Source organism: Phreatobacter oligotrophus (assembly GCF_003046185.1).
Lineage (GTDB): Bacteria > Pseudomonadota > Alphaproteobacteria > Rhizobiales > Phreatobacteraceae > Phreatobacter > Phreatobacter oligotrophus.
Window position 1 is genome coordinate 54481 of sequence record NZ_PZZL01000004.1, and the last position, 56260, is coordinate 110740.

The 56260-nt window shown below is 68.5% G+C and carries 51 protein-coding genes and 1 tRNA gene (2 of these 52 running past the window's edge); 25 read left to right on the top strand and 27 right to left on the bottom strand.

All coding sequences use genetic code 11. The features are described 5' to 3' along the window. A protein-coding gene (locus tag C8P69_RS10060) for a RidA family protein (protein WP_108176699.1) crosses the window boundary here: on the bottom strand, window positions 1-449 show its 5' portion. 10 nt of this gene lie to the left of the window's left edge; only the first 449 of its 459 coding nucleotides appear in the window; its start codon is at window positions 447-449; its stop codon lies off the left edge, out of view. 182 nt (window positions 450-631) lie between these two features. Here C8P69_RS10060 and C8P69_RS10065 point away from each other — a divergent pair, with 182 nt between their 5' ends. Further along, on the top strand, window positions 632-1465 hold the full coding sequence (locus C8P69_RS10065; protein WP_108176701.1) for a cell envelope integrity EipB family protein: 834 nt from the start codon (window positions 632-634) through the stop codon (window positions 1463-1465). Window positions 1466-1474: 9 nt separating this feature from the next. Here C8P69_RS10065 and C8P69_RS10070 read toward each other — a convergent pair whose 3' ends face one another. Next, on the bottom strand, window positions 1475-2737 hold the full coding sequence (locus tag C8P69_RS10070; protein ID WP_108176703.1) for a DNA polymerase IV: 1263 nt from the start codon (window positions 2735-2737) through the stop codon (window positions 1475-1477). Window positions 2738-2786: 49 nt separating this feature from the next. Beyond that, window positions 2787-3089 carry a DUF3572 domain-containing protein gene (locus C8P69_RS10075; protein ID WP_108176705.1) on the bottom strand — a complete coding sequence of 101 codons (303 nt, stop codon included), beginning with the start codon at window positions 3087-3089 and terminating at the stop codon, window positions 2787-2789. Window positions 3090-3184: 95 nt separating this feature from the next. Here C8P69_RS10075 and C8P69_RS10080 point away from each other — a divergent pair, with 95 nt between their 5' ends. Together C8P69_RS10080 and C8P69_RS10085 are read left to right on the top strand one after the other, a co-directional pair. Further along, window positions 3185-3556, top strand: coding sequence for a response regulator (locus C8P69_RS10080; RefSeq protein ID WP_108176706.1), 372 nt, complete (start codon window positions 3185-3187; stop codon window positions 3554-3556). A gap of 10 nt (window positions 3557-3566) precedes the next feature. After that, window positions 3567-4940 carry a PleD family two-component system response regulator gene (locus tag C8P69_RS10085; RefSeq protein WP_108176708.1) on the top strand — a complete coding sequence of 458 codons (1374 nt, stop codon included), beginning with the start codon at window positions 3567-3569 and terminating at the stop codon, window positions 4938-4940. A 313-nt stretch (window positions 4941-5253) separates the two neighbouring features. Here the strand turns inward: C8P69_RS10085 and C8P69_RS10090 are convergent, their stop codons facing one another. The 12 genes from C8P69_RS10090 to queF all read right to left on the bottom strand — a co-directional run bounded on the left by C8P69_RS10090 (window position 5254) and on the right by queF (window position 21525). Then, window positions 5254-7029, bottom strand: coding sequence for an LTA synthase family protein (locus C8P69_RS10090; RefSeq protein WP_108176710.1), 1776 nt, complete (start codon window positions 7027-7029; stop codon window positions 5254-5256). Between the two features lie 128 nt (window positions 7030-7157). After that, the gene (gene rpmG, locus C8P69_RS10095) at window positions 7158-7325 is read right to left on the bottom strand and encodes a 50S ribosomal protein L33 (RefSeq protein WP_108176712.1); all 168 of its coding nucleotides are present in this window, start codon (window positions 7323-7325) and stop codon (window positions 7158-7160) included. A 142-nt stretch (window positions 7326-7467) separates the two neighbouring features. After that, the gene (gene cysG / locus C8P69_RS10100; RefSeq protein ID WP_108176714.1) at window positions 7468-8940 is read right to left on the bottom strand and encodes a siroheme synthase CysG; all 1473 of its coding nucleotides are present in this window, start codon (window positions 8938-8940) and stop codon (window positions 7468-7470) included. A gap of 10 nt (window positions 8941-8950) precedes the next feature. Next, a complete protein-coding gene (locus tag C8P69_RS10105; protein WP_108176716.1) occupies window positions 8951-10555 on the bottom strand; it encodes a sulfite reductase subunit alpha in 1605 nt (534 codons plus the stop codon). Continuing rightward, window positions 10552-12321: a NirA family protein gene (locus C8P69_RS10110; protein ID WP_108176718.1), complete on the bottom strand. Its 1770-nt coding sequence runs from the start codon at window positions 12319-12321 to the stop codon at window positions 10552-10554. Before C8P69_RS10110 ends, C8P69_RS10105 begins: the two co-directional genes overlap by 4 nt. Window positions 12322-12521: 200 nt before the next feature. Continuing rightward, window positions 12522-14699, bottom strand: coding sequence for a glucans biosynthesis glucosyltransferase MdoH (gene mdoH, locus C8P69_RS10115; RefSeq protein ID WP_245901973.1), 2178 nt, complete (start codon window positions 14697-14699; stop codon window positions 12522-12524). After that, a complete protein-coding gene (locus tag C8P69_RS10120) occupies window positions 14675-16228 on the bottom strand; it encodes an OpgD/OpgG family glucan biosynthesis protein (RefSeq protein ID WP_108176721.1) in 1554 nt (517 codons plus the stop codon). Before C8P69_RS10120 ends, mdoH begins: the two co-directional genes overlap by 25 nt. 82 nt (window positions 16229-16310) lie before the next feature. Next, window positions 16311-17288: a DMT family transporter gene (locus C8P69_RS10125; protein WP_108176723.1), complete on the bottom strand. Its 978-nt coding sequence runs from the start codon at window positions 17286-17288 to the stop codon at window positions 16311-16313. A 112-nt stretch (window positions 17289-17400) separates the two neighbouring features. Next, window positions 17401-18240 (bottom strand): hypothetical protein, encoded by an 840-nt coding sequence (locus C8P69_RS10130; protein WP_108176725.1) that lies wholly within the window; start codon window positions 18238-18240, stop codon window positions 17401-17403. A 74-nt stretch (window positions 18241-18314) separates the two neighbouring features. After that, window positions 18315-19973 (bottom strand): dicarboxylate--CoA ligase PimA, encoded by a 1659-nt coding sequence (pimA, locus tag C8P69_RS10135; RefSeq protein WP_108177480.1) that lies wholly within the window; start codon window positions 19971-19973, stop codon window positions 18315-18317. Between the two features lie 88 nt (window positions 19974-20061). Then, window positions 20062-20976 carry a hypothetical protein gene (locus tag C8P69_RS10140; RefSeq protein ID WP_108176727.1) on the bottom strand — a complete coding sequence of 305 codons (915 nt, stop codon included), beginning with the start codon at window positions 20974-20976 and terminating at the stop codon, window positions 20062-20064. Between the two features lie 102 nt (window positions 20977-21078). Then, on the bottom strand, window positions 21079-21525 hold the full coding sequence (queF, locus tag C8P69_RS10145) for a preQ(1) synthase (protein WP_108176729.1): 447 nt from the start codon (window positions 21523-21525) through the stop codon (window positions 21079-21081). A 194-nt stretch (window positions 21526-21719) separates the two neighbouring features. On the opposite strand from queF, the gene eno reads away from it, so the two are divergent. Beyond that, window positions 21720-23003 carry a phosphopyruvate hydratase gene (gene eno / locus C8P69_RS10150; protein WP_108176731.1) on the top strand — a complete coding sequence of 428 codons (1284 nt, stop codon included), beginning with the start codon at window positions 21720-21722 and terminating at the stop codon, window positions 23001-23003. A gap of 77 nt (window positions 23004-23080) precedes the next feature. Here eno and C8P69_RS10155 read toward each other — a convergent pair whose 3' ends face one another. Next, entirely contained in the window at window positions 23081-23746 is a 666-nt protein-coding gene (locus C8P69_RS10155; RefSeq protein ID WP_170118200.1) for a YbjN domain-containing protein, read from the bottom strand. A 230-nt stretch (window positions 23747-23976) separates the two neighbouring features. On the opposite strand from C8P69_RS10155, the gene C8P69_RS10160 reads away from it, so the two are divergent. The 9 genes from C8P69_RS10160 to lpdA all read left to right on the top strand — a co-directional run bounded on the left by C8P69_RS10160 (window position 23977) and on the right by lpdA (window position 31983). Then, window positions 23977-24930 (top strand): DMT family transporter, encoded by a 954-nt coding sequence (locus C8P69_RS10160; protein ID WP_170118201.1) that lies wholly within the window; start codon window positions 23977-23979, stop codon window positions 24928-24930. Between the two features lie 7 nt (window positions 24931-24937). Next, window positions 24938-25255: an FtsB family cell division protein gene (locus C8P69_RS10165; RefSeq protein WP_108176737.1), complete on the top strand. Its 318-nt coding sequence runs from the start codon at window positions 24938-24940 to the stop codon at window positions 25253-25255. A 177-nt stretch (window positions 25256-25432) separates the two neighbouring features. Further along, window positions 25433-26506 (top strand): pyruvate dehydrogenase (acetyl-transferring) E1 component subunit alpha, encoded by a 1074-nt coding sequence (gene pdhA, locus C8P69_RS10170; RefSeq protein ID WP_108176739.1) that lies wholly within the window; start codon window positions 25433-25435, stop codon window positions 26504-26506. Window positions 26507-26593: 87 nt separating this feature from the next. Beyond that, window positions 26594-27967 carry a pyruvate dehydrogenase complex E1 component subunit beta gene (locus tag C8P69_RS10175; RefSeq protein WP_108176741.1) on the top strand — a complete coding sequence of 458 codons (1374 nt, stop codon included), beginning with the start codon at window positions 26594-26596 and terminating at the stop codon, window positions 27965-27967. Between the two features lie 7 nt (window positions 27968-27974). Next, entirely contained in the window at window positions 27975-28217 is a 243-nt protein-coding gene (locus tag C8P69_RS10180; RefSeq protein WP_108176743.1) for a hypothetical protein, read from the top strand. Continuing rightward, window positions 28214-28507, top strand: a complete 294-nt coding sequence (locus tag C8P69_RS10185; protein ID WP_108176745.1) for a DUF5076 domain-containing protein — start codon at window positions 28214-28216, stop codon at window positions 28505-28507. Before C8P69_RS10180 ends, C8P69_RS10185 begins: the two co-directional genes overlap by 4 nt. 179 nt (window positions 28508-28686) lie before the next feature. Next, window positions 28687-30030: a pyruvate dehydrogenase complex dihydrolipoamide acetyltransferase gene (locus C8P69_RS10190; RefSeq protein WP_108176747.1), complete on the top strand. Its 1344-nt coding sequence runs from the start codon at window positions 28687-28689 to the stop codon at window positions 30028-30030. A gap of 8 nt (window positions 30031-30038) precedes the next feature. Next, a complete protein-coding gene (locus C8P69_RS10195; RefSeq protein WP_108176749.1) occupies window positions 30039-30518 on the top strand; it encodes a hypothetical protein in 480 nt (159 codons plus the stop codon). A gap of 25 nt (window positions 30519-30543) precedes the next feature. Continuing rightward, entirely contained in the window at window positions 30544-31983 is a 1440-nt protein-coding gene (gene lpdA / locus C8P69_RS10200) for a dihydrolipoyl dehydrogenase (RefSeq protein ID WP_108176751.1), read from the top strand. A 134-nt stretch (window positions 31984-32117) separates the two neighbouring features. On the opposite strand, the gene C8P69_RS10205 is transcribed toward lpdA, so the two are convergent. After that, on the bottom strand, window positions 32118-32789 hold the full coding sequence (locus tag C8P69_RS10205) for a L,D-transpeptidase (protein ID WP_108177482.1): 672 nt from the start codon (window positions 32787-32789) through the stop codon (window positions 32118-32120). Between the two features lie 266 nt (window positions 32790-33055). After that, window positions 33056-34396, bottom strand: coding sequence for a 30S ribosomal protein S12 methylthiotransferase RimO (rimO, locus tag C8P69_RS10210; protein WP_108176753.1), 1341 nt, complete (start codon window positions 34394-34396; stop codon window positions 33056-33058). A 231-nt stretch (window positions 34397-34627) separates the two neighbouring features. Between rimO and C8P69_RS10215 the strand changes: the two genes are divergently transcribed. The 10 genes from C8P69_RS10215 (at window position 34628) to mazG (ending at window position 43768) form a co-directional block, all read left to right on the top strand. Beyond that, a complete protein-coding gene (locus C8P69_RS10215; protein ID WP_146167316.1) occupies window positions 34628-34927 on the top strand; it encodes a hypothetical protein in 300 nt (99 codons plus the stop codon). 147 nt (window positions 34928-35074) lie between these two features. Further along, window positions 35075-35164, top strand: a tRNA-Ser gene (locus tag C8P69_RS10220). Between the two features lie 179 nt (window positions 35165-35343). Next, on the top strand, window positions 35344-36624 hold the full coding sequence (locus C8P69_RS24440) for a septal ring lytic transglycosylase RlpA family protein (RefSeq protein WP_281260039.1): 1281 nt from the start codon (window positions 35344-35346) through the stop codon (window positions 36622-36624). Window positions 36625-36677: 53 nt separating this feature from the next. Continuing rightward, the gene (locus C8P69_RS10230) at window positions 36678-37856 is read left to right on the top strand and encodes a D-alanyl-D-alanine carboxypeptidase family protein (RefSeq protein WP_108177484.1); all 1179 of its coding nucleotides are present in this window, start codon (window positions 36678-36680) and stop codon (window positions 37854-37856) included. After that, the gene (gene tmk / locus C8P69_RS10235) at window positions 37853-38527 is read left to right on the top strand and encodes a dTMP kinase (protein ID WP_170118202.1); all 675 of its coding nucleotides are present in this window, start codon (window positions 37853-37855) and stop codon (window positions 38525-38527) included. The genes C8P69_RS10230 and tmk overlap by 4 nt, the downstream gene beginning before the upstream one ends. Further along, a complete protein-coding gene (locus C8P69_RS10240) occupies window positions 38524-39573 on the top strand; it encodes a DNA polymerase III subunit delta' (protein WP_108176759.1) in 1050 nt (349 codons plus the stop codon). Before tmk ends, C8P69_RS10240 begins: the two co-directional genes overlap by 4 nt. 21 nt (window positions 39574-39594) lie before the next feature. Beyond that, complete coding sequence (metG, locus tag C8P69_RS10245; protein WP_108176761.1) at window positions 39595-41139, top strand: methionine--tRNA ligase; 1545 nt, start codon at window positions 39595-39597, stop codon at window positions 41137-41139. Next, window positions 41139-41933, top strand: coding sequence for a TatD family hydrolase (locus tag C8P69_RS10250; RefSeq protein ID WP_108176763.1), 795 nt, complete (start codon window positions 41139-41141; stop codon window positions 41931-41933). Before metG ends, C8P69_RS10250 begins: the two co-directional genes overlap by 1 nt. Window positions 41934-41941: 8 nt before the next feature. Continuing rightward, window positions 41942-42742 (top strand): MBL fold metallo-hydrolase, encoded by an 801-nt coding sequence (locus C8P69_RS10255; RefSeq protein WP_108176765.1) that lies wholly within the window; start codon window positions 41942-41944, stop codon window positions 42740-42742. A 159-nt stretch (window positions 42743-42901) separates the two neighbouring features. Next, on the top strand, window positions 42902-43768 hold the full coding sequence (gene mazG, locus C8P69_RS10260) for a nucleoside triphosphate pyrophosphohydrolase (protein ID WP_108176767.1): 867 nt from the start codon (window positions 42902-42904) through the stop codon (window positions 43766-43768). A gap of 21 nt (window positions 43769-43789) precedes the next feature. On the opposite strand, the gene hflX is transcribed toward mazG, so the two are convergent. The 8 genes from hflX to dusB all read right to left on the bottom strand — a co-directional run bounded on the left by hflX (window position 43790) and on the right by dusB (window position 53914). Next, window positions 43790-45154, bottom strand: a complete 1365-nt coding sequence (gene hflX / locus C8P69_RS10265) for a GTPase HflX (RefSeq protein ID WP_245901975.1) — start codon at window positions 45152-45154, stop codon at window positions 43790-43792. Window positions 45155-45174: 20 nt separating this feature from the next. Then, window positions 45175-45423: an RNA chaperone Hfq gene (hfq, locus tag C8P69_RS10270; RefSeq protein ID WP_108176771.1), complete on the bottom strand. Its 249-nt coding sequence runs from the start codon at window positions 45421-45423 to the stop codon at window positions 45175-45177. Between the two features lie 155 nt (window positions 45424-45578). Further along, on the bottom strand, window positions 45579-46436 hold the full coding sequence (locus tag C8P69_RS10275) for a D-amino-acid transaminase (protein ID WP_108176773.1): 858 nt from the start codon (window positions 46434-46436) through the stop codon (window positions 45579-45581). Between the two features lie 139 nt (window positions 46437-46575). Next, window positions 46576-47943 (bottom strand): nitrogen assimilation response regulator NtrX, encoded by a 1368-nt coding sequence (gene ntrX, locus C8P69_RS10280; RefSeq protein WP_108176775.1) that lies wholly within the window; start codon window positions 47941-47943, stop codon window positions 46576-46578. Window positions 47944-47960: 17 nt separating this feature from the next. After that, window positions 47961-50195 carry a sensor histidine kinase gene (locus C8P69_RS10285; RefSeq protein WP_108176777.1) on the bottom strand — a complete coding sequence of 745 codons (2235 nt, stop codon included), beginning with the start codon at window positions 50193-50195 and terminating at the stop codon, window positions 47961-47963. 146 nt (window positions 50196-50341) lie between these two features. Further along, window positions 50342-51781, bottom strand: coding sequence for a nitrogen regulation protein NR(I) (ntrC, locus tag C8P69_RS10290; RefSeq protein WP_108176779.1), 1440 nt, complete (start codon window positions 51779-51781; stop codon window positions 50342-50344). A 10-nt stretch (window positions 51782-51791) separates the two neighbouring features. Continuing rightward, window positions 51792-52916, bottom strand: coding sequence for a two-component system sensor histidine kinase NtrB (locus tag C8P69_RS10295; RefSeq protein ID WP_108177486.1), 1125 nt, complete (start codon window positions 52914-52916; stop codon window positions 51792-51794). Beyond that, window positions 52913-53914 carry a tRNA dihydrouridine synthase DusB gene (dusB, locus tag C8P69_RS10300; protein ID WP_245901976.1) on the bottom strand — a complete coding sequence of 334 codons (1002 nt, stop codon included), beginning with the start codon at window positions 53912-53914 and terminating at the stop codon, window positions 52913-52915. Before dusB ends, C8P69_RS10295 begins: the two co-directional genes overlap by 4 nt. Window positions 53915-54106: 192 nt before the next feature. Here dusB and C8P69_RS10305 point away from each other — a divergent pair, with 192 nt between their 5' ends. Both C8P69_RS10305 and C8P69_RS10310 read left to right on the top strand, forming a co-directional pair. Next, window positions 54107-55306 (top strand): bifunctional 2-C-methyl-D-erythritol 4-phosphate cytidylyltransferase/2-C-methyl-D-erythritol 2,4-cyclodiphosphate synthase, encoded by a 1200-nt coding sequence (locus C8P69_RS10305; protein ID WP_108176783.1) that lies wholly within the window; start codon window positions 54107-54109, stop codon window positions 55304-55306. Further along, the gene (locus tag C8P69_RS10310) at window positions 55303-55824 is read left to right on the top strand and encodes a CinA family protein (RefSeq protein ID WP_108176785.1); all 522 of its coding nucleotides are present in this window, start codon (window positions 55303-55305) and stop codon (window positions 55822-55824) included. The genes C8P69_RS10305 and C8P69_RS10310 overlap by 4 nt, the downstream gene beginning before the upstream one ends. Here C8P69_RS10310 and C8P69_RS10315 read toward each other — a convergent pair. Further along, on the bottom strand, window positions 55791-56260 hold the 3' portion of the coding sequence (locus tag C8P69_RS10315) for a type II toxin-antitoxin system RatA family toxin (protein WP_108176787.1). 4 nt of this gene lie beyond the right edge of the window; the window shows 470 of its 474 coding nt (coding positions 5-474); its start codon lies off the right edge, out of view; its stop codon occupies window positions 55791-55793. The two genes, C8P69_RS10310 and C8P69_RS10315, sit on opposite strands and share 34 nt — an antisense overlap.

The window sequence follows — 56260 nt, forward strand, 5'->3', positions numbered from 1 at the left end:
TCGACCAGCGCCTCGACCTCGACGGCGGCATTGGCCGGCAGCGCGGCGACGCCGATCGTCGAGCGGGCATGGCGGCCCTTCTCGCCGAAGACCTCGACCATCAGGTCCGAGGCGCCGTTCATCACCTTCGGGCCGTCGAGGAAGTCCGGCGTGCAATTGATGAAGCCGCCGAGGCGGACGATGCGGATGACGCCGTCGAGATTGCCGATGGCCGCCTTGATCTGCGCGATGACGTTGAGGCCGCACTGGCGCGCCGCCTTCTGCCCCTCCTCGATGGAAACGCCGCCGCCGAGCTTGCCGGCCATCAGCCCGTTGGGGCCAAGCGAGATCTGGCCGGACACGGTCAGCAGCGAACCGCTGCGCACGTAGGGCACGTAATTGGCAACAGGCGCGACAGGCTCGGGAAGCACGATGCCGAGTTCGGCGAGACGGGCAGCGATAGCGGACATGGCAGGACCTCGACCACGGGCGATGGAAAAGCGGCGGGACCCTGCCTCAAGGGGAGGCTCGCGACAAGACGGAACGCCGTGACACATCCATGCCGCGTTGTCGCCGCCGGCCTGCCCCTGTAGCCTGCGACGCACCGGCCCGACCCTGACGACGCGCGAATGCCCGCGCCCGGAGCCCCCTTATGCCTTCTGCCGTGCCCTTGCGCCCCATCCTCCTGTCCGCTGCCGTCCTCGCCTCCCTTACATCGGTGGCGCAGGCCCAGGCACCGGTCCTTGCGCCGCACCGTGCGGTCTACGAGCTGAAGCTCGACGATCGCCGCGCCTCGGGCGGCCTCGAACAGGCGCGCGGCCGCATCCTCTTCGAGACCACCGGCAATCGCTGCGAAGGCTACACCACCAATTTCCGCCAGGTGGTCGAGCTGACGATGAACGGCAACCGCGTCGTCATGGATGCCCGCACGGCCCATTTCGAGGAGGGGGATGGCTCCGGCTTCCGCTTCACCTCCCGCGCCACCCAGAACGGCGCGCCCTACATGGAGACCGACGGCAGCGCCAATCGCGCGACCGACGCCGTGGCGGTTCGCCTGCGCAAACCGCGGGAAGGCACGCAGAGTCTCGACCGCGCAGTCATCTTCCCCACCGAGCACCTGCTGCGCATGATGGAGGCGGCGCGCGACGGCCGCACCATCCTCGAGGCCAAGGTCTATGACGGCGCCGAGACGGGTGACCGCGTCTATGACGCCACCGCCATCATCGGCCGTCGCATGGAGGGCGAGCCGCAGGAGGCCGAGCCCGCCGCGCGCGATCCGCGTCTTGCCGGGCTGCCTCGCTGGCCGATGACCATCAGCTATTTCGAGCAGGGCAAGGACGGCGGCACGCCGGCCTATTCCCTCGCCTTCGAGCTCTACGAGAACGGCGTGTCGCGCCGCATGGTCATCAACTATCCGGAGTTCTCGCTGCGCGGCGAGCTCATCCAGCTCGACTGGCAGGCCGCGACGCCCTGCGAGAAGCCGTGAGGCCGGTCCTCAGTCGTCGAAGGTGATGCCCTTCACCACCGCCCCGCGGCCGAACTTGGCCCGCAGGGCGTCCACCGCGCCCTCGACCTTCACATTGCGCGCGATGGACGTGTCGACGAGGTCGGCCGGGTCGGCCTTGTCGAGGGTGGTGAGGTCCGACAGGCCGATGCCGATCAGCCGGTAGGCGGTGCCGTCGGCTTCCCTCGCGAGCATCTCGCGTCCCGTCTCGAAGAGGCGCGCGGCCAGCACGGTCGGTGTCGGCAGGCCGCGGGAGCGGGTGCGGATCTTGAAATCGGCGCTCTTCAGCTTGAGCGTCACGGTGTTGCCGGCGAGCCCCTGGGCCTTGGCCCTGGCGGAGACCTTCTCGCACAGGCGGAACAGGATCTTCTCAAGCGCCCGTCCATCGCGAATGTCGGTGTCGAAAGTGGTCTCCGCCGACACCGATTTGGTTTCGCCATCGGGCGAGACGCGGCGATCGTCGATGCCCCGGCACAGCCGGGCGAGCCTGAGACCCATGGCGCCGTAGCGCCGCATCAGCTCGCTCTCCTCGATGCGGCGCAGGTCGGCGATCAGTTTCAGGCCATCGCGCTCCAGCGCCTGCTGCATGGCCTTGCCGACACCCCAGATGAGCGAGACCGGCTTGGCGCCCAAAAAATCCAGCGCCTCGCCACGGCCGATCACCGCAAAGCCCCTGGGCTTGTCGAGGTCCGAGGCGATCTTGGCGAGGAACTTGTTGTAGGACAGGCCCACCGAGATGGTGATGCCGATCTCCTTCTCCACCTGCCGGGCGAAGCGCGCCAGGGTGAGGGCGGGCGGCGCGCCGTGCAGGCGCTCCGTGCCGGTGAGGTCGAGAAAGGCCTCGTCGATGGAGAGCGGCTCCACCAGCGGGGTGAGCGCCAGCATGGCCTGCCGCACCTGCCGGCCGACGGCCGCATATTTCTCCATGTTCGGCTTGATCACCACCGCGTCCGGGCAGAGCGCCAGCGCCTTGAACATCGGCATGGCCGAGCGCACCCCGTGGATGCGGGCGACATAGCAGCAGGTCGAGACGACCCCGCGGCGCCCGCCGCCGACGATCAGCGGCTTGTCGACGAGGCTCGGATCATCGCGCTTCTCGATGGCGGCATAGAAGGCGTCGCAATCGACATGGGCGATGGAGAGCTCGCCGAGCTCCCCATGGCGCGCCAGCCGCGGCGAACCGCAGGCCCGGCAGCGCGGGGCCTCGCCGGTCGCTTCAGCGAAACAGTCGCGGCAGAAGGCGAGCAGGGCCATGGCCGCAGGGTGATGGCGGCCGGGATTCCCCGCAAGGGGGCTTTTGGCATCAGGCGTGATCGCGCTCCCACGGGCCGGCGCCCAGCTGGTGCGCGGCGCGCACCACGGCCTCGGGCTTCAGGCCCGCATGGGCGGCGAAGGCGAGGAGCAGGCTCTCATCCGCCATGAAATGTTCCATCACCGCCGCGAGGAAGCCGGGCTGCGTCGCCGCCTCCCGAATGGCGCCAAGATCGATGCCCGCGAGCGAGGCGAAACGCTGCAATTGGTCGTCGTCGCCGGCGAGAAAACCGAGCGCCTGGACGGCCACCGCTTCGGCACTCTCGGTTGAGGAAGTCGGGCGACGTAGGGTCATGGTTTGTCCTTTTGAAAGGATTTGCCGTTAGCTTGGACACGATCCGTCAGGCTCCGGCAACCATCGGGGGCGGACCTTCGGAGTGCGAGTGGCCGATGTCGAAGACCGTGATGATCGTGGAGGACAACGAGCTCAACATGAAGCTCTTCCACGACCTTCTGGAGGCGAACGGTTACGCCACGATCCAGACTCGCAACGGCAATGAGGCCCTGTCGCTCGCCCGCGAGCACAAGCCCGACCTCATCCTCATGGACATCCAGCTTCCCGAGATTTCCGGCCTCGATGTCACCCGCTGGATCAAGGAAGACGAGACGATCCGGCACATTCCGATCATCGCCGTCACCGCCTTCGCCATGAAGGGCGATGAGGAGCGCATCAGGGCAGGGGGCTGCGAGGCCTATCTGTCGAAGCCGATTTCCGTCGCCAAGTTCCTCGAAACCGTTCGGCATTTCCTCGGCGCCGCCTGAAGGTTCCACCATGACCGCCCGCGTTCTCGTCGTCGATGACATCCTCGCCAACGTCAAGCTGCTGGAAGCGCGGCTCTCGGCGGAATATTTCGATGTCGTCACGGCCTCGTCCGGGGCGGAGGCGCTGTCGATCTGCGACCGCGCCCAGTGCGACATCGTCCTGCTCGACGTGATGATGCCGGAGATGGACGGCTTCGAGACCTGCCGTCGCCTCAAGGCCAATCCGGCGACCCACCACATCCCGGTCATCATGGTCACCGCCCTCGACCAGCCGGCCGACCGGGTGAAGGGCCTGGAGGCCGGCGCCGACGACTTCCTGACCAAGCCGGTCAACGACCTCGCCCTCGTGACCCGCGTCCGCTCGCTCGTGCGCCTGAAGATGATGCAGGACGAGCTGCGCATGCGCGCCGTCACCTCGCGCGAGATCGGCATGCGCGACCCGCTCTCCGAAGCCGTCGCCGAGGGCGGCCTGAACGGGCGCATCCTTGTCGTGGACGATCGCACCTCGTCCCACGAGCGCATCGTCCAGGCCCTGCGCAGCCAGCATCAGGTCGAGGTGGAGACGCGCCCGCAGGAAGCGCTCTTCCGCGCCGCAGAGACCGACTACGACCTCGTCATGGTTTCGCTCGCCCTCGCCGATTTCGATCCGCTGCGCCTCTGCTCGCAGCTCCGCTCGCTCGACCGGACCCGCGGCCTGCCGATCCTCGTCATCGCCGAGCCGGAGGACGAGGCGCGTCTGCTGCGCAGCCTCGACATCGGCGCCAACGACTATCTGCTCCGTCCCATCGATCGCAACGAGATGGCGGCCCGCGTCCGCACGCAGGTGCGCAAGAAGCGCTACACCGCGCGCCTGCGCGACAATGTCCAGCAGTCCATGGAAATGGCCATCACCGATGGCCTGACCGGTCTGCACAATCGCCGCTACATGGAGAGCCACCTCGGCACGCTCGTCGACCAGGCGTCGATGCGCGGCAAGCCGCTCTCGGTCCTCGTCCTCGACATCGACTACTTCAAGTCGGTCAATGACACCTGGGGCCACGATGCCGGCGATGAGGTTCTGCGCGAATTCGCCCAGCGCCTGCGCAAGTCCGTTCGCGGCATCGACCTCGTCTGCCGCTTGGGCGGCGAGGAATTCGTCGTCGTCATGCCCGACACCGATGCGGGCGTGGCTTCCATCGTCGCCGAGCGCATCCGCAACCGCGTCGCCTGCGAACCCTTCCCGATCCACAAGGGCGCCCGGGCGATCGACGTGACCGTGTCGATCGGCATGGCCCAGCGCCAGGGCGGCGATACCTCGGGCGAGGCGATCATCAAGCGCGCCGACCAGGCGCTCTACCGGGCAAAGCGCGACGGCCGCAACCGCGTGGTCCTCGACGCCGCCTGACGCAGACCTCGTGCGTTCACCTTATGCATAAACCGTAACCGTTGAGGTTAAGGGAAGGTTGATGCGCGGGGCCGCATCTTGCCGATTGTGGCTGTTACAATTGGTGACTAGGGTCCGGCCCAAGATCAGGTTGTGACCGCTTCTTGTGTTTGGTCTGCGTCGACCTGATCTCACCCTGCGAGCGCTCAGGTCCGCCGCATCTCCTGGGAATCGTAGGGTCGGCCGGTCGGGTTCGGCACGGATGGCCTCTCCGTATCGCCGTTGGCCCGACCGGCCACCTTGCTTCCCGACACTGACCGTTACCGCATCGCCGTCACGGCTGGCGTGCGTGGTCCCGATGGATCTTGCCGAGCACCGCCCTGAGATGCGGGTGAGCCAACGCGGCAGCAAACAGCGCGTCGCCGGGCTCGGCGCGGCGCAGACGCGTGAGCGTCCGGCCATCGTCTCTGGACAGATGGCAGAGGTCCTCGGTACGGCAGGTCATGCGCTCCTCGCCACGGGCGACGGCCAGGGCGGCGCGCCGCCAGGAGCGCCACTCCGCCACAGAGGTCGACACGGCGATGCGATCGGCAGGAACCGGCCGAAAAAGACTGTGGCCCTCATAGGAGAGGCCATTACTCAGTCGCAGGCCGAGCAAATCGGCGAGGCTCGGGGCGATATCGATCCCGCTCACCAGTCGATGCGCATTGGCCGCAAGCGCCTCGGTCGCATCCGGCGGCGAATGCGTCGGTATCCGCATCAGAAGAAGCGGACTGAGCACACCGGATTCGAACGTCTCGAGGCGGGTCAACGGTTGCGGCGCGCCACGGCGAAACGCGAACTCCCCATGGTCTCCGATGACAAGGATGAGAGCATCGTCGAGCCGACCGCTGCGCCTCAACGCCTCGAACAGGGACGCAAAGCCGGTCTCCTGGATATGGGCGGCGCGCGAACGGCGGTCGGAAATCCCACCGGGAATGGGCGCGACGCTGGTTTGCTGAAACGGCCAGTGCAGCGAGTTTGTGTAGAGCATCAGGAAGAGCTTGCCGCTCTCGCCCGCGACGAGGTCAGCGACGGCGCGGAACGCAACGGCGTCGTCGACCGTCTGGTCGTTGATGAAGGGCAGCCGGAAGGTTTCCGCTGACTTGACCACGTCGAAGTCCGCGCCAGCGAAGAAGCTGTCGAAATTGGCCCAGCGCAGAGTTGATGACGTGATGAAGGCCGTCCGATAGCCGCGAAGGCGCGCGAGGTCACTCACGAAGGGCATGGACTGCAGCTTGGCCGCACTCTCATGCGAACCGGTCCCCGTGACAATGGCGGGGATGCTGACGTCGGTGGCGTTGCTGGGGGTCACGGCATTGTCGAAGCGAACCCACCCCGGCATGCCGCTGAGCGCGACGATACGCTCGTGCAGGGGCGTTCGGCCATCGCTCGATGGAATGTCCCGTCCGGCCGATTCCACGATCGCCAGGATGATGGTCTTCGGCTCGAAGCGCGGCGCCCCGTCCAGGACGACGGTGCTGGTGCGCCGGGTTGTCTGGAGCGTGGCCCTCGGTGGATCGGGAGCCATGAGAGCGGCGTCGAGGGGGCCTCTGGCAGCCCCGGGCGCCACTGATGCGGCGCCGCCCAGAGCCAGGATCGTGAAGGCCCCGACCGTTGCGATTGGCCACACAATGACCGCTGCCTTGGCCGTCCTGGCGATTGCAGCGGTGATCGCAACTGAGGCAAGGGCCGTGACGGCCAGACCCGCCGTTATGTAGGCGCTCAGGTAGGACATCAGGGCCGAAAGCGTCAGGTCGGTGAACCTGACCGGGAGATCGTCATAGAGCGTCCACAGGGGCGCCTTGAAGAACCGCAGGAAGCCAAGATCGACAAGGACGACGATGCTCGCTGCGACGATCCCCGCCATCTGCAGGAAACGGACCGCCAGGTAGCGGGAGGGACTTCTCCAGACGAGACAGATCGCGACAGCGAGCAGCGCGAGATAGCTGGCGTGGCCGATGATGACGTCGAAAGAGCTGGTCGACAGTCCCAGGGCGACGAGCCAGGACAGGGCGAGAACAGCCACGGCGCAGAGGAGCCCGCCCAGCGCCGACCACCAACCCGTCATTGGCGACGTCCTCTCGCACGGCCGGCTCGCGTGCCAGCTCTGTTATGGGTGCCACTCAAACAAAAATGGCCCCGCAAGCGGGGCCATGTCGTTGCTTCGGGGAAGCGGCGGGGCGAACCCCGCGCCGATTACTTGATCTTGGCTTCCTTGAACTCGACGTGCTTGCGCGCCACCGGGTCGTACTTCTTCTTGGTGAGCTTGTCGGTCATCGTCCGCGAGTTCTTCTTCGCGGTGTAGAAGTAGCCGGTGTCGGCGGTGGAGACGAGCTTGATCTTGATGGTGGCGGCCTTGGCCATGGCACATCCTCGCGGAAAGGTCTGAAGTCGGCGCCGTGCCTCGAAAATAGCGAGCGAATGCCCGCCGCGTCGCCGCCGGCTGGTTGGGCGGCATGTGACAGGTCAGCGAAGCGATGTCAAGGAAAAGCCGCCACCGGCGCGCTCAAACCGGTTGCGGAAGGCTGGCCAGCGCCCCGGTCCCGGCCTCGTGCCCGGCAGCCGCAAAGGCGTCCCCGTAGAGGATGAGCAAGGGGCCGGTCCAGGCCTGCGCCGCGAGCCGGCCGGCAAGGTCGGCCACGGTGCCCGCGATGCGCACCTCGTCCGGCCGCGTGGCATTCACGACGGCGATGGCGGGTGTTGCGGCGGACAGGCCCCTGGCGATGAGGCCCGCCGCCAGTTCGTGCCAGGTGGCGCCGGGCATGTAGACGATTGTGGATGCGGCGGGGTCGGTCAGGGCGGGCCAGGACAGGTCCCGCGGCAGGCGTCCGTCACGGCCATGGGCGGTGACATATTGCAGGCGGCGGGCATGGTCGCGATGGGTGAGGGACAGTTTCAGCGCAGCCGCAGCCCCTTGCGCGGCGGAAATTCCCGGCACGACCTCCACGGGGATGCCGCGCGCCTCGGCGGCGGCGATCTCCTCGCCGGCGCGGCCGAAGATCATGGGATCGCCGGCCTTGAGGCGGACCACGTGCTTGCCCTCCACCGCAAGGCGGATGACGAGGGCATTGATGTCCTCCTGCCGGCACGAGGGACCCCGCCCGCGCTTGCCGGCGGAGATCCGCTCCGCCTCGCGGCGCGCGACATCGAGCACGGCACTCGGCACGAGGTCGTCATGGACGATGACGTCGGCAGACTGCAGCGCGCGGACCGCGCGCATGGTCAGAAGCTCCGGGTCGCCAGGGCCAGCCCCGACCAGAACGATGCGGCCGGTCCGGGCCTCGGCGGTGGCGCGGGCCGCGCGTTCCAGCTCGATCGTCAGGCAGGCCGGCGGCACGGCCTCCGGCGTCGCCATAGCGCGTTCGGAGAAGAGCTCCCAGAAGCGGCGGCGTGCCTGGAACGGCAGGTGGAGGGATTGGACACGGCGACGCCAGCGCCGGGCGGCATCGGCCCAGCGGGCGAAGCCCTGCGGCAACAGCGCCTCGATCCGGGCGCGAACGGCCTGGCCGAAGACCGGCGCCGCGCCATCGGTGGAGATGCCGATGACCAGCGGCGAGCGATTGACGATGCCGCCGAACTGGACGTCGCAGAAGGCCGGCTTGTCGATGACATTGACGGGCACGCCGGCGCCGCGGGCCGCCGCGGCGAAAGCCGCCGCGTCCGCATCCTCCTCGAAGGCGCCGATAGCGAAGGCGGCACCGCCGAGATCGGCCAGGCTCCAGGCGCGGTGGTGCAGGGTGATGGACCCGGCCGGCGGCGCCTCCGCCAGATCCAGCATGGCGGGGCAGGGGTCTGCGGCATAGACGGCCACCTCGGCGCCCGCGGCAGCGAGCAACTCGGCCTTCCAGACGGCCGCCTCGCTGCCGCCCGCGACGACGACACGGCGTCCCTTGAGCTTCAGGAAGACCGGCAGCACGGCCAGCGGCGCCATGCGGGCGGCGCGCTCGGCGCGGGGTCGACGGGAGACGTCTTCGCTCATCGCATCCGCCTCAATAGACATCGGCCTGGTAGCGCCCGGCCTTCTTCATGGCCTGGACATAGGCGACGGCCGCTTCGGCGGTCATGCCGCCATGGGCGGCGATGACGTCGACCAGCGCCGCCTCCACGTCCTTGGCCATGCGCTTGGCGTCGCCGCAGATGTAGAAATGCGCGCCGTCGGCGAGCCAGGACCACAGATCGGCGCCGGTCTCGCGCATGCGGTCCTGGACATAGATCTTCTGCGAGCCGTCGCGCGACCAGGCCAGCGACAGCCGCGTGAGCACGCCGTCCTTCTTCAGGGCCTCGAGCTCGTCGGCATAGAAGAAGTCGGTCGCCTGCCGCTGGTGTCCATAGAAGAGCCAGTTGCGCCCGGGGGCCTTGTCGGCGGCGCGGTCCTGCAGGAAGGCGCGGAAGGGCGCAACGCCCGTTCCCGGTCCCACCATGATGACCGGCGTCGCCGGATCGGCCGGCAGGGCGAAGGCGTGGGCGCGCTGGACATAGACCCGCACGGCATCGCCCGGTTTCACCCGCTCGCCGAGGAAGGTCGAGGCGACGCCGAGGCGGCGGCGCTTGCCGATGACGTAGCGGACCGAATCGACGGTCAGCGACACGCGGCCCGGCTGGGCCTTGATCGACGAGGAGATGGAATAGAGGCGCGGCTGCAGCGGCTCCAGCGCCTCGACGAAGGCCTCCGGATGGGGCCGGACGCCGGCGAATTTCGTCAGCACCGCGAGGACGTCGAGGTTGGCGGCGTCGCCGTCGGGATCCTCGCCCGTGGCCAGCGCCCGCGCCTTGGCGCGCTGGGCGCCGCCGGTGAGGAAGGAGATCAGCTCGAACAGGCTGTCCGGCGCCGGTGACAGCGACACCTCCTCCGCCAGCACTGTGCGCAGCGGCCGCCCGCGGACCTCCGTCAGGTGGGAGGCGCCGAGCATGGCGATGATCTGGTCGACAAGGCCGAGGTCGTTGGTGGGAAAGATCCCGAAGGCATCGCCCACCACATAGTCGAGGCCAGCCTCGGTCAGGTCGAACTCGACGTGGTGGGTCTCCTTCTCCGAACCCTCGCCATTCAGGCGCCGGCGCGACAGGAACCGCGCGGCGACCGGGGCTTCGCGGGACCGGCCGGGGACTGCGGGCGCCGCCGCGGGGACGGCTTCCGTCTTCAACGTCGGAGCCGAGCCGGGCGCCGCGCCGATTTCGGGCGCCAGCGCCTTGAGCATGCGCAGCGTGTCCTTGCCGCCCGGCACGCAGAGGTTCAGCCGGTCCTCGGACTTGGCGGCCAACGCATTGGCATAGTCGGCGCAATTGTAGCCGCACTGTCCGCAATCCTGCTGGGCCATGGCCGCCATGAGCCGCGGCGCGATCGGCCGGCCCTCGGCGAGCGCCATGCGATCGGCGAGCGCCATGGACGGATCATGCCAGGGCGCGTCGTCATTGCTCGCCTCGTCATTCGCCTTTGGCGCGCCGGCGGTCTCCGGCAGGGCCAAGACGCCGCCGGGCGGCACCAGGGGCGCAAGGGCGGCTGCGAAGAACCCGGACAGCCATTGCCGCTGTTCGGGCGTGAACGGGGCCGTCTCCGGGATCAGCGAGAAGGCTGCGGAGGGGGGCTGGACGCTCATTCCGCGGCCTCCTTCAGCGGGGCGAGATGGGGCGCGACCAGCGCGTCGAGATCAGCCGTCTCATGGCGCAGCGTGAAGGCCTGGAAGCTTTCCGATGGGCCTGTGCGATGGGCGAGATAGGCGCGCAGCAGCGCCTCGACATGGCGCGGCGCATCCTCGGCCTTCACCGCCTTCCACAGCGGCCGGCCGATGCGGGCCTGCTCGGCGAACCCGCCGCCGACGACCATGTCGTAGCCCTCGACCGTGTCGCCGTCCTCGTTCACCGGCACGCGCGCGCCGATCAGGCCGATATCACCGATATAGTGCTGGGCGCAGGAATGGTGGCATCCCGTCAGGTGGATGTTCACCGGCACGTCGATGGTCACGCGCGCCTCGACATGGTCGGCGATCTCCAGCGCGTGCTTCTTGGTGTTGGAGGCCGCAAACTTGCAGCCTGCATTGCCGGTGCAGGCGACGAGACCTGCCCGGATTGGCGTCGGCCGGGTGGAGAAGCCAAGCGCCGCGATGCGTGCTTCCGCCTCGGCGAGGCGCCCGTCGGGCACGCCGGACAGGATGAGGTTCTGCCAGACGGTGAGGCGCACGTCGCCATCGCCGCAATCGCGGGCCACGGCAGCGAGGCCGCGCGCCTGGTCCCCGGTTATGCGGCCGACCGCCATCACCACGCCGATCCAGTTGAGGCCCGCCTGCCGCTGGGGATGGACGCCGACATGGGCATAGCGGTCAGTGGCGGGACGCGGTGCCACCAGCGCCTCGTCGATGCGGGTGAGTGTCCGCCCAAGCTTGTCCTCGACCGCGCCAAGGAAGCGGTCGAAGCCCCAGGCGTCCAGCACATACTTCAGACGGGCGCGGTTGCGGTTCGTCCGGTCGCCATGGTCGATGAAGACCCGGATGATGGCATCCGCGATCGCCGTCGCCTCTTCGGGCCGGCAGAAGACGCCGGTCGGGCGCGCAAGGTCATGATGGCCGGAAATGCCGCCGAGGACGAGGCGGAGGCGAATGCCGGCCTCGGGGCCCTCGGTGACGCGCACCGCCTGGAAGCCGATATCGTTGGTCTCCTCCAGCGCCGGCGACAGGCCGCCGCCATCGAAGGAGACATTGAACTTGCGGGGAAGGCCGTAGAGCACCCGCTCGTTGAGGATATGGAAGTGCCAGTCGCGGGCGAGCGGCCGCGTGTCCAGGATCTCCGTCGGGTCGATGCCGGCGAGGGGCGATCCCGTGACGTTGCGGATGTTGTCGGCGCCGGAGCCCCGCGCCACGAGGCCGAGATCCATCAGCTCTTCCAGCAGCGGCTTGACGCTCTCCGGGCGAATCTCGCGCATCTGCAGGTTGGCGCGGGTCGTCACGTGCAGGTAGCCGCCGCCATGGCGCTCGCAGAGATCGGCGCAGCCGGCAAGCTGGTGGGCCTTGAGGATGCCGTTCGGGATACGCATCCGGAGCATGAAGCTCTCTTGCGCCGGGGCGACATTGAACAGGCCGTGGTAGCGCCAGCGGAAATTGTCGGCCGGACCGGGCAGCTTGCCGGTGGCGGCCTCCCGCGTGAGGCGGGCATAGGCGTCGAAGGGATGCTCGTCGCGCTTCCACTTTTCGGCGTCAACGAGCTTGCCGCCGGCCTTCACCTGGGCGTCCTGGGCGGCCAGATGCGGAGCGTCAGGCCCCGTGGGTACCGGGGCGGCAGCAGCCGGTGGTGCGACCACGCGCGTGGCGGCGGCACCTGCTGCAAAACCTTCGAGATAGCGCTTCTGCTCGGCGCTGAAGTCCTGTGACATCCGTTCCCCGTTCGACAGGCGAGGGGGCCGGCGTCATTGGCGGCCTTGAGCTTTGGACCGATTGTCGCAAGCGTCGTGCCACCTCCCGCCTCAGCAGAAGCAGGAGGAATGTCAGCGGGTTATCGGGATCGATCGGGCACCAAACCCGCCGCCTGTGCAGCCCGAATGGGCGGATCGCCGCATTTGTGTGCAGCGCAGCGTCAGGCTTCCGCGGGCTTCTCGTGCGGCAGGGCTGCGAGCAGCGCGATCAAGGCGCGGTCATGCAGGATGAGCATGGACTCGCGGTTCGACAGCCATTGCCGGGCCTCCTCGATGGAATGGGCATCGGTGAGCTTTGCCTCGGCAATGACCCGGTCGGCGTCGACCTTGCCGCGCACCCGGGGCGGCGGCACCTGGATGATCTGCTGGTGCACCTCGCGGAAGGCCGGATCGGCATGGACGAGGTCGAGCGCCTTGCCGTCCTCGAGCGACAGCGCCTCAAACTCCTTGCCGAGCTGGTAGGCCCGTTCGGCGATCGGCGGCGGGGCATATTCCTCGGGGATCAGCAGCAGCCGCATCCGCCGCAGGCCCCAGCCGATGCCAGCCGAGGCCGAGGCCCAGGAGGTCGGGATGGCGAGCCACAGGCCGATGATGGTCGGCGACATCCAGGCGAAGATGTAGGGCGAGATCGAGAAGGCCGCGATGGCGGCGATGATGCCGAGCACCGTATGGCGCCAGTGGCGCTCGACGATGGCGCGGAAGGGGATCGAGCCGTCGTCGCGGCGCTGCGTCTTCCAGCCGGTGTCGCGTCCCGAGATGATCGAGGAGACGGAGCTGGCCTGGATCAGCATCATGACCGGCGCGATGAGCGCGGAGAGGATGATCTCCAGGATGGTGGAGAGCGTCAGCATGATGGCGCCGCCGCAACCACGCCGCGCCGCGCCGTTCACCAGGGTGACGAACCAGCCGAAGATCTTCGGCGCCAGCAGGATCGCCATGGTGAAGAGGAAGAGGTTGAAGGCGCGCTCGGAGTCGAAGACCGGCCAGGCCGGGAAGAGCGTGAACTGGTTGGTGAAATATTCCGGGCGGATGAAGGCCGCCTGCAGGGCCAGCGCCAGGCCGATCAGGAGCTGGATCAGCCAGAGCGGGCTCGACACATAGCTCATGATGCCGGTGGCGAGGTGCTGGCGCGTCGCCCAGTGCAGGCCCTTCGCGCCGATGACGCGGCTGTGCTGCAAGTTGCCCTGGCACCAGCGCCGGTCGCGGATGGCAAGGTCCATCAGCGAGGGCGGGCTCTCCTCGAAGGACCCGTCGAGATGGGTGAGCATGTAGACGGCATAGCCGCGGCGGCGGATGAGGCCTGCCTCGACGAAGTCGTGGCTGAGGATGTGCCCGCCGAAGGGCGGCTTGCCCGGCAGGTCCGGCAGGCCGGCCGAGGAGGCGAAAGCCTCCATGCGGATGATGGCGTTGTGACCCCAGTAATTGCTGTCGCGGCCTGACCAGACGGCAAGGCCCGCGGCGCAGACCGGCCCGTAGACGCGGGCCGCGAACTGCTGGAGCCGGGCGATCAGCGTGTTGCGGTTGATGAGCCGGGGAAGCGTCTGGATGATGCCGGCATCCGGATCGCGCTCCATGGCATCCGCCAGGGCCACGATCGTCTCGCCGGTCATCAGGCTGTCGGCATCGAGCACGATCATGTGGGCGTAGTTGCCGCCCCACTGCGTGACGAAATCGGCGATGTTGCCGGCCTTGCGCGCCGTGTTCTTTGGCCGGTGGCGGTAATGGATGGCGATGTCCGGCAGACGGTCGCGCAGCGCCAGATAGGAGCGCTCCTCGGCGATCCAGATGTCGGGGTCCGTCGTGTCGGAGAGGAAGAAGAAGTCGAACGAGGCGCCATGGCCGGTGGCCAGCACGTCCTCGGCGATGGCCTGCACCGTGCCGAACACCCGCGCCGGGCTCTCGTTGTAGATCGGCATGACGATAGCGGTGCGCTCGCGCAAGGCGGGCGGCAGGTCGGGCTTGCGGTTGAGGCCGTGCCTGAGGAGATGGCCAAGCCCCAGGATGCCGGTCGTGAAGGCCAGCGCGATCCAGGAAAAGTTGACGACGAAGAAGGCGAGGAAGGCCCATTCCAGCAGCGTCACGCCGCCGGCCTCGACCACCTTGTACATCTGCCAGCCGCCGGCCACCGTGATGGCCGCCATGCCGCCGAAGGCGACGAGGCGGGAGAACCACGGCGTGCGCCACAGATCGGGCGCGAGAAGGCGGCGGCGCTCATCGTCACGCCAGCGGCGGAGCGACTGGGCGGGCATTGCGAGGGGAGCAGCGGCCGGCATGGCCTGGCGTTCGCGCAAGCTGGGCGCGGCGGGCCGATCGGTCAGGGCGTCCATCGATAGAGCCATGTCTCGCTTTGCGGCTGTCCGTCCTTTTCGAGGACCAGCCGCAGTTCGACCTGATTGGCGGCCTCCGGGTCAAGGTCGAAAGCGACACGGTAGAGTTTCAGGTCCGGCACGAGCCGGCCGTCGATATTGCCGACGCGGCCCCGCTGGTTGGTGAGATTGGCGCGCAGGCCCGCCGATTTCTCGCGATCGCCAAAATCCTCGGCGGTGAAGTCCACGAGGAAGCGACGCCGCCGTCCGCCGCCCTGGGCGCGACCGGTCCGGGTTGCCACGACCATGGCGCTCGGCGGCCGCTCGGGCGGGGCCCAGCACCAGTGCATCCGGTAGGTGAACATGTGCTCGCCGCCCCGCGCCAGCGGCGTCCGCGGGCGCCAGTAGGCGAGGATGTTGCGATTGAACTCGTCGTTGACCGGGATCTCCACCAGCTGCACCTGGCCCTGGCCCCAGTCGCCCAGCGGTTCGATCCACACGCTCGGCCGACGCTCGAAACGGGCATCGAGGTCGTTGAAGGCCTCGAAGCGGCGGTCGCGCTGTAACAGGCCGAAGCCGCGCGGGTTCTGGTCGACGAAACCGGAGACCTGCAAGGTCTCGGGATTGGTCACCGGGCGCCAGATCCACTCGCCATTGCCGTTCCAGATCTGCAGGCCCTGGGTGTCGTGGACCCCGCCGCGCACGTCGTCGACATTGGCGCGGTCATTCGGCGCGAAGAGGTAGTTCGCCGTCATCGGCGCGATGCCGACATGCTGGAGGTCGTTGCGCGGGAAGAGCGTGACCTCGACATCGCAGACGGTGGAATCGCCCGGCCTCAAGGAGAAGCGGTACAGGCCCGTCACGCTGTCCGAATCGAGCAGGGCGTGGACGACGAGGCTGGTGCCGCCCGGGCCGGGCCGCTCGATCCAGAAGGAGCGGAAGGAGGGGAACTCCTCGCCCTGCGCCTCGGCGACGTTGAGCGTCAATCCGCGCGCCATGACGCCATAGACCTGTCCACGGGCGAGCGCCCGGAACAGGCTCGCCCCCTGGAAGACCAGGGCTTCGTCGGCCGGCGTGCCGCTGCTCAGGCCCGCATAGGCGCGAAAGCCGGTATAGGGGACCTGGATCTCGGTCGGCAGCGGCGCTGTCTGGCCATAGTCGTACTGGTCGGCCTGGAAACGCTTGTCGCGGATGATGCCGCCATCGACGGTCCGGATCGTCACCGGCGTGGTGAAGACATTGCCGGCCGGCAGCAGGTCGAGGGTGAAGCCGCGATTTTCGCCCGCCCAAACCCGCTGGTCCGGCTTCATGCGGATCTGCCGGTACTGGTCGAGCGAGAGCTGCTGGAGCGAGCGCGGAATGTCGGCGCGCGGGGCCTGGTAGGGATTGCGGGACACCTCGCGGGCGAAGGCCAGCAGGGCATCGCGGGAGATCGCCTGGCCGTCGGAAACGGCTGCCAGCGCCGCCTGGAGCGGCGACCCCTGGGCCAATGCGGTCCGGTTCAGCGTGAGGGCTGCCGGCGCGGCCAGGAGGGAAGCAAGGAGGTCGCGGCGGCTCGGCATGAGTTGGAAAATCGCGGGGCTTTCCGGGAGCAGTTGCTGGGGGGGCGGCAACCGCAGAGGGTGGGGCGGCTTATAGCCGAAATTAGGGCGCTGAGGAGGGGGGAGGCTGGCCTCTCGGACCGACAATTTTCGCATGAAGGGTCGCCCGCAGCGTCGCGACGACGTCGGGCGGCACCGTCGCCGCAACAAGCCCGACCAGGACCAGCGCCATGCCGACGAGATGGTGGATCCCGAAGGCCTCGCCGAGGAAGGCGACCGACATGCCGACCCCATAGACCGGCAGGAGGTAGAGGAAGCAGGAGGTCACGGCAGGGCCGACCACCTTCACCCCGTACTGGTAGAGGGAGAAGGCGCCAACCGCCGAGAACAGGGCGAGTCCGCCAACGGCTGCCCAGAGGCCAGGTCGCATCGGCCACCCGCCGACGGTCGCAAGCTCCACCACCGAGAAGGGCAGGAGGGTCAGGACCCCCGCCATGGCGATGACGGCGAAGAGCGGAAGCGTTGGCACCCTGGCCAGTGTCTCGTCGCGCAGGACCAGCGAATAGCCGGCCCAGGCGAGGGCCGCTGCCGCGATCCCGATGTCACCGATATTGAAGTCGAGGCGGGCGAGAGCCGTCAGGTCGCCCTTCAGAACGATGACGGCGACGCCCGCCATGGCCAGCACCACGCCGAGCAATCGCGCCGCCGGCAGCGGCTTGCCGAAGACGAGGCGCTCGATCACCAGCACCAGAATCGGCGAGGTCGTGTAGATCAGGGTCCCATTGGTCGCGGTCGTCAGCGACAGCGCCATGTAGACGCCTGCGCCACAGATCCACATGCCGAGAAAGCCGAGGACAAGGAGGCGCCGCCAGCTTCCCCGCAGCACCGGCGCCGCCTCGACGATGCCGCGCCAGGTGAAGGGCAGGAGGATGAGGACGGCCACACCCCAGCGCAGCAATGCCAGCGTGAAGGGCGGGATCGCGTCGCCGACACCGCGGGCGATGACAAGGTTGGAGGAGAAGAACAGCGGCATGGCGAGCAGCAGCAGGTAGGCGCGCCTCGCTTCTGCCGATGCTGCCATATCCGATGCCCCCGGGCGCCACCCGCCCGGCTCCAGTCAGCACGGAGGCTCGTGGCGCACAAGCGACCGGCCCTCATGGCAGGGCTCCGGCCTGTGGTAGGTCCGGCCCAGGTCAGTCGCGCCGCCGGATGTATCGCACCCGTTGCACGCGGCGGACCCGGGCCACCAGCCAGATGCCCGGCAGGACGAGGAGGAGGTAGAGCGGCGCCAGCAATCGCAGCATGGCATAGCGACTGGCCGCCGGGTCCTCGAAACCGGCCGCGCTCACGCAGATGAGCCGGCGGCTGCGGGTGTGTCGATAGACGATTTCCGGGATCAGCGCGTCGCCGCAGGCGAGTTGCCTTGCGAGCGGGTGGTCCACCAGATGGGGCTGGTACCGCACGCCATAGGCGCCAGCGGCCCCGGCGATCGTGGCGGCGATCACCAGGACAAAAGCGAGAAGGATCATCCTGTCGGTCCAGCGCGCGGGTTCGGGGAGCGTCCGCACCCTTATGGAGTGAGAGCCGTCCAAGGCGCGGTTCGTCCGCAGGATCATGCCAACCATGAGCAGGCAGAGCGGCACGCTCAGAACGAGGCCGGACAGGATCGCGGCCTGCTGCCCGGCACCGCGATCGATCGCGCCCGACGCGTCGATGCACTCGATCCAGCTATCGAGGCCGCGGCGGCGCCCGAAGGTGGATGGATTGAAATCGAGTAGCAGGGTGCCGCCGTCTCCACACAGCAGCGTCGCGACGGCCGGGTTGGCCGTCATCAGGGCAGGATAGCTGCGCACGATCTGGCAGACCGCAAAGATCGCGAAGCCGTGGACGATGACCGACAGAACGAGCAGAAGAACGATCCGCGGCAGAAGCCCCAGGCGAGGCCCGTGGCCGGTCGTTCCCGACAGGATCCCCGGACTGATCCTGTCGCGATAGGTGGTCTCAATTCTCCAGCGATCGGGTATCAGGCTCATGGGAGCCGTTTGCCGCCCGCCTGTTTCGCCGGGATGTCACGCAGCGACCGCCCGTCTTGCCCGCCATCTGGCGCTCAGACAGCCGCCTTGATCTCGCTCCTGAGCTCGGCCCGCGAGAGCTTGCCCACCGGCGTCTTCGGCAGGCTGTCACGGAATTCGAGCCCCTGGGGCATCTCGTGCCGGCCGACCTTGTCCTTGAGAAAGGCCTGAAGCTCGTCGAGGCTGAAGGGCTTCGCGCCCTCGCGGAGGGTGACGAAGGCCTTCGCCGCCTCGCCGCGATAGGTGTCGGGCACGCCGAGGACGATGACCTCGCCGACGGCGGGATGCTCGTAGATCGCCTGTTCGATCATCTGCGGATAGACGTTGAATCCGCCGGAAATGATCATGTCCTTCTTGCGATCGACGATGAAGAAGAACCCGTCCTCGTCCATGTAGCCGATGTCACCGGTGAGGAACCAGTCATCGACATAGGAGGCGGCCGTCTCTTCCGGCTTGTTCCAGTAGCCGCGGGTGACATTCGGGCCGCGGATGCGGATTTCACCGACCTCGCCGGGCGGCAGGGTGCGCGCCGGGTCGTCGAGGGCGCAGATGTCCATCTCGAGCCCCGGCAGCGGCAGACCGATCGTGCCGGGCTTGGAGACGCCGAAATTCGGCACATTGGTGCCGGAGGGGGAGGTCTCGGTCATGCCCCAGCCGCCGGTCAGGCGGAAGCCGGCGCGCTGCTCGAAGCGGCGGGCGATCTCCACAGGCAGCGGTGCGCCGCCCGAGGCGGCGTAGATCAGCGAGGAGAGGTCCGCGGTGGCGAAGCGCGGATGGTTGACCAGCGCGATCCACATGGTCGGCACGCCCGGGAAGATCGTGGCCCGGCGCTTCTCGAAATCATCGAAGGTCTGGTCCGGATCGAAGCGCATGCGCAGCAGCAGGCAGGCGCCGCGGGTGATCTGCCGCAGCATGACGCTGGTCAGGGCGTAGATGTGGAACAGCGGCAGGACGAGGATGATCTTGTCCTTCTCGGGGTCGCCGGTGGGCAGCGCCGCCTGCCAGGCGTCATAGATCGACACCGCCGCGGTGATGTTCTTGTGGCTGAGCATCGCGCCCTTCGGCAGGCCCGTCGTCCCGCCGGTATACTGGAGCAGCGCCACCGTCTCCGGCTCCACCTTGGGCCAGCTGGCCGGCTCTGTCGCGCTCGCGACGAAAGCCGAGAAGGTGACGATGCGGGGATCGTCGGGGATCGGCAGGGTCGGGAGGCCGGACGGACCGAAATCGGCGTCCTCGGCGACGATGAGCCGGTCGATGAGCCCCTGCGCGTGCAGCTTCAGCGCCATGCCAAAGAGCGGCGCGATGTTCGACGTGACGAGGGTTCGCGCGCCGGAATCCTTCAGCTTGTAGGCCAGCACCCGCTCGGCATCGAGGGGCGAGAGATGGACGAGCCGGACCCCTGCCTTGCCCGCACCGAAGAAGGAAATCGGATGGGTCGGCATGTTCGGGAGGTACAGCGCGACGGTGTCGTCAGCGCCGAGCCCGGCCTGCAGCAGCGCTGAGGCAAACTGGCGGACACGCCGCCCCAGGTCCTCATAGGTGATGATCTGGTCGCGGAACTCGAACGCCGCTCGCGTGCCGAAGGTCGCGGTCGCCGTATCGATCAGGCTTCCGATCGTGCCGATGCGGATCGGCGTGTCCCAGCGGACGCCCGGCGGATAGGACTTTTCCCAAGCAAACGGCCTGGATGCCATGCGCATTCCTCCCTCTCGGTCGCATGACTGCGACCTCGGACCTGCCGCTGGAGTTTGCTCTCTTGATGCGGCCGGTCGCGTCTGCGTCTCAGCGCAGCGCCAACCTTTGTCCGTCGAAAACGGTCGGTTTGCAATTCAGTCCTGCGAGGGACAGCGTGGCGCAAAGCCGGGCGGCGGCATTGGCATTGGACAGGGGACCCGCCACCAGCCGCAGCTCGACCGCAGCCCCCGGCCGCGCGCCTTCCTGGATGGCGACGACGGGGCGCAGGCCCTCCAGCACCGGGCCGTGCTGGGCGCGCAACTGCTGCCAGCGGCTGCGCAAGGCCTCGATGGATTGCTCACCCGCCAGATCGACGCCGAACTCCGTGCGGATCGCCGTCGAATCCTGCGCTTCCGGTCCCTGGGTCGCAGGCGCTGGCGCAGCAGGCGCGGCCTGGGGGGGCGGGCCAGCGGCCGGGGAGGGGGTCGGCACGGGCGCCATCGCCGGAGCGGCGGTCGCGGCGGCTGGCGGTTCAGCAACCGGCGGCGCCGTGGGGATGACCCGCACGGCCCGTTGCAGCGGAACCGGGTCCGGGCGGGCGGGTTCGACCCGCGGCGGCTCTGCGCGGGTGGCCTCGGTGCGCGGGATGGAGGCGGTCACATCGCCGACGCTGCGCTCGACACTCGCGAGACGGTCGGCGAGGGCCTCTCGCTCTGCGTTCAGCACCCGCACCTGATCGGCGAGGCGGCGCGTCTCATAGAGCAGCAGCGTATCGGGGGAGGCCGGACGCGGCGGTTCGGCGCGGGCAAGTTGCACCGGCGGCGGGGTGGGGGCGAGGAGCTTGGCGATGCGCTGGCTGCCGGTCTCGGTGCGGGCGCCGAGCACGGCCGCGCCGACGAGAAACATGGCGACGCCAGCCCAGACCATCAGCGAGGACAGGCCACGCCGCGGCGCCTCGTCGGTCAGACCGTCGAGTTTGACCGGCGTCGGCGGTGGGTCCGTGTCGCGCTTGGCCTGCAGCATGGCCCCTCAGCTTTCGCTGATTCGACCGTGCCCCGTCCATCGAAACGGCAGCCTAGCCGCCGGCGCGACGCGAAATTTTCGAGTGTTTCGAGACGTTTCGGCTCAGCCGCGGCCACGATAGGGCGCAACGCCCTGGTCGGGGATCCACACGCCGGCCGGCGGCGTTCCCGTCTGCCAGAACACGTCGATGGGAATGCCGCCACGCGGGTACCAGTAGCCGCCGATCCGCAGCCAGCGCGGCCCGAGCAGGTCGCGCAGGCGCTTGCCGATGGCCACCGTGCAGTCCTCGTGGAACGCGCCGTGGTTGCGGAACGAGGTCAGGTAGAGCTTCAGCGACTTCGACTCGACCAGCCACTGGTCCGGCACATAGTCGATGACGAGATGCGCGAAGTCCGGCTGCCCCGTCACCGGACAGAGCGAGGTGAATTCCGGCGCGACGAAACGCGCGACATAGTCGGTGTCGGGATGGGGGTTCGGCACGCGGTCGAGCTCGGCCGCCTCGGGCGAGGCGGGGATGTCGACGGTCTTGCCCAGTTTCAGGTCGGTCATCGTGTCAGGTCCCGTGAGGGGCGCGTGATAGCAGATCGCCCCGCGCCGAGGGAAATGGCTGGTGAGGTGGTGCGACAGCTACGCCGCCGACGGCCGGGCCGATCAGCCCAGCCATGCCGCAGGCCCCGGCTTGAACCGCCCGTGCCATGCTGTAGAAGGCCCTGACTTCCCCCGCCGCCAGGACAGAGGCCGCCATGACCGCCATCGTCGACATCATCGCCCGCGAAATCCTCGACAGCCGCGGCAATCCGACGGTGGAGGTCGATGTGCTGCTGGAGGACGGCTCGCGTGGCCGCGCCGCCGTGCCCTCGGGCGCCTCGACCGGCGCCCATGAGGCGGTTGAGCTGCGCGACGGCGACAAGAAGCGCTATCTCGGCAAGGGCGTCGGCAAGGCCGTCGACGCCGTCAACGGCGAGATCTTCGACGCCCTGTCCGGCCTCGACGCCACCAACCAGGTGCAGATCGACACGGCGATGATCGCCCTCGACGGCACCGAGAACAAGGCGCGCCTCGGCGCCAACGCCATCCTCGGCGTGTCGCTCGCCACCGCCCGCGCCGCCTCGATCTCGCGGGAGCTGCCGCTCTATCGCTATGTCGGCGGCGTCTTCGCCCATGTCCTGCCCGTGCCGATGATGAACATCGTCAATGGCGGCGCCCATGCCGACAATCCCATCGACTTCCAGGAGTTCATGGTCATGCCGGCGGGGGCCAAGACCTTCGCCGAAGCTGTGCGCATGGGCTCGGAGGTCTTCCACACCCTGAAGGCCGCCCTGAAGGCCGACGGCCACAACACCAATGTCGGTGACGAGGGCGGCTTCGCCCCGAACCTCAAGTCGGCGCAAGCCGCGCTCGACTTCGTCATGACCGCCATCGACAAGGCCGGCTACAAGGCCGGCGAGGACATCGTGCTGGCGCTCGACTGCGCCGCCACCGAGTTCTTCAAGGACGGCGCCTATGTCTACGAGGGCGAGCGCAAGACCCGCGACCCCAAGGCCCAGGCCAAGTACCTCGCCAAGCTGGTCGGCGACTATCCGATCGTCTCGATCGAGGACGGCATGTCGGAGGACGACCTCGAGGGCTGGAAGATCCTCACCGACCTCATCGGCAAGAAGTGCCAGCTCGTCGGCGACGACCTCTTCGTGACCAACACCAAGCGCCTGTCCATGGGCATCGAGACCGGCCTCGGCAACTCGATCCTCGTCAAGGTGAACCAGATCGGCACGCTGACCGAGACCCTCGCGGCCGTCTCCATGGCGCACAATGCCGGCTACACCGCCGTCATGTCGCATCGCTCCGGCGAGACCGAGGACTCGACGATCGCCGATCTCGCGGTCGCCACCAATTGCGGGCAGATCAAGACCGGCTCGCTCGCCCGCTCCGACCGCACCGCCAAGTACAACCAGCTGATCCGCATCGAGGAAGAGCTGGGTCCGCAGGCCCATTATGCCGGCCGCCGGGCGCTGAAGATCCGCGCCTGAGCTTTTGCTCGGCTCTGAAGATCGGAACGGCGGGCCAAAAGCCCGCCGTTTCCGTTTCGGGGCCGGGGAGGGGCCTGTCAGGTGCGCCGCTCGCCCGGCGCATCGCCGGAACTGCCCTTGCCGCCGGTGGCCGGCGGAGCGGCCTCGGCAGGAGCGCGTCCCGGCGCCGTCGAGCGGCCGGCGCCCCCGGACTGGCCGGGGGTGAGCGAGCGTCCGGTATTGCCGGCATCGGGCGAGGCTCCGCCATCGGCCGGGGTGAAGCGGCCGAAGGTGTTGAGCATGGCCTGGAAGGTCGAGACGGTTTCCGCGACATAGGCGACCGAGACGCCGCCATCGAGGTCGACGTCCCATTCGAGGACGAGATCACCGTCGCGATCGAGATAGGCCTTGGCGAAGCGCTTCTCGTAGTTCCAGGCGTTGACGAAGGCGAGGGTGAAGCGCTCGTTGCGGCGGAACAGCGTCCGGTACTGGATCGACTGGCAGCCGCCGTCGTTGCACGAATAGAAATGCACCGACGTCCGCAGCCCGCTGATCTCGGTGGTCAGCCGCGTGCGGTTGTTGTCGGTGGTGATCTCGGCGGGGTTGCCGCGCTCCCGCAACACCGCCGCCATCTGGCGCGGCGAGATGCGCCCGATCGTCAGTGTCTCCTGCTCGCGCGGGTTCCGCTTCTGGGCCTGCGCTTCGCCCAGCGGCAGCGCGGCAAGGAGGGCGCAGAACGCGATGACGGTGGAACGGACAGGCATCGGTCTCTCCTCGTGACATGGCGTCTGGGTTCGCGAACGCCAGCCTCCGCACCCGCTATTGCAGAACGTCCCCTCGCTGGCACCCGCCATATTGCGTAAGCACGTCGCAGGCGTGAAGGCCATGCCCGCGACAACGAAGGAAGGCGCGCCGGGATCCGCCACCCTCCCACATGGATGCCCTGCGGGATGCGCCATTGTGCAGGTGCGAGAAGCCCGCGAGGGTCGGGGCGATGCCGTCCTTCCTGTCGAGCCTTCCGCCGCGCACCCTCGCCCTCGCTGCCATGGCGCTGGCGGTCACCATCTATGGCGGCCAGTTCGTCTCGGTGCGCTGGGGGCTGCAGCAGGGACTGTCGGCCTATGACATGGCGGCGCTGCGCTTCATCTTCGCCGGAGCGGTGATGCTGCCGTTCTTCCTGCGCGCCGGCGTCGGCAGCTGCGCCGGGCTCGGCTGGCGCAAGGGCCTCATCCTCGGCATCACCGGCGGCGTGCCGCTGACGGTCATTTCCAATATCGGCCTCAACTATGCCCCGGCCGCCCATGCCTCGGCGATCCAGCCGGGCATGGTCGCGGTCACCGCGACGACGCTCGCCTATCTCGGCATGCGCGCGCGCATTCCCGCAGGCGCGGCCATCGGCTTCGCCATCGTCCTGTCGGGGCTCGCCGCCATCGCCATTGCCGGCTCGACCGGCCTGCAGGGCGCCATGACGCTGTTCGGTGACGTGCTCTTCGTCCTCTGCGGCATCGGCTGGGGTGTGTTCACCTGGCTCTGCGGCCGCTGGATGGTGCCCTCGGTTACCGGCGCGGCGGTTGTCTCGGTGCTGTCGGCGGCGACCTTCCTGCCGGCCTATGTCCTGTTGCTGTCGCCGGGATTGGGGGCCGTCGCCTGGCCCATCATCCTGTTCCACGGCATCAACCAGGGCATCCTCAACATCGCCATCGGCCTGCTGCTGTGGACCTACGGCACCCGCACGCTCGGCGTTGCGCTCGCGGCGCGTTTCCCGCCGATGATCCCGGTCCTCGGCACACTGATCGGCATCCCCGCCCTCGGCGAGGTGCCGAGCCCGCTCGCAGCCTTGGGCGTCGCCGGCATCGTCACCGGCCTGCTCGTCGCGGCCATGGCCGGCACGGGTCGCCCATCGCCTTCAGCGCCGGTTAACCGTCCCGAAACCGCGACGCGCGCATGATCGCGTCATGGTCGTGCGCACGAGACGTCAGCGAATCCTTCAGGCGATGGGGCTCTATGCCGTCGCGGCGGCGCTGATCGCCTATTTCGGCTTCCACGCCTATCACGGCGAACACGGCATCCACGCCAAGCAGCAGTTCCTCGGCCAGATCGAGGACCTGAACGGCCAGCTCGCCGTCCTCCGCAAGGAGAAGACGGAGGTCGCGCGCCGGGTCGCCCTGCTGCGCTCCGATGCCATCGACCCCGACATGCTGGACGAGCGCGCCCGCGAGATCCTGAACTTCGCCGATCCGCGCGACCTCGTTCTGGTGATGCGGCGTCGCTGAGCGCTCGTGAACCGAATATTGGTTGATGGTCGGCTCTGAACCGTTTTCAGGTTAAGCCCCTGATTGCGCTGCAATGCCAATGGTTTGTGCGGTGCACAACGTCATGCCCCCCTCTCTTTGCAGCGTCGCATTCAACCGCTACATCTGATGCAGCATCCGAATGCGAAGGGGACACCGATGGCTGCAACCCGGACCAAGACGGCACCGGCCGCCGCGAAACCGGCGGCGAAGGCGGCGGTCAGCAAAGCGGCGGCCGGAAAGGCCGCGGCCAGGGCTTCCGGCAAGACGCCTCTGCTCACCCGCGACCAGGAGCTCTCCGCCTATCGCGAGATGCTGCTGATCCGCCGCTTCGAGGAGAAGGCCGGCCAGATGTACGGCATGGGCCTCATCGGCGGCTTCTGCCACCTCTACATCGGCCAGGAAGCCGTCGTGGTCGGCATGCAGATGGCGTCCAAGCAGGGCGACCAGGTCATCACCGGCTATCGTGACCACGGCCACATGCTCGCCACGGGCATGAGCGCCAACGGCGTCATGGCCGAGCTCACCGGACGCCGCGGCGGCTATTCGCGCGGCAAGGGCGGCTCGATGCACATGTTCTCCGCCGAGAAGCACTTCTACGGCGGCCACGGCATCGTCGGCGCGCAGGTCTCGCTCGGCACCGGCCTCGCCTTCGCCAACCGCTACCGCGGCAACGACAACGTCTCGCTGACCTATTTCGGCGACGGCGCGGCCAACCAGGGCCAGGTCTACGAGAGCTTCAACATGGCCGCGCTCTGGAAGCTGCCGGTCATCTACATCATCGAGAACAACCGCTACGCCATGGGCACGGCGGTGACCCGCGCCTCGGCGCAGACGGACTTCTCGAAGCGCGGCCTGTCCTTCAACATCCCCGGCGAGCAGGTCGACGGCATGGACATCCGCGAGACCTACGCCGCCGGCCTGCGCGCCATGGAATGGTGCCGCTCCGGCAAGGGCCCCTACATCCTGGAGATGCAGACCTACCGCTATCGCGGCCACTCCATGTCGGACCCGGCCAAGTACCGCTCGAAGGACGAGGTGCAGAAGATGCGCACCGAGCATGACCCGATCGAGCAGGTGCGCGAGCGACTCCTCAAGGACTGGAAGGTCTCGGAGGACGAGCTGAAGGCGATCGACGCCAGCGTCCGCGACATCGTCGCCGAGAGCGCGGAATTCGCCACCAACGATCCCGAGCCGGATCCGTCCGAGCTGTGGACCGACATCCTGAAGTGATCTGGCCCGGCCGCGGCAGACGCGGCCGCCTCCGCCGGGCCCCGAGCCGGCGCCACCTGTTCCTGACCTCCTGATCGGAAGCCATCCATGCCTGTCAACATCCTGATGCCGGCGCTGTCGCCCACGATGGAGAAGGGCAATCTCGCCAAGTGGACCAAGAAGGAAGGCGACAAGGTCAAGCCCGGCGACGTCATCGCCGAGATCGAGACCGACAAGGCCACCATGGAGGTCGAGGCGGTGGACGAGGGCATCCTCGCGAAGATCCTCATCCCCGAGGGCTCGCAGGACGTCGCCGTCAACGAGATCATCGCCGTGCTGACCCAGGAGGGCGAGGACGCCTCCGCCGGCAGCGCACCGGCGCCGGCCGCCAAGGCCCCGCCGGCCCCGGAGGCTGCCCCGCCGGCGGCTCCCGCCGTGGTCGCTTCTGCGGCCCCGGTGGCCTCTGTCGCTGCCGATCCGGACGTGCCGGCCGGCACCGAGATGGTCACCATGACCGTCCGCGAGGCCTTGCGCGACGCCATGGCCGAGGAAATGCGCAAGGACGACGCCGTCTTCGTCATGGGTGAGGAGGTCGCGGAGTACCAGGGCGCCTACAAGATCACGCAGGGGCTGCTGCAGGAGTTCGGCGCCCGCCGGGTAATCGACACGCCCATCACCGAGCATGGCTTCGCCGGCATCGGCGTCGGCGCGGCCTTCACTGGTCTGAAGCCGATCGTCGAGTTCATGACCTTCAACTTCGCCATGCAGGCGATCGACCAGATCATCAACTCCGCCGCCAAGACGCTCTACATGTCCGGCGGCCAGATGGGCTGCCCCATCGTCTTCCGCGGGCCGAACGGAGCCGCGGCGCGCGTTGCCGCCCAGCACAGCCAGGACTATTCGGCCTGGTACTCGCACATTCCCGGCCTCAAGGTCGTCGCGCCCTACACGGCCGCCGATGCCAAGGGCCTGCTCAAGGCCGCGATCCGCGACCCCAACCCGGTCATCTTTCTCGAGAACGAGATCCTCTACGGGCAGAGCTTCGAGGTGCCGAAGCTCGATGACTTCGTCCTGCCCATCGGCAAGGCGCGCATCCACCGCCCCGGCAAGGACGTGACGATCGTCTCCTGGTCCATCGGCATGACCTACGCCACCAAGGCGGCGGCCGAGCTCGAAAAGCTCGGCATCGACGCCGAGGTGATCGACCTGCGCTCGCTGCGCCCGCTCGACACCGAGACGATCGTCGCCTCGGTGATGAAGACCGGCCGCCTGGTCACGGTCGAGGAGGGCTGGCAGCAGTCCGGCGTCGGCGCCGAGATCACCGCCCGCGTGGTCGAGCGCGCCTTCGACTATCTCGACGCGCCGCCCGCCCGCGTCTCCGGCAAGGACGTGCCCATGCCCTATGCCGCCAACCTCGAGAAGCTGGCGCTACCGTCGGTGGCCGAGGTCATCGAGGCGGTGAAGTCCGTCACCTACAGCTGAGGCACCCATGCATCGCGCAGACCTGCCTGATGTTGTCGTGAAGGCGTTGGATGAGCTGGGCGGCACCGGAACGGTTGTCGAAGTCGCGAAGCTTATCTGGCGTGACCACGAGGACGAGCTTCGCGCATCTGGTGATCTATTCTTCACGTGGCAGTATGAGACGCGATGGGCGGCTCAGCGGTTACGCGACCTTGGCAAGCTGTCCTACGGCCGTCGCGGCGGTAAGGGCGTTTGGCAGTTGAAGAAATGACGGCGCCCTTCGAAGCCCTCGCCATCCCGCCGGCCGCCCTCGAGAATGGCGGCGTCGAGATCCTGCGCGCCGGCATCGTCGAGGGGGGCCTGCACATTTCGGTGCGCCGCGCCTTCGACGACGCCCAGGCCTGGGGCATGGTCCTCGCCGACATTGCCCGCCATGTCGCCCGCATCCACGCCATGGAGACGGGCGCCTCCGAGGACCTGACCCTCGACCGCATCCGCAACATGCTGGATGCCGAACTCGACAGCCCGACCGATCCGGGCACCACCACAGCCATCAGTTGAGGAGGGGAGCTTGCTCGGGTTCTGCAATACGCTCTCCGTCATGCCCGGGCTTGTCCAGGGCATCCACGACTTATCTTCTCGCGACGTGTTCAAGTCGTGGATGGCCGGGACAAGCCCGGCCATGACGCGGTTCGAGCGCCCTGCGACCATCCCTTCCGCCGCCTGACATCGAGGCCGCCATGCCGATCGACATCCTGATGCCCGCGCTGTCCCCGACCATGGAGAAGGGGAACCTCGCCAAGTGGCTGAAGAAGGAAGGCGACGCCATCAAGGCCGGCGACGTCATCGCCGAGATCGAGACCGACAAGGCCACGATGGAGGTCGAGGCGGTGGACGAGGGCATCCTCGCCAAGATCATCGTCCCCGAGGGCTCGCAGGACGTGCCGGTGAACCAGCTCATCGCCGTGATTGCCGGTGAGGGCGAGGATGTGAAGGCCGCCGCCGGCGGGGCAGGGGCCTCGAAGCCCGCCGCTGCCGCCCCGGCCGCTGCCGCACCGGCTCCGGCCAAGGCGGAGCCGGCGCCGGTTGCTGCCGCGGCGCCTCCGCCGGCCCCTGCCAGCATCGCCCAGGCCGCCTCCGGCCTCCGCCTCTTCGCCTCGCCCCTTGCCAAGCGCATTGCCAAGCTTGAGGGCATCGACCTGTCGAAGGTCGCCGGCACCGGCCCGCATGGCCGCATTGTCGAGCGTGACGTGAAGTCGGCGCTCGCCGGCGGCACGGCCAAGGCGGCCCCGGCGCCGGCCGCGGCTGCCGCTCCCTCCGCCCCGAAGCCTGCGCCGGTCGCCGGTCCTTCGGACGAGCAGGTCAAGAAGCTGTTCGAGCCCGGCTCCTTCGAGGAGATCCCGCACGACAACATGCGCAAGGTCATCGCCCGTCGCCTCACCGAGGCGAAGTCGACGATCCCGCATTTCTACCTGACTCTCGACTGCGAGCTCGATGCGCTCCTCGCCCTGCGCGAGCAGATCAACAAGGGCGCGCCGCTGACCGATGGAAAGCCGGCTTACAAGCTCTCGGTCAACGACATGATCATCAAGGCGCTCGCCATGGCGCTGCGCGCCGTGCCGGATGCCAATGTCACCTGGACCGATGGCGCGATGCTCAAGCACAAGCACGCCGATATCGGCGTCGCCGTGTCGATCCCGGGCGGCCTCATCACCCCGGTGGTGCGCGATGCCTGCCACAAGCCGCTCTCGGTCATCTCCAACGAGATGAAGGACCTCGCGGCGCGGGCCCGCAATCGCAAGCTGAAGCCCGAGGAATACCAGGGCGGCTCCTCGGCTGTGTCCAATCTCGGCATGTTCGGCATCAAGGACTTTGCCGCCGTCATCAACCCTCCGCACGCCATTATCCTGGCGGTCGGCGCCGGCGAGAAGCGCATCGTCGTGAAGAATGATGCGCCGGCGGTGGCGACCGTGATGAGCGTCACGCTCTCCACCGACCACCGCGCGGTGGACGGGGCGCTGGGTGCCGAACTGCTCTCGGCCTTCAAGGGCTATGTCGAGAACCCCATCAGCATGCTGGTGTGAGGCGGGCGATGGGCTCGCGGTTGACCCTCGTGTCCATCGTGGTGGCAACCCTCGCCATGGCCTCATCGTTCTTCCAGAGCTTCAACTACTCGCGCAACCTCGACGTCGTGCAGCGCAACGTGCTGCGCGGCGAGTATCTGAGGACCTGCCGGGACATCATCGACGCCTATTTCCAGATCCGACTGCGGGCCATGGCCATGCACGAGGCCCATGCGGCGCGCGGAACGGAAGCGGTCGATGCCATGATGCGCCGGGACGCCGAGGCCAATGTCTTCAAGTTCGGCGCGCTCGGCACCTTCCTCGCCAATTTTCGGGATGACGCGGTCCGCCAGCGCTACACCGAGCTCTCCTGGAAGCTCCTCGCGATCGTCCGCGATACCTATGCCCAGCCGCGCGAGCCCTTCGACAAGGCCTATGCCGAAGCCGATGGCCTGTTCGGCGAGATGAACGAGGACTGCGCCCGCACGGCGCGCCTCATGTTCCTGTGAGATCGACCCACGAAAGGCGTCATCCATGTCCAGCTACGACATCATCGTCATCGGCGGCGGCCCCGGCGGCTATGTGGCGGCCATCCGCGCGGCGCAGCTCGGCTTCAAGACGGCCGTGGTCGAGCGCGAGCATCTCGGCGGCATCTGCCTCAACTGGGGCTGCATCCCCACCAAGGCGCTGCTGCGCTCGGCGGAGATCTATCACTACGCCACCCACGCCAAGGACTACGGCCTGACGCTGAACGGCACGATGAGCGTCGACATGGGCGCGGTGGTGAAGCGCTCGCGCGGCATCTCCGCCCAGCTCAACGGCGGCATCGGCTTCCTGATGAAGAAGAACAAGATCGACGTCATCTGGGGCGAGGCCAAGGTCGCCAAGGTCGGCCAGGTCGTCGTCTCGGCGCCGTCGAAGCCCGCCGTCCAGCCGCAGACCCCGCCGCCGAAGGGCACGCTCGGGGCCGGCACCTATCCGGCCAAGCACATCATTGTCGCCACCGGTGCGCGGCCGCGCGTGCTGCCGGGCATCGAGCCCGACGGCAAGCTGATCTGGACCTATTTCGAGGCGATGAAGCCCGAGGCCATGCCGAAGAGCCTGATCGTCATGGGTTCGGGCGCCATCGGCATCGAGTTCGCCTCCTTCTACCGCACCATGGGCGCCGAGGTGACGGTGGTCGAGGTCCTGCCGCAGATCATGCCGGTGGAGGATGCCGAGATTTCGGCGCTTGCCCGCAAGCGCTTCGAGAAGCAGGGCATCAAGATCCTCACCTCCACCAAGGTGACGAAGGTCGAGAAGGGCGCAAGCAGCGTCACGGCGACGCTCGAGGACGAGAAGGGCGCGAAGCAGACCCTCACCGCCGAGCGGCTCATCTCCGCCGTCGGCGTCGTCGGCAATGTCGAAGGCCTCGGCCTCGAGGCGCTCGGCGTCGGCTTCGACCGCGGCACCATCAAGACCGACGGCCTCGGCCGCACCAATGTCGCCGGCATCTATGCCATCGGCGATGTCGCCGGCCCGCCGATGCTCGCCCACAAGGCAGAGCACGAGGGTGTCATCTGCGTCGAGACCATCAAGGGCCTCCACACCCACGCGATGGACAAGCTGATGATCCCCGGCTGCACCTATTGCCACCCGCAGGTGGCCTCGGTCGGCCTCACCGAGGCCAAGGCCAAGGAAGCCGGCTACAGCCTCAAGGTCGGCCGTTTCCCCTTCATCGGCAACGGCAAGGCCATCGCGCTGGGCGAGCCGGACGGCCTGGTGAAGACCATCTTCGACGCCAAGACCGGCAAGCTCATCGGCGCCCACATGATCGGCGCCGAGGTGACCGAGCTCATCCAGGGCTTCGTCGTCGCGATGAACTGCGAGACGACCGAGGAAGAGCTCATCCACACGGTCTTCCCGCATCCGACCCTGTCGGAAATGATGCACGAGAGCGTCCTGGACGCTTATGGCCGGGTGGTCCACACCTGAGGCGACAGGACCGTTGTCCGCAGGACTCCGGTCCCGTCACGGTCTGTGACGAGCGTCCGCACCAGGGGGCGATGGCCCAAAAGAAAAGGCCGGCGTGCAGCCGGCCTTTTGCATTCTAAAGCCTGTCGGCCGCGTCAGCTGGTGACAGTCGTGCCCGACGGCAGAACGATGGCGGTGGACCCCACCGGCACGCGGTTGAACAGGTCGATGATGTCCTGGTTCATGAAGCGGATGCAGCCAGACGACACCTGCGTGCCAATGGTCCAGGGCTCGATCGTGCCGTGCAGGCGATAGAGCGTGTCCTGGTCGCCGCGATAGAGATAGAGCGCACGGGGGCCGAGCGGGTTCTCAGGCCCCGGCGGCAGGCCGCCGGCATAGGGGCCGTAGCGCTCGGGCTCGCGGCGGATCATGTCGCGGGTCGGGGTCCAGCGCGGCCAGGCAGCCTTGCGGCCGATGCGCGCGATGCCGGTGAGGTTGAAGCCCTCTTCCTTGCCGACACCAACGCCGTAGCGCATGGCGCGGCCGCCCTCGAGCACGAGATAGGCGTAGCGGGAGGTCGGATCGACGACGATCGTGCCGGGATATTCACGGCCGCGATAGGGAACCTCGCGGCGCCACCAGCGCTCGTCGACCTGCGACAGGTCGATGGCGGGAACCGGATAGGGCTCGCCCGGAACCTCGCCATACATGGCCGTGTAGTAGGGGTCGAAGCGCGGGGTCTCGACGGCCAGCTCCTCGCGCCGCGTGGCGCAGGCACCGAGGATGAAGGGAGCCCCCAGGACGAGGAAACGTCGGTCGATCGTCATCATACGCCTCTGAACAGCGAGCCGGCCGATTGGTTCCGCGCCTCGTCCAAGGCCCGGCCACGCCGTCTCGTATGGAAATCAGGACCGGGTCGTTAGCACCGGGGGCCGGCGCGATACATGACGAAACCGTGAGACGGGGGCGTTGCGGCGGCGACTGTTGCCGCACTGCACCACCCACGGCCCAGGAACGCGCACGCCCCACACCAACCGGGGCCGGATCATGGCCGAAAGTGGTTAATTCCCGGCTACCGGACTGCTCCGCGCGGTCACAAGCTCGCGAACAGATCGTATTCCGAGGCGCGGTCGATCTTCACCGTGAGGAGGTCGCCCACGGCGAGTCGGCGCTTGGTGTGGATGAAGACGGAGCCGTCGATTTCCGGCGCATCGCCCTTGGACCGCGCCTTGACCACGGTCGGGCCGACCTCGTCGACGATCACCTGCTGGCGCGTGCCGACCTTGCGCTTGATCCGGCGGGCCGAAATCTCCGCCTGCTTCTTCATGAAGCGGTTCCAGCGCCGGTCCATGACCTCGGGCGGCACATGGCCGGCAAGGTCGTTGGACGTCGCGCCCGCGACCGGCTCGTATTTGAAGCAGCCGACGCGATCGAGGCCGACCTCGTCGAGCCAGTCGAGCAGGAACTCGAATTCCTCCTCGGTCTCGCCGGGGAAGCCGACGATGAAGGTCGAGCGGATGGTGAGGTCCGGGCAGATCTCGCGCCAGCGACGGATGCGCTCGGCCGTCTTCTCCTGATGCGCCGGCCGCTTCATCCGGCGCAGAACGTCGGGATGGGCGTGCTGGAAGGGAATGTCGATGTAGGGCAGCACCTTGCCCTCGGCCATCAGCGGGATGACCTCGTCCACGTGCGGATAGGGATAGACATACTGGAGGCGCACCCAGACGCCGAGTTCGCCCAACGCGGTCGCAAGGTCGAGGAACTTCGTGCGCCAGGTGCGGTTGCGCCACTGGCTCTCCGCATATTTGACGTCGATGCCATAGGCGGAGGTGTCCTGGCTGACGACGAGGATCTCCTTGACCCCGGCCGCCACCAGCTTCTCCGCCTCGCGCATCACCTCGCCGAGCGGGCGGGAGACAAGGTCGCCGCGCAGCTTCGGGATGATGCAGAAGGTGCAGCGGTTGTTGCAGCCCTCGGAAATCTTCAGATAGGCGTAGTGGCGCGGCGTCAGCTTGATGCCCTGCGGCGGCACGAGATCGAGGAACGGGTCGTGCTTCGGCGGGGCGGCCTCGTGGACGGCGGCGAGCACGCTCTCATATTGCTGCGGGCCGGTGATCGACAGCACGCTCGGATGCACCGCGCGGATCTGCTCGGGCTCGGCGCCCATGCAACCCGTGACGATGACGCGGCCGTTCTCCTTCAGGGCATCGCCGATGGCAGCGAGGCTCTCGGCCTTGGCCGAATCGAGGAAGCCGCAGGTGTTGACCAGTACCAGGTCCGCGCCCTGGTGGCTGCGCGACAGCTCATAGCCTTCGGCGCGCAGGCGCGTGATGATCCGCTCGGAATCGACCAGCGCCTTCGGGCAGCCGAGCGAGACGAAGGAGATCTTCGGAGCGGCGCGATCCTCGCGCGGCGGTGCGGCGGTGTCGGTCATCGGGGTTCTCGGGACGGGCAGGGGCCGCCAATAGGCGAAAGAGCGGCGATCGACAAGGAAAACCGCCCGGATTGATGCGGATCAGCGCGCCCTCCGGCGGCCTGATGCAAGGTCCACGGCAGGCGAACGTGACACGCCCTGCCGCGATCTGAACGAAACCGAACCTCTCGGTTCATCATGCGTTCAAATGCCACGGCGCAGCATCACGCCGTCGATCTCAAGGAGGATCTCATGGACCGTCGTGTTTTCTTCGGCACCCTGGCCGGCGGCGTCGTCGCCGCGGGCGCCCTCAGCTCCGCCGCCATGGCCGCTCCGGTTGCCGCGGCTGCTGCCACCCCTGCCGCAACGCCGGCCGGCGCCCCCCTCGAAATGCAGTGGGGCTATGGTTATGGCTACGGCCCGGGTCCCGGCTGGCGCCGCCGCCGCTACTACCGGCCCTATCGCCCCTATGGCTTCTACGGCCCGCGTCCCTTCCGCCCGGTGCGCCGCTGCTGGATCAACCGCTGGGGCGAGCGCGTCTGCCGCTTCTGACGGCCGCCATGGCCTGAACACCGACCCCGTCGCCACCTGGCGGCGGGGTCTTTCGTTGCAGGCAATCCCCCATGGACACGGCCTGACGTCGCCACGTTGACGCCCCGGCCCGCCGCGCCCTAGACAAGCGCTCGCCGCGCGCGATGCGGATGGGTGGCCGAGTGGTTTAAGGCAGCGGTCTTGAAAACCGCCGTGGGTGCAAGCTCACCGTGAGTTCGAATCTCACCCCATCCGCCACGGCGCAGCGGGCAACCCCGCCTCAATCCACGGTTAATGGCCGCATAACCATCATCGGGCAGGATGATGGCAACGTCACGAATTCGTCCCATTTGCCACCACACTGGCGCATCGGGACGGCGTCGGCTAAGGATGCCGAAGCGGAGCGGGCTGGTCCCGCGCAGCATGGAGCGACCAGCTTGAACTCTTCGGCGATCGGCGAGGGCCTGCGCGTGTCCGTTTCCGCCATGGGGATGCGCCATCGCGTCCTGGCTTGCACGGCGCTCTGCGGCCTGGGGCTCGCGCTCGGGGGCTGCAACAGCCAGACCGCTTCGTCCGGCGGTCCCGTTGACCGGTTCAATTCCCAGTATGGCGTGAGTTCGAGCCCGCGCGTCGTCGCCGACGGCGAGTCCGTTCCGCGGGGCGGCGGCGTCTACCGCGTCGGCCGGCCCTATCGCGTCGCCGGCCGCACCTACACGCCCTTTGAGAAGCGCGAGGGGCACACCGAATCGGGCATCGCCTCCTGGTACGGGCGCCAGTTCCATGGCCGCCTCACCGCCAATGGCGAGGTCTATGACATGAACTCGCTGTCGGCCGCGCACCGCACCATGCCGATGCCGAGCTATGCCCGCGTCACCAACCTGACCAATGGCCATTCGCTTATCGTCCGCGTCAACGACCGCGGCCCGTTCCATGGCAACCGCGTCATCGACCTGTCGCACCGCGCCTCGCACCTCCTCAATTTCCGCGGTCAGGGCCTCGCCCGCGTCCGCGTCGAATATGTCGGCCGCGCGCCCATCGAGGGCTCCGATGACCGCATGCTGCTGGCGACCCTGCGCACCGACGGTTCGCCGGCGCCGCGTCCGGTGGGCGGCGCCCCCGCCACCATGATCGCCTCGGCCGCGCCGCAGACCGTGCCGGATCCGGCTCCGCGCCCGGCGCCTGCCGCCGCCACGACGCCGGTCGCCATTCCCGTCGCCGCGGCCCCGCTGCCCGCGCCACAGGAACAGCCCGCCCAGGGCTTCGCCTTCTTCCGCCAGGATACGACTGCCGCCCCCAGCGCTCCCGGCGCCGTCAATCCTGACCTCGTTCAGCCCAATCCCTTCGCGCCGACGCCCGCACCGGTCGCTGCTGCACCGGTCGCGGCTTCCGCCCCGATCACCATGGCCTCGGCGCCGTTGCCGATGGAGCGTCCGGGCCTGCGCGAGGCCGTGCCCGCCGCGCCCGTCGCCACCACGGTCGTCGCCCGGTCCAACGCGCCGGCGCAGGTCGCCCCGGCAACGGTGACCGTCGTCGCGACGCCGGCCCCGACCGCCGCGCCCCAGCCGTCCGCCCCCGTGCTCGCCACGGCCTCGTCGCGGCCCGTCACCGTGCCGGCGGCCAACGCCTTCGCGCCGCCGCGGCCCGCCGCACCGGCGATTGCCGCCATGCCGGGCGGCGCTCCGGTCCGGGCTTCGCTCGGCTTCGGTTCGCTGTACTGACCCAGCTTGATTTCGTGTCGCGCCCGCCCCATCCATGGGGCGGGAGGAGTGCCATCGTGAGCCTGCGACTCGCCTTGACGACGCTTGCCGTCGCCGTTTGGGCTGTGGCCACCCCAGCGGCGGCTCAGGACAATTTCCAGACCACCGTCCGCAATGCCATCCTTTTCGACGTGGGCACCCAGTCCGTGCTCTTCGAGAAGGCGGCCGATGAGCTGCAGGCCCCGGCCAGCCTCGCCAAGCTGATGACCATGGCGGTCATCTTCGAGGAACTGCGGCAGGGCCGGCTTCGCCTCGACCAGGAGGTCGTCATCAGCGAGGACGCTTGGCGGCGGGGAGGGGCCCCGTCGCGCACCTCCTCCATGTATGCGGCCGTGAACTCCCGCGTGAAGGTGCAGGACCTGATGCGCGGCGTGGTCATCCAGTCCGGCAACGACGCCTCCATCGCGCTCGCCGAGGCCGTTTCGGGAACCGAGGCCAATTTCATTCCCGTGATGAACAGCCGCGCCCGTGCCCTCGGGCTGACGCGCTCTGTCTTCCGCAATTCCACCGGTCTTCCCGATCCCGAGCAGCGCTCAACGGCCCGCGAGATCGCGCGGCTCGCCGACCATATCATCCGCGCCCATCCCGAGCACTACGGCCTCTACGGCGAGCGCGAGTTCACCTGGGGCGGCATCCGCCAGCAGAATCGCAACCCGCTGCTCGGCACCTATCCGGGCGCCGACGGCCTGAAGACCGGCTATATCGAGGAGGCTGGCTTCAACCTCGCGGGCTCGGCGGTGCAGAACGGCCAGCGGCTCATCGTCGTCGTCATGGGCGCCCGATCGCTGCAGGAGCGCTCCAACGAGGCCCGCAAGCTGCTGGACTGGGGCTTCCGCTCCTTCGAATTGCGCGACCTCTTTCAGGAAAATGAGATGATCGGCGATGTCGCGGTCTTCGGCGGCTCCCAGGGAACGGTTCCGGTGACCGCCGGCAAGCCGGTGCGCCTCCTCCTGCCGCGCGGCCAGTCCGACCGGGTCACCGCGCAGATCGTCTATCGCGGCCCCGTGCGCGCACCGGTACGCCAGGGCGCCGAGGTCGGCATGCTGCGCGTCCTGCGCGGCAGCCAGGTGGCGCTGGAAGTTCCTGTTTTTGCCGCGGCCGATGTCGGCACCGGCACGCTCAGCCAGCGCGCCCTGCAGGGTGCCTGGGAGCTCGCCACCGGCTGGATCCGCACCGGGACCGCGCGTCCGTGACCGAACCGGCGCCGACAGCGACCGCGCGCGGCCGTTTCATCACGCTGGAAGGCGGGGAGGGCGCGGGAAAGTCGACGCAGGCGCGGCGCCTTGCCGCCTTCCTCGAGCAGAAGGGCATCGAGGTCGTGCTGACGCGCGAGCCCGGCGGCTCGCCGGGCGCCGAGGTGCTCCGCCATGTCCTGCTCGCCGGTGGCGCCGAGCCCTTCGGCCCCGAGGCCGAGACCATGCTCTTCGCCGCGGCCCGCCGTGATCATCTCGACGTCACCATCCTGCCGGCGCTGACCCGCGGCGCCTGGGTGATCTGCGACCGTTTCGCCGATTCCACCCGGGTCTATCAGGGCCATGCGGGACGCGTACCGATGGACCTTGTCCTCGCCATCGAACGCGTGACGGTCGGTGAGAACCGGCCGGACCTCACCCTCATCCTCGACCTGCCGGCGAAGGTGGGCCTTGCCCGCGTGGCGAGCCGCGGCAATGCAGCCGACCGCTTCGAGAAGGAAGGCGTCGCCTTCCACACCAAGCTGCGCCAAGGCTTCAAGGCCATTGCCCGGGCCGAGCCGGAGCGGTGCCGGCTCATCGATGCCTCGGCCGATGCGGATGCCGTGACCGAGGCGATCCGCGCCGCGGTCATCGAGCGCTTCGACATCGGCGCACGGCTGGTGGCCTCATGATCGAGGAGAATGCCGCCGACCGGCTGGACGGCGCGCCGCATCCGCGCGAGCGCACCATCCTCATGGGCCACCATGAGGCGGAACGGCAGCTGCTCGACGCCTATCGCGGCCCGCGCATGCACCATGCCTGGCTGATCGGCGGGCCGGAAGGCATCGGCAAGGCCACACTCGCCTACCGTTTCGCCCGGTTCGTCCTCGCCCATCCGCGCCCCGATGCCATCCCCCCGTCGACCCGGGACCTTGCCGTTGCCGCGGATCATCCGGTGGCCCGGCGCATCGTCGCTGGCTCCCATCCCGATCTCCTGGCGCTCCGCCGCATTGCCGCGCCAGGCAAGGACAAGATCCCGCAGGACATTTCCGTCGACGCCATGCGCGAGATCGTCCGCTTCTTTGGCTCGACGGCGGGCGAGGGGGGCTGGCGCATCTGCATCGTCGACGCCGCCGACGACCTCAACCGCTCCAGCGCCAACGCGCTGCTGAAGCTCCTGGAGGAGCCGCCGCCGCGCTCGCTCTTCCTCATCCTCGCCCATATGCCCGGTCGGCTTTTGCCGACCATCCGCTCGCGCTGCCGCGTGCTCTCGCTGGCGCCGCTGACCCCGGAGGAGATCGCCGAGGGTCTCGGCACCTTCGACGACATCCGCCTGCCCACGGACGAGGCCGCCCGCATCGCCGCCCATGCCGACGGCAGCCTGCGGCGGGCGCTGGAACTCGCGGAAGGCGCGCAGGACGGCTTTGCCGGAGAGGTCGAGCGGCTGCTCGGCGCCTTGCCCGAGCCGGATCCGATGGCCATCCACGCCCTCGGCGACAAGCTCGCGCGGCGCGACGATGCGCTCTTCGACCTGTTCCTGCGCATGGTCTTCAACCACGTTCACGGCGAGGTTCGCCGCGCTGCGGGCGAGGGGGCGCGTCGCCTTGCACCCCATGCCGAGGTATGGGAGAAGGTCGAGGCTACCGCGGCGCAGGTGCGCACGTTCAACCTCGAACGCAAGCCCTTCGTTTTCCAGGTTTTCGGCTGGCTTGCCGAGGCCGGCCGGCGGCACGCCTGACCCCGGATCGCCATTACCGCCATGTCGAAGCAACGCTTCTACGTCACGACCGCCATTTCCTATCCGAACGGCGCCCCGCATATCGGCCACGCCTACGAGGTCATCGCGACCGACGCGATCGCCCGCTTCATGCGCGCCGACGGCCGCGACGTCTTCTTCCTCACCGGCACCGACGAGCATGGCCTGAAGATGGTCCAGACCGCCGAGCGCGAGGGGCTGACGGCCCGCGCCTTGGCCGACCGCAACTCCGACCGGTTCCGCGCGATGGCGCAGGCGCTGGCCATCTCCAACGACGACTTCATCCGCACCACCGAGCCGCGCCATTACACGGCGAGCCAGGCGATCTGGGAGCGCATGGTCGCGGCCGGCGACATCTATCTCGGCGGCTACGAGGGCTGGTACTCGGTCCGCGACGAGGCCTTCTACAACGAGGACGAAACCTCGGTGAATGCCGAGGGCGTGCGCGTCGGAGGGCAGGGGACACCGGTCGAGTGGACCAAGGAGGAGACCTATTTCTTCCGCCTGTCCAAGTACCAGGACAAGCTGCTGGCCTTCTATGAGGCCAATCCCGACTTCGTCGGCCCCGACACGCGCTTCAACGAGGTCATCAGCTTCGTGAAGAGCGGGCTCACCGACCTTTCGGTGTCGCGCACCACCTTCGACTGGGGCGTGCCGGTGCCCGGCGCCGACGGCCACGTCATGTATGTCTGGGTCGACGCGCTGACCAACTACATCACCGCCGCCGGCTTTCCCGACGAGAGCAACCCGCGCTGGGCCTTTTGGCCAGCCGACCTCCACGTCATCGGCAAGGACATCGTCCGCTTCCATGCCGTCTACTGGCCGGCCTTCCTGATGTCGGCGGGCTTAGCCCTGCCGAAGCGCGTCTATGGCCACGGCTTCCTGTTCAACCGCGGCGAGAAAATGTCGAAGTCGCTCGGCAATGTCGTCGATCCCTTCGGGATGGCCGAGACCTATGGCGTCGATGCCATGCGCTACTTCCTGCTGCGCGAAGTGGCCTTCGGCAATGACGGCTCCTATTCGCACGAGGCCATCGTCGCCCGCACCAATGCCGACCTCGCCAACGACATCGGCAACCTCGCCCAGCGGTCGCTGTCGATGATCGCCAAGAACTGCGACGGCGTTCTGCCGACGCCCGGGCCCTTCACCCCCGAGGACGAGGCGATCCTCGCCGCTGCCGACGGCATGCTGGCGATCTCGCGCGAGGCCATGGCGAGCCAGCAGATCCATCGCTGGCTGGAGGCCGTCTGGGCGGTGGTTGGCGAGGCGAACCGCTATTTTGCCGCGCAGGCGCCCTGGGCGCTGCGCAAGACGGACCCGGCTCGCATGGAAACCGTGCTCTATGTCACCGCCGAGGTGATCCGGAAGGCGGCAATCCTCGCGGCGCCCGCGATCCCGCTCGGCGCGCCGAAGCTGCTCGACCTCCTGGCCGTGCCTGAGGACGCCCGCGATTTCGCCGCGCTCGACACCCGCCTGGTGCCCGGAACGGCGCTACCGCCGCCGGTCGGCGTGTTCCCGCGCTATGTCGATGCGGAGCCCGCGGCCTGATGTGGGTCGACAGCCATTGTCACCTGGACTTCCCGGAGCTCGCCGCCGACCGGCAGGGCCTGATCGGCCGTGCGGTCGACGCGGGCCTGAAGGCCATGGTGACGATCTCGACCCGCGTGCGCCGCTTCGATGGCATCCGCGCCATTGCCGAGGCCCATGACGGCATCTGGTGCTCGGTCGGCACCCATCCTCACAATGCCCATGAGGAGCTCGACGTCACCGCCGAGGATCTCGTGGCGCTCGCGGGCCATCCCAAGGTCATCGCCATCGGCGAGGCCGGGCTCGACTGGTTCTACGACAAGTCGCCCCGCGAGGCGCAGGAACAGGGCTTCCGCACCCATATCGCCGCCGCGCGGGCGAGCGGACTGCCGCTCGTCATCCACGCGCGCGAGGCCGACGCCAAGGTCGCCGACATCCTGACCGAGGAAATGGGGAAGGGGGCCTTTGCCGCCGTTCTCCACTGCTTCACCGGCTCGCGAGAGCTGGCCATAACCGGCATCGAGCTCGGCCTCTACGTGTCGTTCTCAGGCATCGCCACCTACAAGAGCGCCCAGAACCTGCGCGATCTCGCCCGCGAGTTGCCGGTCGACCGCATCCTCGTTGAAACCGACGCGCCATACCTCGCGCCGGGCAAGTTCCGCGGCAAGACCAACGAGCCGTCCTACGTGGTGGAAACCGGCAAGGTGGTCGCCGAGGCCGTCGGCCTGACGCCCGAGGAGATGGCGCGGCAGACGACGGCGAACTTCTACCGGCTTTTCGCCAAGGCCGATCCGCTCCAGCGCCTTTCGGCCTGAGGTCCACCATGGGCCTTGTCGTGACCATCCTGGGATGCGGCTCATCGGGCGGCGTTCCGCGGGCTGGCCAGGGCTGGGGCGCCTGCGATCCCGCAGAACCGCGCAACCGTCGCCGCCGTTGCTCGATCCTCATCGAACAGACCGGCCCCGGCGGTGTGACTACCGTGCTGATCGACACCGGCCCGGACCTGCGCGAGCAGCTGATCGGCGCCGGTGTGACGCGGCTTGATGCGGTGCTCTACACCCATGATCACGCCGACCACACCCATGGCATCGACGATCTCCGGCCGATCGTGCTCGCCATGCGCCGCCGCATCGCCGTCCATGCCGACGACATCACCGCCGCGACGCTCCGCCAGCGCTTCGGCTATTGCTTCGCCTCGCCACCGGGCAGCGATTATCCGCCGATCGTCGACATGCACGAATTCGCCCCGGACAGGCCCGTGGTGATTGACGGCCCGGGCGGCACCGTGACCTTCGAGCCGATCACGGTCGAGCACGGCGCCGGCTATCGCGCCTTCGGATTTCGCTTCAACAACGCCATCTATTGCCCTGATGTCAGTGTAATTCCGTCGTCATCGTGCGCGGCCTTCCTCGGCGCGCGGATGATCATCCTCGATGCGCTGCGCTACACGCGCCATCCCACGCATCTGAGCGTCGACGAGGCCTTGGCCTATCTGGCGGACTTCGCCCCGACACAGGCCGTGCTGACCAATCTGCACACCGACGTCGACTATCGCGTCCTTGAGAGCCGCTTGCCGGGCCACATTGCGCCAGCCTTCGATGGCATGCGGATCAGCCTCGACTGAGGCCGTCCCATCGCCAAGCGGCTGCTCCAGGCTGCATCGATGAGTTCCATAATATGTCTTATGCGAATCGTCGATGCGTGTGTCACTAGGTCGGCAAGTCCTGTGGACGACGGCTCCTTCCCCTTGCCTCGGCCGGTCCATTCACGGCCACACTCCCCCATGACCCAGCCCTCGCTTGATCCGACCGCCGTCACGCCCTCCGGCGACATCCAGCGCCTGCTGGAGATCATGGCTTGGCTCCGAACGCCTGACCATGGATGCCCCTGGGATCTCGAGCAGGACTTCGCGACGATCGCGCCCTTCACGATCGAGGAAGCCTACGAGGTTGCCGACGCCATCGAGCGCGGCGATCTCGCCGACCTCAAGGACGAGCTTGGCGACCTTCTGCTGCAGGTCGTCTTCCACGCCCGCATGGCTGAGGAACGAGGCATCTTCGCGTTTCCCGATGTCGTCCGCGCCATCACCGAGAAACTGATCCGCCGGCATCCCCATGTCTTCGGCGGTGATCGCGACATGAGCCCCGAGGCGGTCAAGGGCCTCTGGGAACGCATCAAGGCCGAGGAGAAGCGCGCCAGGGCCGAGGAACGCCAGCGGCTCGGCCTGCCTGCTCCGGCCGCAGCGGGAGTGCTGGCGGGGGTTCCCACCGCCCTGCCCGCATTGACCCGGGCGCTCAAGCTCCAGGACAAGGCCGGCAAGGTCGGCTTCGACTGGAACGATGTCGACGCCGTGCTCGCCAAGATCGTCGAGGAAGCCGGCGAGATCGTCGAGGCGCGCCGCGCCGGAGCCTCGCAGCAGAGCGTCGCCGACGAGGTCGGCGACCTGCTGTTCGCCGCAGTCAATCTCGCGCGCCACCTCGGCGTCGATCCGGAGGCCGCGCTCCGCGGCACCAACGCCAAGTTCGAACGGCGTTTCGGGTCGATCGAGGCGGCCCTGGCCGCCAAGGGCCGGTCACCGGCAGAGGCGTCCCTCGATGAGATGGACGCGCTGTGGAACGAGGCCAAGCGCCGGGAGCGCGAGCCTGGCTGAGCCGTCAGGACGTCGGGGTCATCAGGAGGCCTGGGCGAGCCGCCGCTCCAGTTGGTCGCGCTTGGCCGGGGCGATCCGCAGGGTGACGCGTGTCTCTCCGCTGTCCAGCGCCTCGCGCGCCTCCACCTCGGCATTCTCGTGGATCCAGTGCAGCGTCGCGCCATCGGCCGCGGCCACCGTCACGGTCATCCGGTCGTGGGCGGCGCGCAGCTTGTCCTCCACCGCGGAGAGAAGTGCCTCGAGCCCCTCCCCGGTGATGGCCGAGACGAAATGCGGCCGCGCCTCCGGCTCGTGTCGCTCGGCGCGGTTGCGCGCGGCTTCCCGTGATTCCGGATCGAGCAGATCGACCTTGTTCCAGACCTCGATGATCGTGCGCGTCGCCTGATCGACGCCGAGATCGCCGAGGATCGCCTTCACGTCGGCGGCCTGGGCCTCCGTGTCGCCGTGGCTGACGTCGCGCACATGCAGGATCACGTCGGCCTCGATGACCTCCTCCAGAGTCGCGCGGAAGGCCGCGACAAGCATGGTCGGCAGGTCCGAGATGAAGCCGACCGTATCGGAAAGGATCGCCTTGGTGCCGCGCGGGAGGCGCATCTGGCGCAGCGTCGGGTCGAGGGTCGCGAAGAGCAGGTCCTGCGCCAGCACGCCGCCGGTGGTCAGCGCATTGAACAGCGTCGACTTGCCGGCATTGGTGTAGCCGACCAGCGCGATGATCGGATAGGGCACGCGACGGCGGCTCTGGCGATGCAGGCGGCGGGTGCGCGTCACCTGTTCGAGCTCGCGCTCGATGCGGGTGATGCGCTCCTGGATCATGCGGCGGTCCGCCTCGATCTGCGTCTCACCGGGGCCGCCGAGGAAGCCGAAGCCACCCCGCTGGCGCTCAAGGTGGGTCCAGGAGCGGACAAGGCGGCTCTTCTGGTAGCTCAGATGGGCGAGTTCAACCTGCAGCCCGCCCTCTTTGGTGCGGGCGCGCCGGCCGAAGATTTCGAGGATCAGGCCGGTGCGATCGACGACCTTGGCCTTCCAGGCCTTTTCGAGGTTGCGCTGCTGCACCGGCGAAAGCGCGGCATCGACGAAGACCAGCCCCGCATCATGGGCGGTGACGAGGCCCGCAAGCTCCTCGACCTTGCCCTTGCCGATGAGGGTTGCGGGGCGCGGCTCGTTGAGGGTGACGATGACCGCCTCGGTGACTTCGAGGTCGATGGCTGCCGCAAGGCCCACCGCCTCGTCGCGCTTCGCTGTGGCCGAGCGCGAGGGCGCATCAGCCCCCTCGCCTCGCCGCGACGAGCGCACGGGCACGACGACGAGCACGCGGGTCGGCGTGCCGCGCGGTTCCTCGCCATCGGCGAGAGTGGTGCTGACGATGTCGGGTCTGCGAATGTCCAACAAGGGCTCCGGGAAGGAGATCAGCCCTTGTCGTCACCGTCCTGGGGTTCGAAGAGCTGGACAGGCGCGCCGGGCATGATGGTCGATATGGCGTGCTTATAGACCAATTGCGAGTGCCCGTCCCGGCGCAGCAGGACGCAGAAATTGTCGAACCAGGTGACGACGCCCTGCAGCTTGACGCCGTTCACGAGGAAAATCGTGAGCGGAATCTTCTGCTTGCGGACGTGATTGAGGAAGGTGTCCTGGAGGTTTTGCGCGCGTTCCGCCATTGTCTTTTTCCGTTTTGTTGCCGCGGACTGAAAGGCGCCGCGAAGTTGTATCGGCCGGCTGGGCCGGCGGCTTGTTCTTGGGTTTTGACATTAAAGGCCGATCATGCCGCAGCGCACAAGCGCCTTGTGGTCACGGCACCGTGTCGCTGAGCGGCTCAGGCGATCTCGGCCACCTCGTGGAACTTGGCGCGCAGGTCCGTTGCGATCGAGCCGGGGGCGCCATTGCCGACCGGACGTCCGTCGATCTCGACGATGGGCATGACGATCGTCGTCGCCGAGGACAGGAAGGCCTCGCGGGCGTTCTGCGCCTCCTCGATCGTGAACTTGCGCTCCTCGATCCGCAGACCCTCACGCTTGCAGAGGTCGAAGATGGTGGTGCGGGTGATGCCCTTCAGGATGCCGTTGTCGGCGAAGCGGGTGACCAGCGCGCCGTCCTTGGTGATGATCCAGGCATTGGTCGAGGAGCCCTCGGTGACGAAACCGTCGTCATCCACCAGCCAGGCCTCGTAGGCGCCCTTCTCGCGCGCCGCCTGCTTGGCGATGCAGTTCGGCAGCAGGCCGACGGACTTGATGTCCACCCGCTCCCAGCGATTGTCGGGCATGGAGATGACCTTCACGCCCTTGGCGGCATTCGCATCGTTCTTGGCGAAGTCGATCGACTTGGCGGTGACGACGAGCGCCGGCGGCGTGCCCGGCTTCGGGAAGGCATGGTCGCGGCGGGCGACGCCGCGGGTGACCTGGAGATAGACGAGACCGTTGCGGACGCGGTTGCGGCGCACCGTCTCGCGCAGGACCATGCCGAGAGGCTTGCGGTCCATCGGCATGGCGATGCGCAACTCGCCCAGCGAGCGCTCCAGCCGGTCCATGTGGCGCGTCTCGTCGACAAGCCGGCCTCCCCTCACCTCGCAGACCTCGTAGACACCGTCGGCGAATTGATAGCCGCGGTCCTCGATATGAACGGCGGCCTCGCCATGGGGGACGTAGCTTCCGTTGACATAGGCGACGCGGGACATGCGGCTCGGCTCCTCGGACGGGATCAGGATGGGGCACGACGCCCGGCGGCGACGCGCTGGCACTGTGCCATGGTTCGGCAGCCCGGCGAAACGCGTCAGCGGATATTGCGCTGCAAGGCGGCCCTGCCGAAATCGGGGATCATTCCACCGACAGGGCTTTCAGCTTGCGGTGGAGGGCCGAGCGCTCCATGCCGATGAACTCGGCCGTCCGCGAGATATTGCCGCCGAAGCGGTTGATCTGGGCGGCGAGATATTCGCGCTCGAAGGCCTCGCGGGCCTCGCGCAAGGGGAGCGCCATGAGGTGCTCGCCCCCCTGCCCCGTCGGCATGGACGGCGCGGCGGCGCCCACATCCGGCGGCAGCATGGAGACGGTCACCACCGCCTCGGGATCGCCGCCGGCGAGGATCAGCACCCGCTCGATATTGTTGCGGAGCTGGCGAAGGTTGCCCGGCCAGTCATGCGACTGGAGAAGCGCCATGGCGTCGTCACCGATGCGCCGGCGCGGCAGGCCGGAGACGGTGGCGAGCTGTTCGACGAAATGCTCGACGAGCTCGGGAATGTCCTCGCGCCGCTCCGCGAGCGACGGCACACGGACCGGGACCACGGCGAGGCGGTGAAACAGGTCCTCGCGGAAACGGCCGAGGGTGATGTCCGCCTGGATGTCGCGGGCGGTCGCCGAGATGATGCGCACGTCCACCTGCACCTTGGCGGTGCCGCCGATGCGCTGGAAGCTCTGCTCGACGAGAACGCGCAGGATGCGGTTCTGCGTCTCGCGCGGCATCTCCGCCACTTCCTCGATGAAGAGCGTGCCGCCATGGGCCTCCTCGAGCGCGCCGACCTTGCGGCCCTGGGCGCCATCGGCTTCCGACCCGAAGAGTTCGATCTCCATGCGGTCTGGGGTGATCGCCGCGGCATTGATGACAACGAAGGGACCATTGGCGCGGGTCGAGGCGCCGTGGATGGTCCGCGCCGCCAGTTCCTTGCCGGCGCCCGAGGGCCCGAAGATCATGATGCGGCTGTTGGTCGGCGCCACGCGCTCGATCGTCTGGCGCAGCTGGTTCATGGCCGAGGACCGGCCGACGAGCCCGGTCGCCTGGCCGGAGATCTGCCGCAGCGCCTTGACCTCGCGGCGCAGCCGGCTCGTCTCGATGGCCCGTTCGGCGACCAGCACGAGCCGGTCGGCCTTGAAGGGCTTCTCGATATAGTCATAGGCGCCGCGCTTGATCGCGGAAACGGCGGTCTCGATGTTGCCGTGGCCGGAAATCATCACCACCGGCAGATCCGGGTGGCGCTCGCGGACGACGTCGAGGAGCTGCAGGCCGTCGAGGCGGCTGCCCTGCATCCAGATGTCGAGGAAGACGAGGTTCGGCCGGCGCGCCTCGATGGCGGCCAGCGCCTCGTCGGCATTGCGCGCCGTGCGCGTGCGATAGCCCTCGTCGTCAAGGATGCCCGCGACGATGTCCCGGATGTCCGCCTCGTCGTCGACGACCAGAATATCTCCTGCCATGCGCGCTTGTCCGTCCCTCATTCCGCCGCGGCGATCGCCTGGGCCGCCAGCTGCTGGTCCTTGAAGCTCAACCGGATATGGGCGCCGCGCTGGTTGCCCTCGGCATCCGGCGGCGCATCGTACAGGCCGAGGCCTCCGCCATGCTCCTCCAGGATCTTGCCGACGATGGCGAGGCCGAGGCCGGTGCCCTTCTCCCGTGTCGTTACGTAAGGCTCAAGCAGCCGATGGCGGTTTTCTTTGGGCAGGCCGATGCCGTTGTCGATCACGTCCACCGAGAAGAAGGGCGTGTTGGCATTGAGCCTGACGAGAATGCGCCCCTTGCCGCGCTCCGCCTCGGGCACGGCGGCAATGGCCTCGGTGGCGTTCTTGATGATGTTGGTGAGCGCCTGGCTGATGAGGCGCCGGTCGAAGGAGGCCGGCTGCGGCCCCTCCGGGATCTCGCCATCGATGTCGATCTCGGGATAGCCGATCCGCATCATGAACACCGCCTGGCGCACGGTGTCAGCCACGTCCTCGGTCTCGAAGACGGGTTTCGGCATCCGCGCGAAGGAGGAGAACTCATCGACCATGCGGCCGATGTCGCCGACCTGGCGGATGATCGTGTCCGTGCACTGGTCGAAGACCTCGCGGTCGTCGGTGATGACCCGGCCATAGCGGCGCTTCAGGCGCTCGGCCGAGAGCTGGATCGGGGTGAGCGGATTCTTGATCTCGTGGGCGATGCGCCGGGCGATGTCCGCCCAGGCCGAGGTGCGCTGCGCCACCACGAGGTCGGTGACGTCGTCAATCGTCACCACCGCGCCATGGGCGCCCTCGTCGTCCGCCTCGGGGGCGACGCGCACCACGAGCGTGCGTTCGCGCCCGCCGCGAACGATCAGCACCTGCCCCTGGACCACCGACGCGCCACGCTCGGCCCGCCCGATGAGATCGGCGAATTCCGGCACGGATTCGGCGAGAACCGTGCCGGCAAGGTCGCTCTCGCCGACGTCGAGGATCTCCATGGCGAAGCGGTTGGTGAGCGTCACGCGCCCTTGAGGGTCGAGGCCCACCACGCCCGCCGTGACGCCGGCGAGAACGGCTTCGGTGAAGCGGCGGCGGCTGTCGATCTGGTCGCGCGCGGTGATGAGGTCCTCGCGCTGCTGGCGCAGCTCGGCGGTCATCTTGTTGAAGGTGTCGCCGAGATTGGCGAGGTCGCCCTCGGACTTGCGGATATGGACCTCGACCGTGAGGTCGCCCGCCGCCACCTGGTCGGCTGCGCCGATGAGCCGGCGGATCGGCTGGACGAGCCGGTTGGCGAAGGACAGGCCGAGATAGACGGCCGACAGCGTCACCAGGAAGGCGATGAGCGCGAACATCAGCGCGAAGGCGATCTGCAAGCCGATGCGCCGCGATTGAAGCGCCTGGTACTCGAACAGGCCGACCTGGGTGGAGCGCAGGTGCTGGGCGATCTGCGGGCTGATCTGGCGGACGACATAGAGGAACTCGTCGCCGCCGCGCTTCAGCTTGAGCACGGCCTCGACATAGTCCCGCTCGTCGCGCGAGGAGATGTTGGCGATGATGTCGTCGGTCTTGCTGACCTCGTCGAGGATCGCCGCCGGTACGTTGAAATCCGATTGCAGCGGCAGATCGGCGCGCTCCACGACGCTGCCGTCGACCTTGAGGATGCGCACGACCGTCAGGCCACGAACCATGGCCTGGGCCGTGAGGAAGCGGCCGAAATTCACCTCGGCCGGGTTGAGCGTGCGGATGCGCTCGATGTCCTGGACAAGCGCTGCCGCCTCGGCGCGCACCACGACGACCTGTTCGCCGAGATAGGCATTGGCGAGATTGGCCGAGGCCTCGATGGACCGGCGCACGCTGCCCGAGAAGATGCTCTCGAGGCCCCGGTCGAGCGTCACCGAGGCGGCAACAGCGATAACGGCCACCGGGACCGAGGCGACGATAGCGAAGAGGCGGACGACGCGCTCGTGCAGGCGCGAGGCCGCCTGCCCCTGCCGCCGGGCCTGCCGCAGGACCAGGATCTCCCGGACGATGAGGTAGATCAGCGCGCAGACCAGCACGCCGTCGGCGACCAGCACGGTCAGGACCACCTCGTGGGTGGCCTGGACCGGCAGGAGCCCGGTGACGAGCAGGAAGGTGATCAGGCCGAAGAACAGCGCGATGCCGACCATGATCGGCCCGGCGCGACGCGTCCGCAGCCGCGGCATGAAGGCCGAGGCGTCGTTGGCGGTGGTCGCGGCGGTCGTATCGGTCATCCGATGCTCATCTCCTGACGGTGCGGCGGAATTCCGGCCGAGCCGGTCCGCCACCGTCGGGACTCAACGGTGACCTTGATACAACAACTGTGACCGAAATGTCACGCAGCTGGCCCCTGCCCCCACGCAGTCGTGAGGACAGAGTCTCAGCGGGAGGTGCGGATCACCTGGATGTCGAGGTCACGGACCTTCTTGCGCAGGGTGTTGCGGTTCACGCCGAGCAGGTCAGCCGCCTTGATCTGGTTACCGCGGGTCGCCGCGAGTGCCGCCGAGATCAGCGGGATCTCAACCTCGCGCAAGACGCGGTGGTAGAGGCCGGGCGGCGGAAGGTCGTCGCCGAAGGTCTTGAAATAGGCGCCCATATGGCGCTCCACCGAGCCCATCAGCGTGTCGTCCTCGCGCGGTTCCTCGCGCTGGGCGGCCGGCTCCGGCGTCGACAGCTCGTTGTCGACGATCGGCGCCGTGATGATCTCCTGCGGATAAAGCGCGGCGAGGCGGCGGATCAGGTTCTCGAGCTCGCGGATGTTGCCCGGCCAGCGATAGCGCTTGAGCTTCTCCATGGCGGCCGAATCGATCTGCTTGGCCGGCAGGCCCTCGCGCTCGGCGAGGGCGAAGAAGTGGCGCACGAGGTCCGGCACGTCGTCGAGGCGCTCGCGCAGCGGCGGCAGGCGCAGCGGCACCACGTTGAGGCGGAAGAACAGGTCCTCGCGGAAGAGGCCCTGCTGGATGAGCTGGCGCAGGTCCTTGTTGGTCGCGGCGACGATGCGGACGTCGGTTTTGATCGGGGTGCGGCCACCGACAGTGGTGTATTCGCCCTGCTGGAGGACGCGCAGGAGACGCGTCTGCGCCTCCATCGGCATGTCGCCGATCTCGTCGAGGAAGAGCGTGCCGCCCTCGGCCTGCTCGAAGCGGCCGGGATTGCGAGACTGCGCGCCGGTGAAGGCGCCCTTTTCGTGGCCGAAGAGCTCGCTCTCGATGAGGTCGCGCGGGATCGCGGCCATGTTGATGGCGACGAAGGGGCCGTTCCGGCGCTTGCCATAGTCGTGCAGCGCGCGTGCAACGAGTTCCTTGCCGGTGCCGCTCTCGCCGACGATCATCACCGTGAGGTCGGTCTGCATGAGGCGGGCGAGGACCCGGTAGATGTCCTGCATGGCCGGGGAGCGGCCGACCAGCGGCATGGTGTCGGCATCGACGGGGGACGCCTTGCCCAGCTTGCCCTTGGGCTCGGCCAGCGCCCGGCCGACGATCGCCACCAGCTCCTTCAGGTCGAAGGGCTTCGGCAGGTAGTCATAGGCGCCGCGCTCGGAGGCCTTGATCGCGGTCATGAAGGTGTTCTGCGCGCTCATCACCACGACCGGCAGGTCGGGGCGCAACTTCTTCATGCGCGGCAGCAGGTCGAACGCGTTCTCGTCGGGCATCACCACGTCGGTGATGACGAGATCGCCGTCGCCTTGCGACACCCAGCGCCAGAGCGTGGTGGCATTGCCGGTGAGCCTGACGTCATAGCCTGCCCGCGACAGCGCCTGGTTCAGCACCGTGCGGATGGCAGCGTCGTCGTCGGCGACCAGGATGGTTCCTGTCGGCATGGGAGCCTCGTCAGAGCGATTTGCGGCCGTTCATGTCGGTTTGCGACACGCGGGCCATGGGCAGAAGGATACGGAAAACGGTCTTGCGGGGCTGGCTGTCGCACTCGACGATGCCGCCATGGTCGCCGACGATCTTGGCGACGAGGGCAAGGCCAAGGCCCGTCCCCGAGCTCTTCGTGGTGACGAAGGGGTCGAACAGATGCGGCATGAGATCGTCGGGCACGCCCGGACCATTGTCGCGGACGCAGACCTCGAGCGGCAGGGCCACGCGGCTGGACACGCCCGGCATGGTGAGGCGGACGCCCGGCCGGAACGCCGTCGACAGCATGATCTCGCCGTCGGTGGCCCCCTCGCCGATCGCTTCGGCCGCGTTCTTCACGAGGTTGAGGAAGACCTGGACCAGCTGGTCGCGGTTGCCGAAGACCGGCGGCAGCGACGGGTCATATTCCTCGACGAAGCGGATGTGCCGGGCAAAGCCGGACTGCGACAGCTTCTTCACGTGCTCGAGGACCACGTGGATGTTGACGGGCTGGCGCTCCACCGGCCGCTCGTCGGAGAAGACCTCCATGCGGTCGACCAGTTTCACGATGCGGTCGGCCTCGTCGCAGATGAGCCGGGTCAGCGTCCGGTCCTGGTCGTCGACCGAGCCCTCGAGCAGCTGGGCCGCGCCGCGAATGCCCGACAGCGGGTTCTTGATCTCGTGGGCGAGCATGGCGGCAAGCGCCGTGACCGACCGCGCCGCGCCGCGATGGGTCAGCTGGCGGTCCATCTTGTCGGCGATGGTCCGCTCCTGGAGCATAATGACGACGTCGCCGGGACGCTCGGCCAGCGGCGCGACATAGATGTCGACGATCCGCTCATGGCCATTGCGCGGGGTGCCGAGATCGACCTTGTACTCGTTCACCGGCGCGTGGCGCTCGCGCACCTGCTCGATCAGGGCCAGGAGCGGCGAGCCGAAGGGCACGACGTCCTTGATGGCATGGCGCTTCAGCACGGCGATGGAGGCCTGGAAGAACCCCTCCGCCGCGGCATTGCCGTCGACGATCATGCCGGTGGCGGAGACGCTCACCACCGGGTGCGGCAAGGCGTTGAGGATGGAATCGTGGCTGCCGAGGCGCTGGGCTGCGACGCTCATGCGGCGGCCCTCCATTGAAAGCGGTCAAAACTCTCGGCGAGCGCGGCGATGGCCTTGGCCGGCTCGTCGGTGGTGAGGACCCGGCCGCGGGCCTCCGAGAGGAGCGCCTGGGGGGCGTTGCAGGCGGCCGCCGCCGCGTCCAGCGCCCAACCGAGATGCTTGCGCGCATGGCGGACGCCGATGGCTCGGCCGTAGTGCGCCAGCTGCTCCTCATAGAGCTCCGTTGCGCAGGCGAGCTGGGTCGCAAGATCCGGATCAGCCGGCACCGGCTCGCCGGCCAGATGCGCGGCGATCTGCGAGGGCACCCAGGGGCGCCCCTGCGCGCCGCGTCCGACCATCACCGCATCCGCACCGGAGCGGGCGAGGCAGGCCTCGGCATCCGCAGGCGTGGTGATGTCGCCATTGGTGACCACCGGCACGGTGACAGCCGCCTTCACCGCGGCGATCGCGCTCCAGTCGGCCGATCCCTTGTAGAATTGCTGGCGCGTGCGGCCGTGGATGGTGACCAGCACGACACCGGCCGCCTCGGCCCGGCGCGCAAGGTCCGGCGCGTTGAGCATGGTCTCGTCCCAGCCGAGCCGCATCTTCACGGTGACCGGCAGGTCGACGGCCGCGACCGTGGCGGCGATGAGGCGCTCGGCATGGTCGAGGTCGCGCATCAGCGCCGAGCCCGCATAGCCGCCGGTCACGCGCTTCGCCGGGCAGCCCATGTTGATGTCGATGATGTCGGCGCCCGCCGCTGCGGCGACCCGCGCGCCCTCCGCCATCCAGTGAGGCTCGCATCCCGCGATCTGCACGACATGAGGGGAGAGCCCCGCCCCTTCCGCGCGCAGCCGGGCTTCCTCGTCCCCGGCCGCCAGGCCGTCTCCCGGCACCATCTCCGTTACTGTCCAGCCCACGCCGAAACGCGCCACCATCCGCCGGAAGGGCGCGTCCGTGACACCGGACAGGGGAGCGAGGGCTACGGGGGACGCCACGGGGACGGAACCGATCGACAAGCCACCCCTGAGGGGTGCTCGCGTCGATGGCTGGATCATTCAGTTGCCTATTTCATAAGCGTGATTGGATGCTGCCTACACTTTAGACATCATTTTCTGCGCTGCACAAGGGGTGAGCCGCCCGAAGACACAGCGTGGTGAACGCGCTAGGGATGGGCAACCTACATCTCTGCGTGCCGAGAGCCTGCCCCGATGAGCCGTCCCTCACCGTCCGTTGCCGCGCTGATCGTCGCTGCCGGACGCGGCACGCGGGCCGGTGACGGCCTTCCCAAGCAATACCGTGCATTGGCCGGCCGGCCCGTCCTGGCAAGGGCTGCTGATCCGCTCATCGCCTCGTCCCTTGTCGGCCGCGTGATCGTCGTCATCGACCCCGCCGATCGCGATCATCTCGAGGTCGCCCTGCCCCAGGCACCCAAGGTGCTTCCGCCGGTCGCGGGAGGCGCGACACGCCAGGCCTCGGTCCTCGCCGGGCTCGAATCGCTGGCCGCCGACCCGCCCGACATCGTGCTGGTCCACGACGCCGCCCGTCCCTTCGCCAGCGTCGATCTGGTGGCGGCCGCGGTCGCCCAGATCACCGACGGAGCAGCGGGCGCCGTCCCCGGGCTGCCGGTGGTCGACACGATCAAGACCGTCGACCAGGTCGGCCGGGTGGTGGCGACCCCGGACCGGGCCAGCCTGCGCGCCGTCCAGACGCCCCAGGCCTTTTCCTATCCGGCCCTGCTGGCCGCCCATCGCGCCGCGGCCGCGCAAGGGATCGCCGGTCTCACCGACGACGCCTCGGTGGTGGAATGGGCGGGCCATGCCGTCGTCGTCTTCCCCGGCGAGGCCGACAACATCAAGATCACCCACCCCCAGGATTTCGCCGAGGCCGAGCGCCGCCTCGCGGGAGGAGCCATGCTGAACGACATCCGCATCGGCCAGGGCTACGACGTCCATGCCTTTGGCGACGGCGACCATGTCTGGCTCGGCGGCATCCGCATCGCCCATGACCGCGGCGTCCTCGCCCATTCCGATGGGGACGTGGTGCTCCATGCTGCGACGGACGCGATCCTCGGCGCCCTCGCCGACGGCGATATCGGCACCCATTTCCCGCCGAGCGACCCGCAGTGGAAGGGCGCCTCGTCCGACCGATTCCTCGCCCACGCAGCCGGCCTTCTGGCCGCCCGTGGCGGCCGCCTCGCCATGCTCGACGTGACGGTCGTCTGCGAAGCGCCGAAGATCGGGCCGCACCGGGAGGCGATCCGCGCCCGCATGGCCGAAATTCTCGGCGTCGGCCCTGACCGCATCGCCATCAAGGCGACCACCAGCGAGAAGATGGGTTTCACCGGCCGGCGCGAGGGCCTTGCCGCCCTCGCCCTCGCCACGATCCGCCTGCCCGGAGACGGCGCATGAGCGACGCCGAGATCGACGCCCTCGCCACCGAGGTTCTGGCGGCCTGCCGCGCGCAGGGAGTGATGGTGGCGACCGCCGAAAGCTGCACCGGCGGGCTCGTCGCCGCGGCCCTGACCGCCATTGCTGGTTCGTCCGATGTCGTCGACCGCGGCTTCGTCACCTACACCAACGAGGCCAAGCAGGAGATGCTGGGCGTGCCCGCCGGCATCCTCGCCGCCCATGGCGCCGTGTCGCCCGAAACGGCCGAGGCCATGGCCCGCGGCGCGCTGGCCCGCTCGCGGGCGCAGATCGCCGTCTCAATCACCGGCATTGCCGGTCCAGGCGGTGCGACGCCCGGCAAGCCGGTGGGCCTCGTCCAGTTCGGCGCCTGCCGCGGCGACCGCCTGATCCTCCGGGAGCATCGCTTCGGCGCCATCGGCCGCGCCGAGGTGCGGCGCGCCAGCGTCATCGTCGCCCTCGGATTGCTGCTGGAGCTCGCTGGAACTCAGGCCGCCGGAGCCGCGCCCGGCCGGCCGTAGATCTGGTCGGCGCGCTGCTCGAAGGCTTCGGCGAAGCGGCGGAAGGCGGCGTCGAACACCGCGCCCATGACGAGGGCGAGCGCGCGCGAGCGGAACTCGTAGTCGATGGAGAAGGCAACGCGCGTCCCCTCCCCGTCGGGCGTGAAACGCCAGTGGTTCTCGAGGCGCGAGAACGGCCCGTCGATGTATTCGGCGATGATATGCAACCGCGGCCGGTCGAGCGTGACCCGGCTGGTGAAGGTCTCGCGGAGCAGCGCATAGGTGACCGTCATGTCGGCGACGAGGATCGATACGCCGTCATCCCCGGCATTGACCCGCCGACGCACCTTCAGCGCCTCGCAGAGCGGTACGAACTGCGGATATTTCTCCACATCCGCGACGAGGTCGAACATGGCCTCGGGCCGGTGGCCGACCCGCCGCTCCGTCTTGAAAACAG

What these genes read in the sequence shown, in the direction of transcription:
- mdoH (WP_245901973.1), bottom strand. Translation starts at nt 14,699, where the DNA reads ATGGCTCTATCGATGGACGCCCTGACCGATCGGCCCGCCGCGCCCAGC.
- C8P69_RS10155 (WP_170118200.1), bottom strand. Translation starts at nt 23,746, where the DNA reads ATGCCTGTCCGTTCCACCGTCATCGCGTTCTGCGCCCTCCTTGCCGCG.
- C8P69_RS10175 (WP_108176741.1), top strand. Translation starts at nt 26,594, where the DNA reads ATGCCTGTCAACATCCTGATGCCGGCGCTGTCGCCCACGATGGAGAAG.
- hfq (WP_108176771.1), bottom strand. Translation starts at nt 45,423, where the DNA reads ATGGCGGAACGCGCGCAAAACCTCCAGGACACCTTCCTCAATCACGTC.
- C8P69_RS10075 (WP_108176705.1), bottom strand. Translation starts at nt 3,089, where the DNA reads ATGACCCTACGTCGCCCGACTTCCTCAACCGAGAGTGCCGAAGCGGTG.
- C8P69_RS10105 (WP_108176716.1), bottom strand. Translation starts at nt 10,555, where the DNA reads ATGAGCGTCCAGCCCCCCTCCGCAGCCTTCTCGCTGATCCCGGAGACG.
- C8P69_RS10160 (WP_170118201.1), top strand. Translation starts at nt 23,977, where the DNA reads ATGCCGTCCTTCCTGTCGAGCCTTCCGCCGCGCACCCTCGCCCTCGCT.
- ntrC (WP_108176779.1), bottom strand. Translation starts at nt 51,781, where the DNA reads ATGCCGACAGGAACCATCCTGGTCGCCGACGACGACGCTGCCATCCGC.
- C8P69_RS10165 (WP_108176737.1), top strand. Translation starts at nt 24,938, where the DNA reads ATGGTCGTGCGCACGAGACGTCAGCGAATCCTTCAGGCGATGGGGCTC.
- C8P69_RS10275 (WP_108176773.1), bottom strand. Translation starts at nt 46,436, where the DNA reads ATGTCCCGCGTCGCCTATGTCAACGGAAGCTACGTCCCCCATGGCGAG.
- C8P69_RS10285 (WP_108176777.1), bottom strand. Translation starts at nt 50,195, where the DNA reads ATGACCGATACGACCGCCGCGACCACCGCCAACGACGCCTCGGCCTTC.
- rpmG (WP_108176712.1), bottom strand. Translation starts at nt 7,325, where the DNA reads ATGGCCAAGGCCGCCACCATCAAGATCAAGCTCGTCTCCACCGCCGAC.
- C8P69_RS10090 (WP_108176710.1), bottom strand. Translation starts at nt 7,029, where the DNA reads ATGACGGGTTGGTGGTCGGCGCTGGGCGGGCTCCTCTGCGCCGTGGCT.
- ntrX (WP_108176775.1), bottom strand. Translation starts at nt 47,943, where the DNA reads ATGGCAGGAGATATTCTGGTCGTCGACGACGAGGCGGACATCCGGGAC.
- C8P69_RS10120 (WP_108176721.1), bottom strand. Translation starts at nt 16,228, where the DNA reads ATGCCGAGCCGCCGCGACCTCCTTGCTTCCCTCCTGGCCGCGCCGGCA.
- C8P69_RS10070 (WP_108176703.1), bottom strand. Translation starts at nt 2,737, where the DNA reads ATGGCCCTGCTCGCCTTCTGCCGCGACTGTTTCGCTGAAGCGACCGGC.
- lpdA (WP_108176751.1), top strand. Translation starts at nt 30,544, where the DNA reads ATGTCCAGCTACGACATCATCGTCATCGGCGGCGGCCCCGGCGGCTAT.
- C8P69_RS10240 (WP_108176759.1), top strand. Translation starts at nt 38,524, where the DNA reads ATGATCGAGGAGAATGCCGCCGACCGGCTGGACGGCGCGCCGCATCCG.
- C8P69_RS10085 (WP_108176708.1), top strand. Translation starts at nt 3,567, where the DNA reads ATGACCGCCCGCGTTCTCGTCGTCGATGACATCCTCGCCAACGTCAAG.
- C8P69_RS10185 (WP_108176745.1), top strand. Translation starts at nt 28,214, where the DNA reads ATGACGGCGCCCTTCGAAGCCCTCGCCATCCCGCCGGCCGCCCTCGAG.
- eno (WP_108176731.1), top strand. Translation starts at nt 21,720, where the DNA reads ATGACCGCCATCGTCGACATCATCGCCCGCGAAATCCTCGACAGCCGC.
- C8P69_RS10205 (WP_108177482.1), bottom strand. Translation starts at nt 32,789, where the DNA reads ATGACGATCGACCGACGTTTCCTCGTCCTGGGGGCTCCCTTCATCCTC.
- C8P69_RS10190 (WP_108176747.1), top strand. Translation starts at nt 28,687, where the DNA reads ATGCCGATCGACATCCTGATGCCCGCGCTGTCCCCGACCATGGAGAAG.
- cysG (WP_108176714.1), bottom strand. Translation starts at nt 8,940, where the DNA reads ATGAGCGAAGACGTCTCCCGTCGACCCCGCGCCGAGCGCGCCGCCCGC.
- C8P69_RS10125 (WP_108176723.1), bottom strand. Translation starts at nt 17,288, where the DNA reads ATGGCAGCATCGGCAGAAGCGAGGCGCGCCTACCTGCTGCTGCTCGCC.
- C8P69_RS10255 (WP_108176765.1), top strand. Translation starts at nt 41,942, where the DNA reads ATGGGCCTTGTCGTGACCATCCTGGGATGCGGCTCATCGGGCGGCGTT.
- C8P69_RS10305 (WP_108176783.1), top strand. Translation starts at nt 54,107, where the DNA reads ATGAGCCGTCCCTCACCGTCCGTTGCCGCGCTGATCGTCGCTGCCGGA.
- C8P69_RS10130 (WP_108176725.1), bottom strand. Translation starts at nt 18,240, where the DNA reads ATGAGCCTGATACCCGATCGCTGGAGAATTGAGACCACCTATCGCGAC.
- C8P69_RS10110 (WP_108176718.1), bottom strand. Translation starts at nt 12,321, where the DNA reads ATGTCACAGGACTTCAGCGCCGAGCAGAAGCGCTATCTCGAAGGTTTT.
- C8P69_RS10250 (WP_108176763.1), top strand. Translation starts at nt 41,139, where the DNA reads ATGTGGGTCGACAGCCATTGTCACCTGGACTTCCCGGAGCTCGCCGCC.
- C8P69_RS10310 (WP_108176785.1), top strand. Translation starts at nt 55,303, where the DNA reads ATGAGCGACGCCGAGATCGACGCCCTCGCCACCGAGGTTCTGGCGGCC.
- C8P69_RS10080 (WP_108176706.1), top strand. Translation starts at nt 3,185, where the DNA reads ATGTCGAAGACCGTGATGATCGTGGAGGACAACGAGCTCAACATGAAG.
- C8P69_RS10180 (WP_108176743.1), top strand. Translation starts at nt 27,975, where the DNA reads ATGCATCGCGCAGACCTGCCTGATGTTGTCGTGAAGGCGTTGGATGAG.
- rimO (WP_108176753.1), bottom strand. Translation starts at nt 34,396, where the DNA reads ATGACCGACACCGCCGCACCGCCGCGCGAGGATCGCGCCGCTCCGAAG.
- C8P69_RS10065 (WP_108176701.1), top strand. Translation starts at nt 632, where the DNA reads ATGCCTTCTGCCGTGCCCTTGCGCCCCATCCTCCTGTCCGCTGCCGTC.
- mazG (WP_108176767.1), top strand. Translation starts at nt 42,902, where the DNA reads ATGACCCAGCCCTCGCTTGATCCGACCGCCGTCACGCCCTCCGGCGAC.
- C8P69_RS10140 (WP_108176727.1), bottom strand. Translation starts at nt 20,976, where the DNA reads ATGCTGCAGGCCAAGCGCGACACGGACCCACCGCCGACGCCGGTCAAA.
- metG (WP_108176761.1), top strand. Translation starts at nt 39,595, where the DNA reads ATGTCGAAGCAACGCTTCTACGTCACGACCGCCATTTCCTATCCGAAC.
- pdhA (WP_108176739.1), top strand. Translation starts at nt 25,433, where the DNA reads ATGGCTGCAACCCGGACCAAGACGGCACCGGCCGCCGCGAAACCGGCG.
- queF (WP_108176729.1), bottom strand. Translation starts at nt 21,525, where the DNA reads ATGACCGACCTGAAACTGGGCAAGACCGTCGACATCCCCGCCTCGCCC.
- pimA (WP_108177480.1), bottom strand. Translation starts at nt 19,973, where the DNA reads ATGGCATCCAGGCCGTTTGCTTGGGAAAAGTCCTATCCGCCGGGCGTC.
- C8P69_RS10215 (WP_146167316.1), top strand. Translation starts at nt 34,628, where the DNA reads ATGGACCGTCGTGTTTTCTTCGGCACCCTGGCCGGCGGCGTCGTCGCC.
- C8P69_RS10195 (WP_108176749.1), top strand. Translation starts at nt 30,039, where the DNA reads ATGGGCTCGCGGTTGACCCTCGTGTCCATCGTGGTGGCAACCCTCGCC.
- C8P69_RS10295 (WP_108177486.1), bottom strand. Translation starts at nt 52,916, where the DNA reads ATGAGCGTCGCAGCCCAGCGCCTCGGCAGCCACGATTCCATCCTCAAC.